The sequence below is a fragment of the Gordonia hirsuta DSM 44140 = NBRC 16056 genome (assembly GCF_000333015.1).
In the GTDB taxonomy this organism is placed as follows: domain Bacteria; phylum Actinomycetota; class Actinomycetes; order Mycobacteriales; family Mycobacteriaceae; genus Gordonia; species Gordonia hirsuta.
Genome location: NZ_BANT01000016.1, coordinates 56,625 through 113,062, shown reverse-complemented (window position 1 = coordinate 113,062; position 56,438 = coordinate 56,625). Strand labels below are relative to the sequence as shown.

Here is a 56,438-nt window from a genome sequence, read left to right as displayed (position 1 = left end):
GTTCATCTTCTCCGACAAGCGGCACCTCGCAAAGCAGGACCGCCAGCGCGAGCGGATCCACCGGGTGGCCACTCTGTTGCTGAACACGGCACCTGGGGGGCTCGACCCCCTCCTGGTTCCCCGCTGGGAGGTAGCGGAGAGTGATGAAGCGCGGATGCGGGTCGTCGTGGATCAGATCGCGTCGATGACCGAGGGGCGGTTGGAACGGCTGGACAGGAGTAGTGCGGAGGTACAGGCACACCTGGGCTGAGCCAGGTGTGAGTCGACGTTGCGGCAGACGTCGAGGGCTGTGCGGCCGACTCGGTGCGGTACCCGCCGAGGGCCCTTGTCTCCAGCGAGAAATGTCGGAGGTCGTTGCTAGAGTCCGGACAAATCGGCCCGGCAAAGGTACGCAGGTGCCGGTACACACCTGACTATCGAACCGAAGGATAACCGTCTGTGCGCTCGACCTCCTGTGTCTACATCGACGCCGGCTACCTCCTGGCTTCGGCTGCCACCCGTGCGACCGGAACTCGCTTCGCAGTGGCATCCACGTGGAGTACGCCCAACTGATCGATGTTCTGTCGACTACTGCGACCGAGTTGTCTGGTCTGCCATTGTTGCGAGTCCGCTGGTACGACTCTGCAAAAGACGGCGTTCCGGATGCGCAGCAAGAGCGAATCGGTGAACTCCCCAAAGTGAAGTTGCGGCTTGGCCGATTCGGGATGGGTGGCGAGCAGAAGGGAGTTGATCTGCGGATCGGTCTGGATCTGGTGAACCATGCAAGGAATGCGGCATCTGATGTGTTCTACCTCGTATCCGGAGACGATGACCTGACGGAGGCGGTTGAAGAAGCTCAGGTACACGGAGCCCAGGTTGTGGTGATCGCGATACCAAATGCTAAGGGCGGTCCACACGGCATCAGTCGACACCTGCTGCGTGCGGTCGATGAGATGCATGTTCTCGACGGAGATCTGATCGATTCGTCGGTTATGAAGATCGAGCGACAGAGCATTCCACTGGACAATGAGTCCGCAGAAAGAACCCCGGAAGGTGTGTCAGCGGCAGATCCGGTGACGCGACCGGGACCTCCGAAGCTTAGTGCACGCTCGTTCAGTCCTGACAACTTCCCCGTCGTCGAACTGACTACGGTGTTTCGCCAGCAAGGTGACGACAACCTGGTGCGGATACTCAACGCGGTCCGCGAAGGCGAACTGCTCGATGGTGCGCGTGCTGAACTGAATGCCAGAACCGACCCGGACTTCGAGCCGCCGCACGATGAATTCTGGCTGACCCTGGCGGGCACCAATCGGATCGTCGCGGCCCGGAACCGCGCGATGCTCGAACGACTTCCCGACCCTGCCAAGAGGTTCACGGCAGCGATCACCGGGGATACCGACGGATTCGAGCTCCCCGCAGACGAGGAACTCGATCTCGCAGTCGGTGCGCAGGTCATGATGCTGAACAATGATTCGGCCGACCGCTGGGTCAACGGAACACTCGGCAGGGTCACCGCGGTCAATGCCGACGGTCCGGAGCCGCTGATCGAGGTGCGTTTCAGGGACGGGCGAACCGAGCAGGTGCGTGAATACACCTGGGAGATCACCCGGCCGACGGTTCAGGGTGGCTCACTTGTTCAGGAGACGGTGGGCACGTTCACCCAGCTGCCGATGAAGCTCGCCTGGGCGATCACGATCCATAAATCCCAGGGACAAACGCTCGACCGGCTCGTCGTCGATCTCACCGGCGGCACGTTCGCGAACGGCCAGCTGTACGTCGCACTCTCCCGATGTACCAGCCTGGAAGGGCTCGTGCTGAAACGAGAGGTCCGCCCGAACGATCTGAAGACCGATATCAGGGTTCGGCGCTATCTGGCCACCGGTACCGCCACAACTGAGAGCCTCGGCGAGGCGTACATCGCGGCACTCACCGTGGGAAGCGCCGGCAAGCAATGGCGGCCACGCCCGATCGAAATCGCCGTCGTCACCGATGACGGTGATGAGATCACGACAGTGATCAACCCGACCAGTGACATCTACACCGCCCAGGCTGACTTCGGACTGACCACCCGCGACGTGCAGCTCGCGCCGCTGCTGACCGAGGCGTGGCCGGCACTGGCACCGGTCTTGGCCGGACGAGTCCCGGTGGGCGTGCAGATCGATGAGCAGCTCGGCTACATCGACTTCGAACTGAAGCGCAACGGAATCGTCGAACCGATCCCGCTGGGAGTGGATGTGCCTGACCGCCTGCTCACCGCGGACGAACGGGACGAGGTGATGAATGCTCCGACCGCCCTGGCGCGCGCCCGGGCAGTCCGCGCCAGCGTCCATCGAATCCGGACGACCGGTGCCGGACGATTGGGTACCGGCACGGCGTTTCCGCCGACGGCACGCGGACACGGATATCTGCTTGCCCGCACTACCGGCACGACGGGAACCGTTGCGCCGGCCGGGTTCGTGGTGGGCGGCAACATCGGTGCCGGGGACGATCCCGCCCAGATACTTGCCGACCTGCTCTCCGCCGCGTGGGCCAGGATTCCGAACCCCGACGCCGAGACCGTCGAGCGCGTGCGGGATGCCGAACGGTACTTCGGTGTCAGTGTGCTGCCGGACGACTTCGAGGCAGCCGAACCCCTCGATATCGCTGCCGTACTCGGTCCGGAGATACGGGTCTGCTTCACCGGCACCGTGAACTCACCGGTCCACGGTGCACTCACCAAAGGCCAGCTGCATGATCTAGCCGCCGAACAAGGACTCGTTCCCGTCGACTCCATGACCAAGACGAAAACCGACGTGCTCGTCGTCGCCGAAGCGGGATCTCAGTCGGGGAAGGCGAAAGCGGCCGCCAAGTGGGAGAAGCCCGTGATCACCGCGGCGGAGTTCTTGGAATGGGTGCACCGGCGCTGACCGGCCATCGGGCGGGCGAGCACCCGGCAATGCCCCCATCCGTCCTAGTGCCCGCCGCTCAACTTTGTCAGAGGTCGACATCCCAGAGCAGCAGTCCCAATCCGGAGTTATCGAACCAGTCCCAGCAGCCCCAGTGTCGGTCTCACGCGATAGGGTGCTAGCGAATTCGATTGCCCCGCACGTCCCACGCCAACTCTGGCGGCGATTGCGTGCACGAGAGTAGGGATTGCGCGTGAGCGATCCGACGCCAGAAGTTGTTCCGATCTGGACTCTGACGACGACCGCGGAGATGGCTATGCCTCCAGTGAAGCTGGATGAGGCGATGTCGGCAGGGCGTCTGGCAGAACTGCGCAGCGTACTGGCGGTGCTCGCTGAGGCCCCGGTCACGACCCTGGAGGTGCGTCCCAAGCCCCGCGACATCGACACCTCGCGCGGACTGTCGTTCGGGAGTGCCAGCCCGATCGCACAGCAACTCTCGTCGTTTGCGACGCAGATTCCGGCGTCCGGCTCCGCTGCGAAGAGCAGCGAGGTGGTCTATCGAATGGTCGTGCCGGCAAAGGTCGCCTCTCAGGTCAGCGGCGGTGCACTCAATCCGATGCAGTCGAAGGCAGTGGCCGGGGGTGTGCACAGCGCCCTCGTCGGTAAGAAGGGAATCGCAGCCCAAGCGACCTTCGTGCCAGTCACCGCGAGTGCGGCAACAGCAGGGGCGATGGCTGTCGCCGCGCCGTTGATCCTGTTGACTGTGGCGGCCGGTGCCAGCGTGCACGCCGAGCAGCAGCGGAAGGCTGCCATCGAACGAGTCACCGCCCTGCTGGAGAAGCTGCACCAGGATAAGCTCGACGACGAACGCAATCGGCTCGACGGTTGCCGCAACGCGATCGACAAGGCGACAGCGGTGCTCCTGGACCGCGGGAACATCAGTTCGTCGTTGGGCTTGGGTCCAGCGGTTCACGTTATCGATACCGCGATTGCCGCCGCCGAGCACCGTGCTCAGGGCTGGCGGCAAGCCCTGGACGGGCTGCCGGAAGGCAAAGTGGAGCTGCCGGCTCTGACCGCGGCTATCGAAGGCATCGAAGACGCGGGCAGTGAGTTCTATGCGCACCTTGAGCTCGCCGATCTAGCGGTCGCGTTGAAGCGGCGCATCATCGTGCTGCAGGCCGTCGAGCATGCCCAGCAGGATGAAGGAAACGCCTTCGAGAACTTCGCTGCGGCGCTGAAGCTGGACGCCCAGAATCTGGAGAAGCTGATCAGTGACCTCGACGATGTTCGACTGCGCTTGTCCACGCTCCAGCTCGATCGGTCCCACGGATTCCGCGACTTCACGTTCAGTTCCAGCTCGGTGGACAGACTGTTGAACACCTCGCAGCGTCTCCGCGATCTCGGCGATGGCGTGTCCCGCCCGCTGGGGCAGTCCGATATCGCCATTGAAATCGTGCAGGACAGCGACGGCTCTGTCACAGTCCTGCCGCCGACGGCGGCGTCGTAGGTGAGGACGATGGATATCCAGTCGAGGGTGTCGATGACGCAGATCCGAAATGTAAGTTCTACCAGTGTGATTCGCACTGTCAGAATCTTGTGAAAGCGCATGGGTCGTAGCCACGACGGGCATGTCAGCGGCCTCAACCGCTGGGTCGATGGAGTCCGCGCCGACACGGGGGCGTCGATCCCGTACTTCGATCCTGATGCTGCCACCAAGGGAGTGTGGATCCTGATGCTGTTCCAGGATCCGTCGGGAGCGGCATAGGGGCGCATTGTCGTACGAGCCACCGATGCTGCTGACCGAGCTGGCGATCCCCGTCGCAGTGAGCGGCTGACCGTGGTGGATCGAGGTGTATGTGGCAACGCTGTCGTGGTGGTTGGCCAACCGGGAGGGATCGCCGTGGCTGTCGCGGCGTCGGGCTCGTATCGCTTGCCCGAACAGATGGCGCACGAAGTCGGCGGTCATTGTCGCGGCCGTTGCCCGACCAGCCGCCGTTGCCCAACCAAAGGTTAACCGGGGGCTGGGCATCGATGAGGAGCGCGATACACACGCAGCCAGAGAGAGTGTTGCGGTCGCGCGTATGAGGTTGACTCAGTGAGATTCGGTGATTCCGAACGACGGAAAGAAGACGTAGGTGGTGCGTCCACGTTTGACGGTGCCGTAGATGGCGCAGAGGACCAGTCCCGGACCGGTTTCGATGACGCCACCGCGGACTCCGTTCGACGGGACCACGGCGAGCGCACGCTTGAGTGCGCTGACCGGCGCGGAGTAGGCGGCTGCCGGAATCGGGGCGGCCTTGGCGTGACTGACGACGGCGTCGAGCACGGTGTCCAAGAGTCCACCCAGTGGCGCGTCGAGGCCGCCGCGCAGCGTATTGAGATTGAACCAGGCCACGTGGATGCCGGACTTGTCACCGAAGTCGGCGAAGATGCCGCCGACCGGGACGAAGCCGCACAGGATCTCGCCGCGCCGTACGGCGTTGAGGCTGAAACCCGCCACGTTCAGATTGCCGACACCGGGGGTGTACGGTCCGGCGACGGCGCCGCCTACCCCGATGGGCAGGGTCAAGTCGGTGCTGAAACCCAGCGTCGGAGTGAAGGCGTTGATGCCGAGTTGGCGCAGTAACCGGTTGGCGGCGCTCACCCCTTCGGCGGGGATCTGCGGCGGCTGCACGGGGGCTAGATTCCGTGCAGCGTCGAGTGCCAGGCTCGCCGGGCGTGCAGCCGCTTCGACCGTGGCCTCTGCGGTCCGGTTAACCAGGGCCGATGCTCGCCCGGCGACGCCAGAAAGGCGTCGAACACCCTGAGCGGCAACGGTAGTCATAGACTAAACAATACAACGCTCATTGTCATCGTCGGTAGTCGGCGACGCGCACGGGGCGTCGCCGAGACGAGTTTCGTCGCCGTGGCGAGGGATTCAGTGAGGGCCGGGAAGTGTCGTACGTGTGCTGCAGTATTGCGATTATGCCGACGAGTGAACGACAAAGGAGTTCGTGAGATGGTCACCAATACAGAACTGTTGAACCTGCTCGAGGCCGTCTGTGTCCTGCACGAGCGCGGGTTCGAGGGTGTCCGCGTACTGCCGCACTTCGGTGGTCCGGGGTACTGGCGGCTCGTGATCGCGCCGGGGGAGGGAATCGATGACCAAGCGGCGTTTCCCCGCTGGGATCCGGAAGTCGGACTTGCATACAGTGTCGCTGGTCAGCACGAGTTCGCGGACGGAGAGTTCGGTCCGGACACCACGCCGGAAGAGCTCGCCGACATGATCATCGCCGTACGCCCAGAGTTCGCAATCGAAGCTCGGGATCCGAGCTACACCGGCTGGCTGCGCGATCTGGTCACCGCATGCAGACGAACCGAATCGGTACCAATCGCATTTGATGAGTACTCCGAGCCAGGCGGACCGTGGACCATCTCAGGGACAGGTACGACGTACCGGCGGCCACCGCCACAGACTGATTCGGCGTAGTCGCAGATCCGCTGACGACGGTTTTTCGCCACACCGGACGCTCCACACCCCGGAGGCCGGGCCTGTCGCTCCGCGTCAGTTGCGGCGGGGCGGTTGACCGCCGGGAGATCCACCCGGACCACCGGGACCATCCGGACCGGCCGGTCGTGCGGCAGGTTCGGTGTTGATGTCGACGGCAGCGGCAAGTGAGCCGCGGTAGCCGGTGTCGGGGTCGCCGGTGAAGGTGCCCATCTGCAGCGAGTAGCCATCGCCGAAGACGTTGTCGTTCTCGATACGGCCGATCTGGGCAAGCGCTTTTGCCGAGCCGCTGTATTCGGTCCGGCGGTAAACGTCGTTGAGCATCTTGTGCGGGAAGGCAACCTGGGAGGTGGCGATGGCGTTCTTGACGTCGGTCGCCGATGCCAGGTCCGGGTAGACCTCGAAGTGCAGGTGGGTCCAGCGCCCGGTGTAGCAACCGGGAACGATGGTGGTGAATCGTGCGTTGCCGTCGCGCCCGACTTTCTGGATGCCGCGCAGGAAGGTCTCGTTCTCTACGCCTTCGGAGTACATGGAGTATCGCCCCTGCGCATCGCACTGCCACAGGTAGACGACCGCACCGGTGAACGGTTTGTTGGCGTTGGCCATATCGGTGACTTTGAAGGTGAACGTCAGCGGTACGCCGTCGGCACGGTTGCCACCATCGAGGCTGGTGGTGATGTCACTGCGCTCAATACCGGACTCCTGCAGGATGTTGACGTTGTTGCTGCCGTCAGCGGGGTAGGGACCGTTGGTCTCTTCGGGGATCTCCTCAGTCGCCGCGTCGATGGCTTCGGAGGCACCGGTCGACGCCGATGAGCTCTTGGACGACGATCCATCGGAGCAGGCAGCCAGCGCGAGGGTTCCTGCCCCGGCGCCGAGAAATGCGAGCATGCGCCGGCGGGTGAGCAGGGTGGCGACGTCGAATCCGGCGCCCTGGTCGACCACCTCGTCGTCCGGCCGGGCGAGCGGCCGGCCCTCATAGGTGGGGCCTTGGGGGCTCTGCTCGGGTTCGGGGCTGCGGATCATGGGCTGCTTCTCTCCAGGGAGTCGGGGCGTGAGCTGGTGGGATCGACTCTGACCGGTGACGCCGGGGATGCGCTGGGGAGAGCCTGCGAAATCGCTGTGAACCGACGGGTGACTGTTGCCGCGATTCACTCGGGCAGGACGGCGCCGCTGCGGGCGCGTGGCGTCAAGCGCTGCAGCTGGGTGACGTGCTGCGGTTCGAGGTCGGTGAGGGAGGCGACGCCGAGCAGGCGCATGGTGCGCTCGATCTGGGTGCGCAGGATGTCGAGGGCGCGGGTGACGCCGTCCTGTCCGCCGGCCATCAGACCGTAGAGGTAGGCGCGGCCGACCAGGGTGAAGTCGGCGCCCAGCGCGATCGCGGCGACGATGTCGGCGCCGGACATGATGCCGGTGTCGAGGATGATCGTCGTCTGGTCGCCGAGCTCCTCGGCGACGGTGGGCAGCAGGTGGAAGGGGATCGGGGCGCGGTCGAGCTGGCGGCCGCCGTGGTTGGACAGCACGATCCCGTCGACGCCCAGGTCGGTCACGGCGCGGGCGTCGTCGAGTGTCTGGATGCCTTTGACGACCAGCTTTCCCGGCCACTGCTGTTTGATCCAGGCGAGATCGTCGAAGGTGACCGTCGGGTCGAACATGCTGTCCAGCAGTTCGGCGACGGTCCCGGACCAGCGGTCCAGGGAGGCGAACGCCAGCGGTTCGGTGGTGAGGAAGTCGATCCACCACGCGGGGCGGGGGATCGCATTGAGCACGGTCTTGGCGGTGAGGGCCGGTGGGATCGACATGCCGTTGCGGGCATCGCGCAGGCGTGCGCCGGCGACGGGGACGTCGACGGTCACCATGAGGGTGTCGTAGCCGGCGGTCGCGGCGCGCTCGACCAGTGCCATCGACCGGTCGCGGTCTTTCCACATGTAGAGCTGGAACCAGTGCCGTCCGCCCGGTGCGGCCTGGGCGACGTCTTCGATGGACGCGGTACCCATGGTCGACAGGGTGAACGGGATACCGGCACCGGCGGCGGCGCGTGCCCCGGCGTACTCGCCTTCGGTCTGCATCATGCGGGTGAAACCGGTGGGCGCGATCCCGAACGGCAGCGCCGACGGGCCGCCGAGGATCTCGCACGAAGTGTCGACGGTCGAGACGTCGCGCAGGATCGCCGGATGGAACTCGATGTCCGCGAATGCCTGCCTGGCGCGGGCCAGGGAGAGTTCCTCTTCGGCGGCGCCGTCGGTGTAGTCGAAGGCGGCCTTGGGGGTGCGGCGCTTGGCGATGGTGCGCAGGTCGTCGATCGTCATCGCCCGGTCCAGACGACGTCGTTTGCCGTTGAACTGCGGTGTGCGGAACTGCAGCAGCGGGGCGAGGTCGGCGGGTTTGGGGATACGACGCTCCATCTGTTCAGTGTGGCACTCGAGCGTGCGGCGTTGCAGGAGTTCAGCTGCGTGCGGGTCCGGAGGATGCCGGGGGTGCGGCCGGGGCGGTGTGTTCGGTCCAGACGGTGCCGTCCCAGTACCGCTGCAATGCCGAATTCTGCGCATCCGGGTACCAGCCCGCCGGAACCGACGGCGGCGGTGGTGGTGGCGCCGGGGGCGACGATGGAGGCGCGCCGGCGGCAGGGTGGGCCGTCGTTTGTGGAGGGGTGGCCTGGTGTCTGGCGGCGCGGACACCGATGTTGTTGACGGCGGTAGCGAAGGCGCGCGCGGTGCCCTCCTGCGTCTTGGCACTGCCTTCGACGACGATGATCTGCCCGTCGGCAAGGGCTATCGAGACGTAGATCTTGGTGTAGTCCTTCTTGGCCCCTAGGGCGAACACGCCGATCAAGACCACCCGAGTGAGGGTGAGCCGGCTGTTGGGTGCACCCAGATCGACCTCGGCACGGGCGCCGGCGACCGGAACGGTTGTGCCCCGATAGTGGAGCACCTCGTTCGCCAAATCGAGCCGCAGACCGTTGAAGGCCATGGTCGGCGCCGCCCCATTGAATCTGGTTCCCGGTGAGGACTCCAGAGCCGCCAGCTTGGGCGGCGGGGCGGCGGTGACCGTACTGGGAAAGGGAAGTGCGGTCAGGACATCGTCGAGGATGGCGCGGTGCTTGTCGCCGTACTGATCGATGGTCCAGTGCACGTCAGCGACGTCCGGGGCAGGAACCGTGACGTGTGCGGTCACCTTGGCGCCCCAGCGGTTCTTGAGGATGGCGCGGGGAACCTCGGCGCGCATCGGATTGTCGACGTCCAGCACAGTGGCGTCGACCGCCGAGATCAGCGCCTCGTACAGCGCGCGGTGAACGTCAAATGCTGGCGCCTGCACGCGAGTAGTGAATTTCTCGATGGTCCCCATGTCCCATGACGGTAGACGGCGCCGGACGTATCCTCGAAGCACACCGCCGAGCCGGGAGGTCATCACGACCAGTAACAGTCCGTCCAGCGCAAATCGGCCGAGTACCGGGCGAACCGCCGACGCACTGCTGCGGCGGCTGCCAGCCGATGTCCGGCGCGACTGGGCCGCGCTGGCCCGGCCGACGGCGTCGTCGTCGTTCCATCCGAATCTGGTCGCGGCGCTGCCCGAGCCCGCCCGGCGCTGGCTGACGGCGGCGATCGCCCCGGGGACACCGCTGACCACGACCGTGGAACTGGTTCAGCACGGGCGCATCAAGATCGGATCGTGGCGGAGGTTCTGGGCGCACCAGATCATCTCCGGCGACGGCTATCTCTGGGCGTCGACGACGCGGGTGCTGGGGCTGCCGGTCCGCGGCTACGACCGGCTGATCGACGGACGCGGCGACCTGGTCCACCGGATCGCCGGGAAGATCGCGGTGGTCGATGAGTCCGGGCCCGACGTGAGCCGCAGTGCGGCCGGGCGCCTGGTGTGCGAGCTGTGCTGGGTGCCGGCGGCGACGCTGGGACCGGATGTGACCTGGAGTGCCGTCGACGACGACACCGCGCGCGTCAGTTTGGACTATGCGGGTGCGACCTACGACGCCGAGTTCACCATCGACGCCGCCGGAGGACTGCGCTCGGTGCGCACCCGCCGGTGGGCGAGTCTGGACGGCCAGCCCTATCGGCTGCACGAGTTCGGGGCACAGATCCATCGCAGCGGAACCTTCGGCGGATTCACCGTGCCGCAGCACGTGACGGTCGGCTACGGATTCGGCGGTTCCGAGTGGCCGGCCGGGGCATTCATCGAGATCGTGCTCGATGACGCGGTCTTCACCTGACCGCCTGCCCGTGGCCGGCTGCGCCCGACCGTCCGACCACCGGGATGGGGCAGACTCGAGGAGTGCGTTACTTCACCGCCGATCTGCATCTGCAGCACCCCAAACTCGCGGAGCTGCGCGGATTCACTTCGGTGGCCGAGCACGACGAGGCCGTCGTCGGGCAGCTGGCCCGGCTTGGCGCCGAGGATGAGCTGTGGGTGCTCGGCGACATCTGCTCGGGTGGGGTGGCCAGTATGGAGTCGGCGCTGGCGCAGCTGTCCGGGCTGGCGGTGCCCATGCATCTGGTCACCGGCAACCATGATCCGCTGCACCCGATGCGCCGCGGCGCCCAGCGGCACTTTCCGGCGTATGCGGCGGTGTTCGGTTCGATCCAGCAGCATGCTCGGGTCAAGATCGGGCCGGAGCCGGTGCTGCTGAGCCACTTCCCGTATGCGGGCGTGCTCGACCGGTATGACCGCGACGAGTTCGCCCAGTATCAGCTGCCGGATCTGGGGACGTGGCTGGTGCACGGGCACACCCACGCCGAGCAGCCGCGGTCGGGGGAGCGGTCGATCTGTGTGTCGCTGGAGGCCTGGGATCTGAAGCCGGCGTCGGCGGAACTGATCGGCGAGCTGATCCGCCAGATCTGAACGACCGGGTGGGATCAGTGACCGAGGCGGCGGAGGAAGTCGTCGATGGTCCACTGGCCCCCGACCTCCGGCATGCCCGGCAGGTGATCGGCCACGGTGATGTCGAACCCGAACTCGCGCGGATCGGTCTGCCCCGTCTCCGACGCCAGCCAGGTGACGCAGATGTCGGCGGCCAGGCCGGGGTCGTCGACGTAGATGGCGCCGTTGGTGCAGTCGCTGGTCGGATCCTCGTCGAACCACAGGTTCGGGGTGGCCGCGCCGGCATCGTGGTCGACGTAGCTGGTCGGCTCCATCACCACCTGGGAGCGGCGCACCAGATAGCGGCCGTGTTTGAGGACGACGATCTGGGCGCAGACGGCCTCGATCGGTTCCTCGAAGTCGTCGTCGAGGGCGTCGTCGTCGATCCGGAAATCCTTGGGGCCGAAGTCGATGGTGACGCCGGTGGGGATCTCCGGCAGCGATTCGCTGAGCCAGGCGGTCATCTCTTCCCAGGTGCCGCAGCCCACGAACTCTTCGTCGTAGTCCTCGCTCATACCCTTGAGTCTAGATCGAGTGCGGCGGACAAGCTCGTTTGTCAGTGCCCGGAGATTGTCGGTGCCCGGGGATACGGTGCGCCCATGTTCGCCACACCCGCTGATGCCATCTGCCCGGCCGCCCGCATGCTCGGATGGCACGACGTCGGCACGACGGTCACCCTTGTGGCCGCCGACGGTTCGTTCATCCGCCGCCGCGAAGGCACCTACCTCGATGCCCACGACCTGGACGGACCCGTCGTCCTCGGCGACGGCGTGGAGATGATGTTCCACGATCTGCAGATCCGCCTGCCGCGGGGTGAGTCGCTGTACGCCCTGATCGACGCGGTCACCGACGGGCTGGCCGAATCGACGTGGACGGCCGTCGAGGTGCCCGGCGGCGAGGGCGTGTTGGTGATCACGCTGACGCCGTGGCAGGAGATGCCCGGAGCACCGATTCCCGACGAACTCGACCTGGACTGAGGTGCGAAACCGTTCGGGGCTGTCAGACTGGGGGACATGATCTTCATCGTCGCCAAGTTCCTGGTCAAGCCCGAGCACGCCGACGCCTGGCCGGAGTTGTCCCGGGAATTCACCGAAGCCACCCGCGCCGAGCCGGGGAACCTGTGGTTCGACTGGTCGCGCAGTGTGGACGACCCCAATGAGTACGTGCTGGTCGAGGCGTTCAAGGACGACGCCGCCGAGGCGCACGTGAACAGCGACCACTTCCGTAAGGCGCAGGAGCAGTTGCCGCCGCTGCTGCAGGAGACCCCTCGGGTGCGCAATGTGGTGATGGACCGCGACGAGTGGGATCCGCTCGGGGAGATGGCTGTCGACTGAACTGCCTGTTCACCGGTGGTGCTGTGCGTGGTCACTCTGCAGGGCGGGACCGCACCAGCGGCGGCGGCGTCCAGGACGGCCAGGTAGAGCCGCCGACCTCGACACCGTCGACGAACCGGGCGGCCAGGCGCATGCGGCCGGCCGAGTTGTCGTAGACGTAGGCCAGGTCCGCCCGCGAGATCCCCTGCGCCGCCAGCGGCCAGACGCGCTGGTAGCGGGCGCGGATCTTCTCTTCCGGAACCGAATGCCCGCCCGAGGTGACCCGGAGCCGGACGCGGTGAACGGCGAGCTCCTCGGGGACCATGACCACGTGCAGGACGACTCGGAAGCCGTGGGCGTGCGCCGAGTCGAGCAGTTCGAGTTTGGAGGGATGCGAGAACACCGTCTCGGCGATGAAGGGCCGGCCCATCGTGATCAGCCCTGCCCGGGTTCGGGCAGCGATCTGAGCGGCGTCGTACGACCGTGCCTCCGGGTCATCAGGCCAGCGCTGACGGGCGATCTCGTCGGCGTTGACGTAGAACGAGCCGCTGAGGCGCGGAAGAAGCAGGTCGGTGATCAGCGTGCTCTTACCGGCACCGTTGCACCCGATCACCAGATCGAGGCGCGGCGTGCTCACCGAGCGATGATGCGTTCGGTGCCGTCGGGGAGGTGCTCGACGATCTCGCCGGCGTCGTTCAGCGTCACGGAGGTGTGGCCGGTCGCCGCACGGCGAGCGGCGAAGTCGATCTGGTCCAGACCGGATTCGATCGACGCGGCGATCTCGGCGTCGAAGACGACGGCCTCATCCGCGGTGAGGTGCTCGCTGGGGAGAGTCCCGGCCAATGCGGCCTCGATCCGTTTCCGGGCCACACTGCTGCGGTCGGACACCGCACGGCCGACGCGAGCCCAATGCTCCAACTGCTGCCGGGCCGATCGCTGCGACTCCTGGCCTGCCACGGTCGCGTCGTCGAACAGGTCGAGGGAAAACCGTGTCACCTTGTCGGCGCTCGTCATGACGACCTCCTGTTGCAGTCTGCAACACCAGTGTAGTGCCGCCGGACCGACCGGGCAACGGGCTGCCGGTCAGCGGGCGTCGTCGGTGAAGGCCTCTTCGGGCACCACGTAGGTGATGGTGATGTCCCAGGGGGCCACGCCCCAACGGCTGATGGCCTCCACGGCCAGGGCGCCGGCCCCGCGCAGCGCGTCCTCGCTGGCCGGGGCGCTGATGGTCTGACCGGTGGTCTCCTCGGTGGCCGGCCACAGTTCGCTGCCGGTCGGGGTGGGGACCGTCTCCAGGATGATCTGATCGGCGCCGCCGTCGTGGACGGCGACCACCAGGCAGTAGCGGCCGTCGGCGTCGTCCCAGCCGCCGGGTTCCACCACGATCAGCTCGCCCCGGGAGAAGGCTCCGGCGGCGGCGCGGAAGATCGCCGAGTTCAGGTCTTCCCACGGATCACCGAAGACGTCACTGGGCGGTTTGGAGTGGAACACCCGCCCGCCGACCTGGGAGCCGTCAGCGCTGCTCTCGACGGCCTGGCGTTCCTGCAGCATCAGGGTGCCGGTCTCCTCGTCGAACAGACACAGTTCGCGGTACCGGCCGGCGCGCACCCGATGCCGCGACAGACTGCCGCCGCCGACCGCGTCGGCGAAACCCTCCGGATCAGCCAGGTGCCAGACGGTCGGCTTATCGGTCCACACCTGAATCAGGCCGCCGACCGGGACACCGAAGACGGCGGTGGTGAGCGTGGCGCCTTCGTCCAGGGGGGATCGGTCCGACATGAGGGGCTCTCCTTTGTCTCGCAGATGTGCCTGTCTCCACTATGCAGCACCGGCAATCGACGCGCCGCCCGCTTCTGCCCGGCGAGCCGCTGCCGGGCGCTACGGTCGAGGCCATGGTGCAGATCGAAGTGGTGCACGCCGATATCACCACGCTGGACGTCGACGCGGTGGTCAATGCGGCCAACAATGCGATGCGCGGCGGTGGCGGAGTGGACGGGGCCGTTCACCGGGCCGGTGGGCCCGCGGTGCTGGCCGACTGCATCGCCCGCTTCCCCGACGGGCTGGCCACCGGCGATGCCGGCTGGACCACGGCCGGCCTGCTGCCGGCGCGGTGGGTGATCCACACCGTCGGGCCCAACCACGCCGCCGGACAGCGCGACCGGACACTCCTGGAATCGTGCTACCGGCGCTGCCTGGAGGTGGGCGATGAACTCGGCGCCGCCTCGCTGGCCTTCCCGCTGATCAGCGGCGGCGTCTACGGTTGGCCGATCGACGATGCGGTGGCCGCCCAGGTCGATACGATCCGACAGACACCGACACGGGTGGAACAGGCGCTGCTGGTGGCGTTCGACGCCGATATCGCGCAGCTGCTGAACAAGCGAGTGGGGGAGCGATGAGTGTGATCACGAAACTGACCGTCCTGACGGCGCTGGCCGGGACGGCGATCCTGCTGGGCGGCTGCGCGGACAACGGTTCGTCGACGCCGATGGTGACCGAGGTGGTGACGGTGACCGCCGGAGCCGAGGACTCGGGTACCGGAGATTCGGGTGCCGGGGAGTCCCCGGGTGCGCCCGGCAGTTCCGCCGCCGGTGGGGACCAGAAGACCGAGGTGGTGACGGTGGTGGCGGTCAGCCGGGACGGGCAGCCCGAGCCGGGCTGGACCGTCGAATCCGGGGGCGGTGGCGCGCTCTCGTGCGATCCGCTGACTCCGAGTCCGTCGGCGGTGTCGGGCGATATCTACAGCTGTGCCCCGAGTGCAGCCGCCGCCCACACCTGCTGGCCGGCCGCGAACTCGCGTACCGCGTTGCTGTGCGCCTCGACCCCGTGGGACAAGACCCTGCGGTCGCTGACCTCTGATGTGCCGCTGACCGGGGTGAACAAACCGGCCGATCCGCGGCCCTGGGCGCTGGAGCTGGACAACGGCGTCCGCTGCGTGATCCGCACCGGTGGGGCGTGGGGTGGCCGCAACGACGGCTACCTGGGCGCCTACGGCTGCGCCGACACCCGCGATGTGGTGCTGGTCAAGAGCGGCGGCGAGGTGGTCGACACCTCGTCGGACCGGTGGAGCGTCAAACTCGGGCCGCTGGGTGTGAACAACGAGGACTTCCCGCCGCCGGCCACGGTCGGGGTGGTGCGGGCCTACTTCGCCGGCAGCGCGAGCTGAACCGGACCGGTCGGTGGTGGAGCGGCCGGTGGTGGACCGGTTCAGTGATGGGCGACGCGAGCCAGAATGATCTCGGCGAGCTTCTCGGCGTTGTGCTCGGGGATCCAGTGGCCCGCGTCCTCGAGGATCTCCAGCTGGAAGTCGGCCACGGCGAAGTCGGCGGCCAGTTCGGCGCCGCGCCGGGACAGGGCCGGATCGTGGGCACCCCAGACGTGGGTGGTCGGCACGGCTACCCGCCGGGCCAGCGAGGGCGGGGAACTCAACCCCATCGCGCGGTACCAGTTCAGGGCGCCAGGCAGGGCGCCGGTGTCGATCACCAGACGGTGCACGTCGGCGATCTGCTCGTCGTCCATCCCGGTGCGGCGCAGGACCTGATCGACGACGAACGGCACCTTGCTCATCAGCAGATCGGGCAGCAGGGGCGGCTGGAAGGCGGCCATGTACCACGACCGCAGCAGCTGGTCGCTGGAGAAGAAGGACTTGATGAAGGCGCCGGGGTGCGGCACCGAGACCGAGGTGAGGGTGCGCACCAGATCGGGCCGGCTGGCGGCCAGACCCCAGGCGACGGCCGCGCCCCAGTCGTGCCCGACCACGTGCACCGGGGCGGCATCCAGGCGGCTGATCAGGCCGACGACGTCGTCGATCAGCTCGCTGGACCGGTAGACGGTGCGCGCCAGCGGTCGTGCGCCGGGGGAGTAGCCGCGCTGGTCGGGGGCCACGGTGCGGTAGCCGGCCGCGTTGAGGATCGGGGTCACCTTGCGCCAGCAGTGGCTGGTCTGCGGAAAACCGTGCAGCAGAATGATGGTGCCGTTCTTGGCGGTTCCGGCATCGACGACGTCGAAGGTGAAACCCATATAGCTGTACTGATCCACGGTCTTGTTGCCTCCTGATCCGTGCGCGGCCCGATCGGCCACTGAAGAACGCTACCCAAGCGCGGGCGGGAACGGGAGAAAGCCGGCGGCGGCGTTTCGGCAGTTCGCGGGCGCGATAGAGTCGCGCCCATGGACAGTCCCCGGCCGGAGTCGCCGGCCGCCCCGGCCCTGTTGGGCATGGTCGGCGCCTGGGTGGGGGTGTTCGCCGGCGCCGCGGTGACCGCCCTGGTCTGGAAGTACCCGCTGCTGATGGTCGGCAACGAGGGCGGCAGCCTCGATGCGGCGCTGGTCGCCCTGCTGACGGTGCTGTTGTGGTTGGTCCTGGCCTCGATGGGGCTCGGGCTGGTGGTGGCGGCCGGGGTGATCGCGGTGCTGGTCGGCTGAGCGGCTCAGGTGTCGGTGTCGGTGACCAGGCGGCGCACATCGTCGGCGGTGAGCTTGCCGCTGAACTGTTCGCCGTCGTCGATCAGGGCATCGAACAGGGCGCGTTTGCGGTCCTGCAGCGCCACCACCTTCTCCTCGATGGTGCCGGTGGACACCAGCCGGTAGACGGTGACCGGACGCTCCTGCCCGATCCGGTGGGCGCGGTCGACGGCCTGGGCTTCGGCGGCCGGATTCCACCACGGGTCGGCGACGAAGCAATAGTCGGCGGCGGTCAGGTTCAGGCCGAAGCCGCCGGCTTTGAGGCTGATCAGGAAGATCTTTGTGCCGTTCTGGCCGCCGGAGGTGAACCTGTCGATCTGCGCCTGCCGCTGGGCGGCCGGCATGGAACCGTCCAGATAAGAGAACGGGATCTTCAGCCCGGTGAGGGCGTCGGCGATCAGCTGCAGGAAGCCGGTGAAGCTGCTGAAGACCAGGGCGCTGTGACCCTCGGCGATCAGCTGCGGCAGGTGCTGGGCAAGATAGTCGATCTTGGTGGAGGACAGGGACTGGTGCTCCTGGTCGACCAGCCCGGGATGCAGACTCAGCTGACGCATCCGGGTCAGGGCCTGCAGGATCTGGATCCGGTTCTCCTCCCAGTTGTCCAGCAACCCCAGCAGCTTCTGCCGTTCGCGCGCCAGGAAGACGTCGTAGATCTTGCGGTGCTTGGTGTCCAGGTCGATGTGGACCACCGACTCCTGTTTGGGCGGCAGATCGTCGGCGACCTGAGTTTTAGTGCGCCGCAACATGATCGGCTTGAGGCGGCGGCGCAGAATGTCCAGCCGCTCCGGTTCGGCACCTGATTCGATGGGGGCGGCGAAGTGTTCCCGGAACTTCCGGGGGTCGCGGTACAGGCCGGGGGAGACGATCGAGACCAGCGCCCACAGTTCCATCACGTTGTTCTCCATCGGGGTGCCGGTGATCGCCAGTTTGAACGGCGCAGCCAGTCGGCGGGCGGCCTGATGGGTCTTGGAATTGCGGTTCTTCAAGAACTGGGCCTCGTCGAACACCGCACCGTCCCAGTCGACCCGGGCGAAGGCGTCGTAGTCGATACGCAGCAGCGTGTAGGAGGTGATGACGATGTTGGCCGTCCCGATCTGCTCGGCCAGCGGCACCCCGGCCCGCTTCTCGGTCGAGGTGACGGTCGCGACCTGCAGCGACGGGGCGAAACGTGCGGTCTCGGCGGCCCAGTTGCCGATCACGCTGGTCGGGGCCACCACCAGGAACCGCACCTGCGGATTCTGGGCCGCGATCCGGGTGACCAGCGCCAGGGTCTGCACCGTCTTACCCAGACCCATATCGTCGGCGAGGATCCCGCCGAGCCCGTTGTCCCACAGGAAACTGAGCCAGGCCAGCCCGTCGCGCTGGTACCCGCGCAGTGCGGCCTGCAATTGCGGCGGGGTCTGGACGGGTTCGGGCGGCCGGGCCGCGGCCAGCCGCTGGACGCGGCCGTGCCAGTCGGCGAGCTGACTGTCGACCACCCCCAGGCTCAGCAGCTCCTCCCACATGGTGGCGTTGGGGTGATCGGCGGCGATCTTGGCGCCGTCCAGATCGCCCATCGCGCGGGCCTCGTCGAGCAGTTCCTTGAGCAGGGTCAGTTCCGGGGTCTGCAGGCTGAAATAGGTGCCGTCTGGCAGGACGAGCCAGTCGGCGTCGCGGGCCAGGGCGTCGATCACATCGGCCAGGGGCACTTCGGCGTCGTCGGCCTTCACGGTGACCGTCAGGTCGAGCCATTCGAAGGCGCCGGTGGTGCCGAAGTGCAGTTGCGTGTTCTCGGCTTCGCGGAACTCGCGCTGGGGCCCGGTGATCTCCACCTGCACCAGCCCCGGGGCGGTGAGGCGGTTGACCATCTCGCCGCACAGGATGGCGGTGTCGGGTAGATCCAGGCCCAGGGGGATGAGCAGGTCGGTGGTCGGTACCTGTGCGGCGACCTGCGCGGCCGGCCGCAACTCCAGCACGTTGAGCAGATCGAAGGCGGCCATCGGGGTGCGCTGGGCGAAGGGCCGCCGGTGGCGGGCCTCGGCGCGCAGCAGGGCCGCCAGCGCCTGCTTCCAGCGGGTGTTGCCGCTGCAGAACAGTTCCAGTTCGGGGCGGGCGCGCCGCCACATCTGCTGTTCGCCGTCCAGATCGCGGAATCCGACCTGGCGTTCGGGGACGGCCGGATCGAAGTGCCGCAGGACGCCGTCGACGCGGTAGCCGGCCCGCCAGCGGGTGCGCGAGCCGTAGTCCTCCATCTCGATCAGCAGCAGCGGGAACGGTGCGGAGATCTCCGGTGGGGCCAGCCCGCGGTCGGGCAGCTCGACGGTGCGGTGGGCGGTCAGCCGGGGCAGCGCGGTGAGGAAGTCGGTGTAGTCGGCGGTGGGGACGTCGAAGGGGTCGCCGGTGAGCAGCCGCGTCTCCAGCGGGGTGACCCGGGCCAGCGGACCCAACCGCAGGACGTCGCCGGCCAGCACGGCCGCACCGGTGGCCGGATCGCCCAGGATCACCACATCGTCGTCGGTGACCGGCAGCCCGTCGCGGGTCAGGTCGGCGATCAGGTGCGCCCCGTCCTCGTGCGGCGCCAGACGCAGGACGATGTCGAAGCCGTCGGTCAGCTCGACGGTGGCGGCCTCCCCGGAGGCCAGCAGCGGCATACCGGCGGTCACCGCCGAACCGAGCACCTTCCAGAAGGCGGCCGGGGCCAGTGACAGCTCCAGGCCGGCCGGCAGCCGCGGCCCGGTGCCCCGGACCCGGTGGGTGCCGCCGGGCGCGAAGATCGCCGCGATGGCGCTGATCCCGTCGAATCCGGCCGGTTCGTAGCCGTCGCCGCTGCCCTCCAGTGCCACCGCCCACGGCAGATGCGGGGTCCAGACGCCGGTGGGCTGGCGCACCAGGGGCCGCAGCGTCAGCACCAGGGCTCCCTGCGGATCGCGGCGGGTGGCCACCTCCAGGCCCACCGGGCGGATCCGCTCGATCTCGGTGGTGGCCGGGGCGTCGGCGGAGATCTCCTCGAGCAGGGCGCGCCAGGCCGGCACATCGTCGTCGTCAACGGCCGCCAGGATCAGGGCGGCGCAGTGTTTGCAGTCGGTGGCCACCGGACACGAACAGCTGCCGAAGGTGTCGGCCACCTGGCCGCCCTGGACCACCAGGGTGACGGTGCAGCGGTAGCGGTTGCGGCCCGAGCCGCGGCACACCCCGCGCAGCACGGTCGGGGTGCTCCATTCGATCCCGCTGATCCGGTCCTGCTTGGCGTAGGCGCGGCCGCGGAGCACGTCCGGGATCGGCAGGTGGCTCAGAGCCTGTTCTGCCTGTGCGGACGAGAAGTTGCGGGTAACCATCCCGGTCAGGTTATCCGTGTGCGCCGACGTGCCGCCGCGGCCCGTCCACAGGTTCGCCGTCGTGCGGACGCGAACCTGTGGACAGCGCCGCAGTCATCAGGCGGCGTCCGGGTGCGGGATCCCCATCAGCGGCTGCGCATCGCGGCTGTAGGCGTAGCCGTACTCCCACGGGAACCGGCCCGCCGAGTCCGGCCAGATCAGCTGCACGGCCCGAAAATCGGGGCCGTAGAGCAGCCGGGTCACCGTGAACTCGGTGGTGTCCATCGTCGGCAGCGAGGTCAGCGCATAGGGCGGGCGCACGATGCCGGTCAGGCGCGGGGCGTCGAACAGGTAGGGATCGTCGATCAGCCGCTGGGCGGCCCGGTTCAGGATGCCGCAGGCCTGCGCCGGATCGAGGCCGTAGATCACCAGCTCGGGGCGGGAGAACTCGGTCAGGCCGGTCGTGTAGGCGAAGGCCGGATTCAGCTCGTCGCCGTACACGCCGGTGACCGCCCAGCGCCCCGCTGAGATCTGGGCGAGCGCGTTGTCCACCAGACCATCGGAGCCCTCGCAGCGCGGGTCGAATTCACACATGGTTTCACTCCTTCTTCTCCACCGGCCCTCGGCCGAATATCGATCAGATGTTCGATATGGAGTGACGGTACGACGGGGGTCTGACATTGACGGCCGGCCCGGTCGGCGGGTGATCGGATTACGAGCGGCCGACCGCCTTCTCCTTGAGCCAGGGGCGCCATTGCTGCGCGTCGTAAGCCCGGTCCGAGATGTGGACGAGCGGACCGGTCATCGCATCGGTCTTGCCGCGCTCGTTCGCGCAGATGGTGTCGCTGACGGTGCCTCTCGGGTTTGTCCCGCACCAGGACAGCAGGCTCCCGGCCCACTCCTCGGGGAACAGCCGCTCCGGCCGCTGCCCGGAGAACGTATCGCCCATCTCGGTGTAGGAGATGCCGTTGAGCTCGACGGCACCACCGCGGTGGATCACGTTCGGGTCCGAGGGATACCGGTCTCCGTCGGCGATGAGGACGCCGATCGTCGAACCGTTGTTACCGGCGTTCAACAGCGCCCGGTGGATGACCATCGCGCCCTGCGAGTAACCCGCCGCCACGATCGTCGAGCCGGGGCACTGCTGCTGTGCATCCTTGATCATGGAAGTCGCGACCGCTGTGCCGGCGTCCGCCGAGGCGGGAAACTCGTCCGGGGCGCCCGGCTGCTGGCCCGTCTGGCTCTGCATATACGCCTGGATCGGTTGCGGTAGAAGAACGGTGACAGGTGCCGCGTGGTACTCGACGACACGCAGATCGACGTCCTTGCCGGCCGCACTGGCGTCCGCCAGGAGATTGCGATACGTCTCGTTGACGAACTCGCCCTGCCCGTCGTGTGCGGTCAGCTTGACCCCGGAACGCTCGCCAGAGCCCGCAGCGCCGATGAAGACGATGTCCTTGCAGTCCGCCGAGGTGGAAGCGGTGATCCCGACGGCGCCGATGACGATCACCAGCACCACGACCACAGCGGCGATCAGCGCCGCGAGCAGCTTCTTGCTGAACCGCTTCTTCGGCGCCGGCTGCGGAGGCAGCGCGCCGGTCTGCGGATGCGCCGGCTGCGGCTGCTGCGGTGCACCGGCGATCGCGTTGAGGGTCTCTTCGGTGACGGCGACCGTCGGGTCGGCGAGCAGGGCGTCGTAGGTCTGCTTCTTCGCCGGATCGCCGAGGATGAGAAGAGCCCGCTGCAGATACGCCTGATCCGGACCCGGCGGTGTCTGGGCGATGAGCTGCTGCAGCTGGCCGGCCAGTGCATGTGCCGGTGCACGGGGGTCGAGATCGAGGGTGCTGTACAAGGTCGGTGGTCGACTCATCGCTGCTCCTTGTGGTCGAAATCCTGGAGCTCGGAGTGCACGTGACTGTGCATCGTCGTTCCCGGTCGTCGTGTGGTTCGTCCGGTAGAGGAACGGTGGAGTGGAAAAGTTCCCGAACCGCAGAAGGTCGGTGCCGGTGCGGCGTGCCGCCGCGTAGCCTCGGTGCTGTTGAGCTCTGCACCGTAGGTGATGGCAAGGAAGGACCCGAATATGAACGAGGAGTCGCTGCGCGAGGACGTGCACCGCGATCTGCACGATATGAAGGTCGCCGCGATCACCGCCTCGGTGGTTGGACTGGTGCTGGTGATCGTCTTTGTGGTCCTGGCGGCCTAGGCCGTGCTGAGCATCGTGGTGCCGGTGGTCGCGATCGTGCTGGTGCTGCTGGCGTGCGGCTACCTGTGGTTCAAGGTGCGCCGGGAGATCCGCCGTCACGAGGGCAACCGGCGACAGTAGATTCCGGATCGGGGACCGGACACACCTGAACTGCGCCGCCGGAGTTATCCACCGGCGACCAGCGGAAAGCGGCCGGGTCACCGGTGACGGATAGACTGACCGGGTGGCAGGCAGAATCCCCGAAGGCGATATCACGGCGATCCGTGAGCAGACGCGCATCGAGGACATCGTCGGCGACTACGTCGCCCTGCGTCGGGCCGGCGCCGACAGCATGAAGGGCCTGTGCCCGTTCCACGACGAGAAGACGCCGTCGTTCCATGTGCGGCCCAACCACGGACACTTCCACTGCTTCGGCTGCGGTGAGGGCGGGGACGTCTACAGCTTTCTGCAGAAGCAGGAGCACATCACTTTTGTCGAAGCCGTCGAGCAGCTGGCCGACCGGATCGGCTACCGCATCAACTACGAGGGCGGCGGCACCACGATCGTGCGTGATCGCGGCACCCGGGCGCGGCTGGTAGCCGCCAACGCCGCCGCACAGCGTTTCTACGCCGAGCAGTTGCAGACCGCCGAGGCCCAGACCGCCCGCGATTTTTTGACCGAACGCGGTTTCGATGCGGCCGCGACCGAGCACTTCGGCTGCGGCTATGCCCCGGCCGGCTGGGACACGATGACCAAAACCCTGCTGTCCCAAGGGTTCACCTTCGCCGAATTGGAAGCGGCCGGCCTGGCCAAACAGGGCCGGATGGGCCCGATCGACCGGTTCCACCGGCGGCTGCTGTGGCCGATCCGCAACACCGCCGGCGATGTGATCGGCTTCGGTGCGCGCAAACTGTACGAGGACGACAACTTCGGCAAGTACATGAACACGCCCGAGACGATGCTCTACAAGAAGTCGCAGGTGCTGTTCGGTATCGACCTGGCCAAACGAGACATCGCCAAAGCGCACCAGGTGGTGATCGTCGAGGGCTACACCGATGTGATGGCCATGCACCTGGCCGGGGTGACCACCGCGGTCGCCTCCTGCGGCACCGCCTTCGGTGAGGACCATCTGGCGCTGATCCGCCGGCTGATGATGGACGACTCCTACTTCCGCGGCGAGGTGATCTACACCTTCGACGGCGACGAGGCCGGACAGTCCGCGGCGCTCAAGGCCTTCGAGGGCGAGCAGGCCATCGCCGGGCAGACCTTTGTGGCGGTGGCACCCGACGGGATGGATCCGTGCGATCTGCGTCAGCGCTCGGGCGACGGGGCGCTGCGCGATCTGATCGCCCAGCGCATTCCGATGTTCGAGTTCGCGATCAAGGCGCTGCTGGACAAACACGACCTGGACATCGCCGAGGGCCGGGTGGCGGCGCTGCGCGAGACCATCCCGGTGGTCGCGCGGATCCGCGATGTGGCATTGCGCGACGAGTACGCCCGCCAGCTGGCCGGCTGGATCGGTATGGACGATGTGGCCAGTGTGCTGGGCCGGGTGCGGCAGCAGGCCGGTCGCGGTCGCGGCCGGGGCGGCGGACACCAGGACCGCGGACGGCGACCCGGCCGGTTCGCCGCGCCCGAGGCCGCCTCGCCGCCGCCGACAGCCCGGCCGTTGCCGAACGATCCGCGGCTGTGGCCGCAACGCGAGGCGCTCAAAGCCGCCATCCAGCATCCGGGGCTGGCCGGCAGCGTCTTCGATTCGCTGCCGCCGGAGTGCTTCGACGAACCGGCCTACGCCCTGGTGCGCCAGGCCATCGCGAACCTGGGTGGCACCGCCAGCGGTATGAGCGGAGCCTCGTGGGTGGATGCGATCGCCCAGGCCGTAGACAACCCGGCGCTGACCCCGCTGGTGACCGAACTGGCCGTCGAAGACATTCCCGTCGACGAGGCCTCGCTGCCGCGCTACATCAACAGCGTCCTGGCCCGCTCGCAAGAGGTGTGGGTCGGCTCGCAGATCGCCGACCTAAAATCCAAGCTGCGCCGGATGTCGCCGGGCGGGGACCCCGACGCCTACAACGCGCTGTTCGGCGACCTGGTGGCCCTGGAGTCGTACCGGCGCAGTCTGCTCGAGCAGGCCACCGACGCCGGCGTCGAATCGCTCTGACCGCGGACCCGCGCGGTTCCACCGTCAGCAGAGGATCGACCCCAGGCCGATCCCGATGCCGTGCAGGTCACCTCGACCGGGACCAACCGGTGGACCGGCACCGGACGGATCGGTGATCGTACCCTGCACGTGGAACCGGCCGAGTCGTGCATCAAAAACCCGTCCTGACTGCCGCGGACCGATCGGCGCAGAAGTAAGGTCATCGCACGCGGTGGCGAGAGACAATCGCTGCGAGGTGCCGGGCACATCCGGTGGGCATTTCCGTGGCGGGCACGTCGGGTTCAGCCACGTCGGCACCGCAGCCGGTGTGCGACGCGGCCAGTGAGTTGAGCGAGGAGTGGTGATGGCGACCAAGAGTGCGACGGTCCGAGGGGGATCGTCGGTCCGGGAATTGACCCTGCGGGGTGTGATCCTCGGTGGCCTGATCACCCTGATCTTCACCGCCGCGAACGTGTACCTGGGCCTGAAGGTCGGTTTGACCTTCGCCACCGCCATTCCGGCCGCGGTGATCTCGATGTCGGTGCTGCGCTACTTCGCCAATCACTCGATCGTCGAGAACAACATCGTGCAGACCATCGCCTCGGCGGCCGGCACCCTCTCAGCGATCATCTTTGTGCTGCCCGGTCTGATCATGATCGGTTGGTGGACCGGATTCCCGTACTGGGAGACCGTCGCGGTCTGCGCGATCGGCGGACTGCTGGGGGTCATGTATTCGATTCCGTTGCGGCGCACGCTGGTGACCGGTTCGGATCTGCCGTATCCGGAAGGGGTGGCCGCCGCCGAGGTGCTCAAGGTCGGCGACAGCGAGGTCGGGGCCGAAGAGAACCGCGGCGGGATGGCGATGATCGTCACCGGCGCGCTGGCCGCGGCGGGGTTCGCGCTGCTGGCCAACCTCAAGGTGCTGGCCAGCAGTGTGGCCGGGGCATTCAAGGTGGGCAGCGGCGCCACCATGTACGGCGCGAGCCTTTCGCTGGCGCTGATCGGTGTGGGCCATCTTGTCGGCGTCAGCGTCGGCATCGCGATGCTGGTCGGGCTGGTGATCTCCTATGGGATCCTGCTGCCGGAGCAGTCGTGGAACGAGATCGGCACCGGCGATCTGCTGGGGCAGGTGAGCGGCATCTTCTCCTCGGAGGTCCGGTTCATCGGTGCCGGGGCGATCGCGGTGGCCGCGGTGTGGACGCTGGTGACCCTGCTGCTGCCGATCGGGCGCGGTATCGCCGAATCGCTGCGCAGCGCGCGCGACCGGCGCGACGGGATGGCCGTGGACATCACCGAACGCGACATCCCGTTCCAGTGGGTGGCGATCTCGGTGCTGGTGGCGATGATCCCGATCGGCTGGCTGCTGTGGGATTTTCTGCAGGGCACCGATATCGCCCACCAGAGCGGCGGCATGATCGCCGTGAGCGTCCTGTTCGTGCTGGCGATCGGTCTGATCGTGGCCGCGGTGTGCGGGTACATGGCGGGTCTGATCGGTTCGTCGAACAGTCCGATCTCCGGGGTGGGCATCGTGGTGGTGCTACTGGCGGCGCTGCTGCTCAAGGCTACCCACGGCACCGAAGATGCGCTGGCGATGACCGCCTACACCCTGTTCACCGCCGCCGTGGTCTTCGGCGTGGCGACCATCTCCAACGACAACCTGCAGGACCTCAAGACCGGTCAGCTGGTCGGGGCGACGCCGTGGAAGCAGCAGGTCGCACTGATCATCGGTGTCGGGTTCGGTGCGGTGATCATCCCGCCGGTGCTGCAGCTGATGAACACCGCCTTCGGCTTCCAGGGCGCCCCCGGCGCCGGACCGGACGCGCTGGCTGCCCCGCAGGCGGCGCTGATGTCGTCGTTGGCCGAGGGCATCTTCGGCGGTGACCTGGACTGGAGTCTGATCCTGCTCGGCTGTGTGATCGGTGCGGTGGTGATCGTGGTCGACGAGGTGCTCAAGCGGACCACCAACAGTCTGCGGCTGCCGCCGCTGGCGGTGGGCATGGGCATGTACCTGCCGATGGCCATCACGCTGATCATCCCGATCGGCGCCCTTATCGGCCGCGCCTACAACAGCTGGGCCGACCGCGATGACGCCGATGCCGACCGCCGCAAGCGCCTCGGCGTGCTGATGGCCACCGGCCTGATCGTCGGCGAGAGCCTGTACGGGGTGGTCTTCGCCGGGATCGTCGCCGGCACCGGCAGTGATGAGCCGCTGGCGCTGCCGTTCATCGGCGCGGGCTACGGCGACTGGGCGCAGCTGGTCGGTGTGGTGGCCTTTGTGGCGCTGGTGGTCTGGCTGTACCGCTATGTGCGCCAGACCGCGCGCAAACCGTACGACGGTCCGCCGGTCACGTCGGTGCTGTAAACGCCGGTCCTGTAGACCCCGGTCCTGTCGCCGGTCTGCGCCGGCTGAGCCCCTGCTCAGCCCAGCCTTTCCTTCGGTGCAGATACAAGCGTTATTTGACAGGGTGGAACCATGTGGAAGGTCTGGGCGCAGCTGCGCGGCTACCCGCTGGTGGTGGCCACCGTCGTGGTGGGGATCGTCGGATTGGTGTTGCTGGCCACCCCGGCCGGTCGTTACGCCGGACAGATCGTGGGGTTCTACGCGCTGGCGGTGGCCGCGTGGACGGCGCTGGACATGCTCCGCCAACTGATCCGCGGCCGCCCGGGTCTGGACCTGTTGGCGGTCACCGCGATCATCGCCGCGGTGCTGGTCGGCGAGCCGTGGGCGGCGCTGGTGGTGGTGCTGATGCTCACCGGCGGTGCGGCGCTGGAGGAGTTCGCCGAGAACCGCTCCAAACGGGAACTGACCACCCTGCTGCGCAAGGCGCCGCAGCAGGCCACCCGGCTGATCGGCGACGGCGCCGAGCAGGAGACCGAGACGGTGTCTGTCGATGCGGTCGCCCGCGGCGATCGTCTGCTGGTGCGCCCCGGCGAACTGGTGCCCGTGGACGCGGTGCTTCTGCACGCCCCGGCGGTGTTCGACGAGTCCTCGCTGACCGGGGAACCGCTGCCGGTGGAGCGGGTGGCCGGCGAGCGAGTCCCCAGTGGCGCGGTCAACGGCACCACCGCGATCACCATGCGGGCGGTCGCCGCCGCCCGCGACAGTCAGTATCAGCAGATCGTGGCCCTGGTGGAACAGGCGACCGGAAGCCGGGCGCGGGTGGTGCGCCTGGCCGACCGGTACGCGCTGCCGTTCACCGTGGCCTCGCTGGCCATCGCAGCCCTGGCGTGGGCGCTCAGCGGGGAGGCGGTCCGCTTCGCCGAAGTCCTGGTGGTGGCGACCCCGTGCCCGCTGCTGATCGCCGCGCCGGTGGCCTTTCTCGGCGGGATGAGCCGCGCGGCCCGCTACGGGCTGATCGTCAAGGGCGGCAGCACCCTGGAGCAGCTGTCGCGGGTGCGCTCGGCCGCCCTGGACAAGACCGGCACCCTGACCACCGGTCATCCCGATCTGCAGCAGCTGCATCCGGGCCCCGGCTTCACCGACGACGACCTGCTGCAGCTGGCGGCCTCGGCCGAGGTGTACTCCTCGCATGTGCTGGCCTCCTCGGTCGTGACCGCTGCCCGCCGCCGCGGGCTGGCGCTGCGCGAGGTCGACACCGCCACCGAATGGGCCACCAACGGGGTCAGCGCCGAGCTGGCCGACGGCGCGGGGATCGTGCGGGTCGGCAAACCCGCCTGGCTCGCCGGCTTCGTCGACGATCTGGTCCGGACACCGCTGGAGCCCGGCGAACTGGCGATCTACGTCGGGCTCGACGACTGCGCGGTCGGGGTGATCGTCATGCGCGATACGGTGCGGCCCGAGGCGGCGGCGGCGATCGCCGACCTGCGTGCCCTGGGCATCGTGCGCACCCTGGTGGTGACCGGTGACGTCGCCGCCACCGCCGAACCGATCGCCGAGCGGTTGGGGATCGACGAGGTGTACTCCTCGTGCGGGCCGGCCGACAAGGTCGACATCGTCGCCCAGGTGCGGCCGCGGCCGCTGCTGATGGTCGGCGACGGTCTCAACGACGCGCCGGTGCTGGCAGCCGCCGACATCGGCTTTGCGATGGGTGCGCGCGGCTCCACCGCCGCCAGCGAATCGGCCGATGTGGTCAACCGCTACGACACCCTGCTGGGTTTGCCGCGCGCGGTACGGATCGGGCAGGACACGGTCCGGATCGCCCTGCAGAGCATCTGGGCGGGCATCGCGATCAGCGCCGGGCTGATGGTGATCGCCGCATTCGGTCTCCTGCCGGCGCTGGCCGGCGCCTGGTTGCAGGAGGTGGTCGATCTGGTGGCGATCCTGGGTGCTTTGCGCGCTATGGGGCCGCGGTCCGAGCGGCGGCAGAAGGCGGTGACGGCCCCGGTGCACGCCGGCATGCCGGGCGCTCCTGACCGCTCGGCAGGCTAGTCGGCGGTGTGCGGGCCGGGGCCGTCGGTCGTGTCGGCGTCGTCAGCGACGGTGTCGGGGCCGGTGGGCTCGGTGAGGCCGTGCCCGCGGGTGAGTTTGTCGACCTCGCGGCCGAGGCCCGACTGGCCGACCGCGTGGCCGATCCGTTCGGCGTCGTCGACGATGCGCGACCCGTCGTCGACCACGAGGGTGCGCCAGCGTCGCCAGCGGCCGGCGAAGGTGCCGTCGGCGGGCTCGGTGCTGATCGGTCCGCCGGGGATCTCGGCCGGAATCTCCTTCGCGGCCAGCAGCCGGGTGTTGTCCACCGGATCGACCGTCGTCGATGGCGACCGGCGCAGATCGTGGACGAAGTTGGCCAGGTCGCGGCTCAACCCCGAGCCGACCAGCATGCCCAGGGCGATGGCGATGAAGGTGGCGACCACCTGCATGGCCGCGGTCGTGGAGGCACTGCCGGTGGACGCTGCTGCGGTCAGGCTTTCGAAGCTCGTCGCTCCGGGCACCAGCATCTGGAAACCGCAGTAGGAGGTGACCACCGCCGGCGGCGCGGGTTTGAACAGCGCCAGCACCCGGGCGACGGGCACCAGCACTAGGGCGCCGAAGAAACCGGACAACCAGGTCGCGTCGGGGACCGGTATCGCCACCTGCATCGCGTGGGCGGCCAACAGCGTCACGATGATCCACGGCAGCGACCACCGCGGCGCCGAGGAGAACAGGGCGAACCCGGCCGAGAACGCCAGAATGCCCACCCACGACGCCCACGCGCCCAGCGGCGCACCCGGGTGCGAGTGCGGCAGCTCACCGGCCACCGCCACCCCGGCGACCACGCCGAAGCTCAGCAGACTCAGCTGGGCGATCCCCGAGACGGTCCGGCTGGCACCGGCGATCATCTGGCCGTCGGTCAGCTCCATCGCGCCGATCGTCAGGGCACTGCCGGGCAGAAACAGCAGCAGCGGAGGTGCCAGCAGGACCAGGGGATTGGCGCCGGTCGCTTCGGCCAGATACTTGATACAGACAATCGTGACGATGAACGGGGTGAGGACCTGCAGCACCACCGCCAGGGTGGGCAGCCGGTTGCCCACCATCACGATCAGACCGACCAGCAGCCCCAACCCCACATAGGCCGGTAGCGCGCTGGCCGAAGTGTTGACCATCATGCCGAAGCCGACGGTCATCAGCATGTAGCCCACCAGCGCCACGACGCGGTTGAACCGCGGGGGCATGGTGGCGATCTTGGCGAGTTTGGCGATCACGTGAGCCGGTTCCGGCGGAGTGTCGGCGGTCAGGATCTTGTCGACCATCCGTTGCACTGCATCGGTCTGGTCCAGTCGCAGGGCGGCGCCTTCGACCGGGAACATGGCGGTCTGCGCGACGCCGTCGACCACGGTCTGCACGAACACCGCCGTCGGCAGCACCACGGTGACCACATTGGTGCGGTTGTAGGCGATGGCCAGGCGCAGCAGCGCCGATTCGACGTCGTTGGTGGGCTGGCTGGAGGAGATCATCGCCGTTCCCACGGCGCCGAGCATCTGGGCGAAGTCGTCGGCGGTGCCGGTGGCAGCGGTCACGACCGGACGGGCGACCGGCTGAATTGCGGTGAGGGCCTCCAGGAACCGCCCATGCATGGGTGCGGGCATAGTGCCCTAATCTACCGGCGCCCCGTGATCGGCGAGCCGTCCGTTGGTCGGGCCAGAGCCGGACCCGGGACTTCCCGCCCTGGTGCCGGCTCATCGGATTAATTACGGTAAAAGCCGTGAATAAGACTTCTGTGCCGCTGGGGCCGGTGCCGGAAACCGGGGTCTCGGCCGATGCGGCTCGGGGGTTGACCGCACCGCAGGCGAGCATGCTGTCGTGGTTGCGCGAGACCGGGGCCGATCAGACCGTGGCCACGGCCGCAACTGCCCGGGGGCTGCACCGCAATACCGTGCGCGAACACCTCGATCGGTTGGTGGAGGCGGGTCTGGTGGTGCGTTCGACGACGCCCACGGCCCGCCGCGGGCGACCGGCCTGGCGGTACCGTGCCCGGCCCGATGCCGGGGCCACCGAGCTGCGCGCCTACGCCGGACTGACCCGGATGCTGGCCCGTCAGCTGCAGCGCAGCGCCGCCGATCCGGGGGCCCAGGCCGAGGAGATCGGGCGCGAATGGGGTCGGGAGTTGGCGCAGAACGCCGCCGCCGCGGCACGGAACGACACTGCCGTCGCGGCGCAGGACGATTCTGCGGTGGTGGCGCAGGGCAGCGGGGCCCGCGAGCAGATCCTGGCGCAGCTGGCCGAGCTCGGCTTCGGCCCGGTCGACGCCGGCGGCTGCGGAGCGAGCGAGGGCCCGGTGACGGCGGTGGCGCTGACGCGTTGCCCGCTGCTGCAGGCCGCCCGCGAATGCCCGGAGGTGATCTGCCGGGTGCACCTGGGCCTGATCCGCGGGGCCCTGGATTCCTTCGGCGGCGCCGAACTGACTCCGGTGCTGACTCCGTTCGCGCAGCCGGGGTCGTGCACCCTGCATCTGAACGAGCCCGCCTCGTGAACGCGTCACCGCAGACCGCCGCCGAGACGGCCGCAGCAGACCGGCCGCAGGGCCAACGCACCGACGCGAGCGGTGCGGGCTCCTCCCCGGGGCTGAGTGACCGGCTCGGTGTGCGGTTGGCGCTGCTGCTGACCGGCGGGGTGTCGCTGCTGGCCGGACTCGACGCCGCATTGCTTCTGCTGGGCCTCGGCGCACCGGTGGGTGCCGGGCGGCTGGCCGACGTGCACGGGATGCTCATGGTCTACGGCTTCGTCGGCACCCTCGTGGCGCTGGAACGGGCCGTGGCCCTGGGTGCGGCCTGGGCGCTGGCCGCACCCGCCGGTTTCGGTCTCGGCGCGATCGCGCTGATCGGGGCGCCCGCCGTGGGGCCGGCCAGGGTGGCACCCGGTGGTGCGCTCCTGGTGATCGGGGCGGCGGCGCTGGTGGCGGTGTACATCCCGCTGTGGCGTCGCAACCACGCCACCGCCGTCCTGGTGCAGGCCGGGGGTGCCGTCGCCGCCCTGGGCGGGGCGATCCTGTTCGTCGCCGGCATCCCGGTCCCGTGGTTGCTGCCGTGGCCGGTTGCCTTCCTGGTGCTGACGATCGCTGGCGAACGTCTCGAACTGGCGCGCGTGGCCTTCCTGAACCCGCGGGTGGAGGCGGCTGTCGCCGGGGCCGCGGTTGCGGTCCTCGCCGGGGTGCTAGCCGCTCTGCTGTGGCCGACCGCCGGATACCGCGTCTTCGCGGCGATGCTGCTGATCCTGGCCGCGCTGTTGCTGCGGTACGACGTGGCCCGCGGCACCGTCCGCGGCCGGGGTCTGCCGCGGTTCAGCGCGGTCTGCCTGCTGACCGGCTACCTGTGGCTGCTGGTTGCCGGCGGCATCTGGGCGATCGCCGGACCGGTCCGCTCCGGCCCGGCCTACGACGCCTCGGCGCACGCGGTCTTCCTGGGCTTCGTGATCTCGATGATCTTCGCGCACGCGCCGATCATCCTGCCGGCGGTGCTGCGCCGACCGCTGCCGTACCGGCCGATCATGTACCTGCCGGTGGTGCTGCTGCACGGTTCGCTGCTGCTGCGGATCGCGGTGGGCGACGGAGCCGGGCAGCTGTGGGCGGTGACGCTCGGCGGTGTGCTCAACGTGGTGGCCGTCCTGGCGTTCCTGGTGATCGCGGTCGGCTCGGTTCTGCTCGGTGCCCAGAAATCGGCTGACCCGCAGCAGGGTGCCCCGAAACCGGGTGCGCAGGAGACGGGGGAGTCGGCATGAATCTGCGCACCTGGAATCTGCGGGTCGGGGTCGTGGTCCTGGCCTGGATGCTGGCGCTGCTGGGGGTGGCTGCGGCCAGTGGTTCGATCACGCAGTCGTCGTGGCTGATGATCCACTTGCTCGGACTGGGCGCAGCCAGTAACGCGATCCTGATCTGGAGCTGGTACTTCACCGAGGCGGTGCTGCGGCTGGGTCACGCCGATCACCGCTGGGTGCATGCGGGGCGGCTGGCACTGTTCAACGCCGGTGCGCTGGCGGTGGTCGTCGGCTACGGCAGCCACGGTCCCGGCAGCGGTGCCGCGTGGTGGACGGTGCTGGCCGGGGCCGTCGCCGCCTTCGCCGCGGTGATCTGGCACGTGGCCGATCTGCTCTACCGGCTGCGGACCGCGCTGCCGGCCCGCTTCGGGCCGATCGTCCGCTACTACGCGGCGGCCGGCGGATTTCTGCTCGTGGGCATCGGTTTCGGTGCGGCGATGGCGCGGGGGGATCTGCCCGGCGACTGGTCGGCGCGACTGGCGGTGGCGCACTCGAGTCTGAACCTGCTCGGCTGGATCGGGCTGACGGTGCTCGGCACGCTGGTGACGCTGTGGCCGACGATTCTGCGGACGCGGATGGCGCCGACGGTCGAGCGGGCCGCGCACCGGGGCCTGCCGATGCTGGCCGCCGCACTGGCGGTGATCGTCGCTGCGTCGCTGGCCGGCTGGCTCTATCTGGCGGCCGCCGGTCTGCTGGCCTACGCCGGGGTCGTGGTCTCTGTGGTGGCCGCCCATGCCGACGAGGTGCGCCGCAAGCCGCCGTCGGATTTCGCTGCGCTGTCGGTACTGGCCGGTGTGACCTGGCTGCTGGGTTCGCTGATCGCCGCGGCGATCGCCTACGCGACCGCCGGTGACTGGTACGTCGCGCACGACCGGCTGATCGCGCTGACGCCGGCCTTCCTCGGCGGCTTCCTCGCGCAGGTGCTGCTGGGTGCACTCAGCTATCTGGTGCCGGTGGTGCTGGGTAACAAGCCGTCGTCGACGGCCCGCGCGATGGACGTGCTGAACACCGCCGGGGCCGCCCGGATCGGTGCGGCCAACACCGCGCTGCTGCTGTGGGTGCTGCCCGGGACCGGCCTTCCGCACACGATCGCCGCGGTCGCGGCACTGGTCGCGCTGGCCAGCTTTGTGCCGCTGGTGATCCGGGTGGCGATCCTGTCGCGGCGGGCCGAACCGGCCGCGACCGAACGCACCCGGGAACGACGATTCCGGCCGGCACCGGAGCGGTCGGTGCTGGTGGGTGCCGCTGCTGCCGGAGCCGCGGTCGTCCTGCTGTTGAGTGTGACCGGGGTGGCGATCTCGCCGTCGTCGGTGGGTCTTCCGGGCCACGGTGACGATGGTGCGCCGGCCGGAGTGCACCCGACCGGGCAGACCACCACCGTGGACCTGCGGGTGGAGGGCATGCGTTTTGTTCCCGGGACGGTGGAGGTCCCCCGCGGGAACCGGCTGGTGATCAATCTGGACAACACCGGGGACACCGCGCACGATCTGGTGTTGCCGGACGGCCGGCGGACCCCGCGACTGGCCCCCGGGAAGCGTGCCACCCTCGATGCCGGGGTGATCGGGCAGAGCCTGCAGGGCTGGTGCTCACTGCCCGGACATCGGCAGATGGGCATGGTCTTGGACGTGGTGGTCGACGGCGGCCCGGTCGATGAGACCGGCACCGAGCACCACGCCGGGGGCAGCGGTGAGACCCCGACAGTGGATCTGGAAGCCGATCCCGGCGCGGACTTCGTCGCCCGCGATCCGCGGCTGCCGACCGCACCGGCGGCGCGCACGCACACCCTGACGCTGACCGTGCGTGACGTTCAGGCCGAGGTGGCCCCGGGCGTGCGCCAGACACTCTGGACCTACGGGATCACCGGCCCCGACGGCACATACCGCGGCGAGATGCCCGGCCCGACGCTGCGCGGGCGGGTCGGCGACGTCTTCGACATCACCCTGGTGAACGACGGCACCATCGGGCACTCCATCGACTTCCACTCCGGAGCGCTGGCGCCCGATAAGCCGATGCGGACCATCGAGCCGGGGGAGTCGTTGCAGTACCGATTCACGGCCGTGCGCAGCGGAATCTGGCTGTACCACTGTTCGACGATGCCGATGTCGTTGCATATGGCCAACGGCATGTTCGGTGCGGTGATCATCGATCCGCCCGGGTTGGCGCCGGTGGACCGCGAGTTCGTGATCGTCCAGTCCGAGGCCTACCTGGGTGAACAGGATGGAATCGCCGACGCGGTCAAGGTCAGCGAGAAGCGGCCCGACCTGGTGCTGTTCAACGGCTACGCCAACCAGTACGACCATCGGCCGCTGACCGCGAAAGTCGGTGAGCGGGTTCGGATCTGGGTTCTTGCTGCGGGCCCGAACGACGGCACCGCCTTCCATGTGGTCGGCGGCCAGTTCGACACGGTCTGGAAGGAAGGCGCCTATTTGCTGCGCCCGGGTAACGACCAGCAGGGCGGCAGCCAGACGCTCGACCTGGCGCCCTCGCAGGGCGGTTTCGTGGAGACGACCTTCGACGAGGCCGGCAACTATCCGTTCGTCACGCACTCGATGGCCGACGCCGAGCGCGGTGCGCACGGGATCATCGCGGTGCGGTGAGCGGCGCGGGCCGGTGCCAGCGGGCGACGTCGGGAACGCAGGATCGGCTAGGCTGCTGAACGGCCCGGCGTCACGCTGGGACAGGGGGCGATAGCTCAGTTGGTTAGAGCCGCGGACTCATAATCCGCTGGTCCCGGGTTCGAGCCCCGGTCGCCCCACCGTATTCCTCGACCGACGCCAGGGCCGTGTGTTTGGATGACGGGTGGTCCCACGTCTGGCGAGGTGGCGACGTCACTGAGTCCCCGCCCACCGTGGCTGGCCTCCACCGGCGCACTCTAGTAGCCTTGCCGTGTCCCTACCGTATCCAAAACGTTATCTAGACTTGAATGGACCGAAGACTGTGGCTCGACACCGTGTGACTCCTGACCGACTTTCGACCCGTGCCGCATTCGGCAGCGCCCCGCGAAACCGCCGGTCCGGCCGTCATCGGGTGGAGTCGCCGAACCGGGCGGCTGCGTCGGTCCGGTTCGGCGTCGTAGCGGCCTTCGCTGGCGCGATCGGGCTGGCCGCCGCCACCGCAGGTGAGGCCGCGGCCAAGCCTGCCTCGCCGATCACGCTTCCGGACGGCGTGCAGTTGCCCGAGAACCTGCAGCTGCCCGACAACCTGCCACAGGAGCTCGACGCAGCACTCAGTGGCCTGCTGCCGTCCGGTCTGGGTCAGGCCCGCGCGGCCAAGCCGGCCCACGGCACCGTCACCTCCCACTACGGCGCACGCTGGGGCACCCACCACAACGGTGTCGACATCGCCAACAAGATCGGCACCCCGGTGCGCGCGGTGACCAACGGGGTGGTCCTGGAGGCCGGTCCGGCCTCGGGCTACGGACAATGGATCCGGGTCCGGCAGGACGACGGCACCACGGGAGTCTTCGGTCACGTCGAGCAGATCTTCGTGCGCGCCGGCCAGAAGGTGAACGCCGGTCAGACCATCGGCACCGTGGGCAACCGCGGCGATTCCACCGGTCCGCACCTGCACTACGAGGTCTGGAACGCCGCCGGGACCCCGATCAACCCGCACACTTGGTTGCACAAGCGCGGCGTCCGGCTCTGATCGACTCGGCTGCCGGCGCGGGGCTCGCATTGCACTGTCGTTGAGCGGGACGGCCCGGCGCCGCCGGTAGCCGCCCGGCGGGGGAGCGGCCGAGATGGCGGCCCCACCGCCGGTACTTCAGTGCCAAGGATGCTCTCGGCTCCGCGTGCTCAGCTGCGCTCGGCCTTCTCCGGTTCGGGCGCACCCGGTTGGGCGAGGCTCTCCTCGGTGCTTCGCGGCGTGTGGTGAGTGACCGTCGACCGGGGATCGTCGTCGACCATCTCCAGCAGCTGCCCCTCGGCCAGGGACTCGGCGGTGATCTCGTCTTGCACCGAGGTCGACAGCGGCTTCTGTTCGACGAACAGCAACGCGATCAGAGCGATCGCCGCGATCGGCACCAGGAACAGGAAGATCGGCAGCAGGGCCTCGTTGTAGGAGTGGATGATCGGCTGGCGGATCGCCTCGGGCAGCGCATTGACGCCAGCCGGGGTCAGATGCTGGCGGAACTCGTCGCCGCCGCCACCGCTGGCCTGCTGCGCCAGCGGGCTGTCGGCCAGCTTCTCGGCCAGGATGGTGATCAGCCGCGAGGCGAAGATCGAGCCGACGACCGCCGAACCGAGCGTCGCCCCGACCTGGCGGAAGTAGTTGCTGGCGGCCGTGGCCGTCCCCACGATCCGGCCCGGGAAGGAGTTCTGCACGATCAGCGTCAGGATCTGCAGGGCCAGGCCGATGCCGATGCCGATGATCGCCAGATAGGTGCACATCAGCCAGGTCGGACTCTCCACTTGCAGGGTCGACAGCAGGCCCAGGCCGATGCCGAGCACGATGGAGCCGGCGATCGGGAAACCCTTGTAGTGACCGGTGCTGCTGACCAGCCGGCCCGAGACCACCGAGGCCACCAGCAGGCCGCCCATCATCGGGATCATCAGCAGACCGGCCACGGTGGCGCTGACACCGGTGACCATCTGGATGTAGGTCGGCATGTAGCCCAGCGCGCCGAACATCGCGATACCGATCGCCAGGGAGGCGATGGTGGTCAGGGTGAAGTTGCGGTCGCGGAACAGGGCCATCGGGATCACCGGGTACTCGGCGCGGAGCTCGGCCAAGCAGAAGGCGACTGCCAGCACCACGGTGGCCGCGATCAGGCCGATGATCTGCGGGGACGCCCACGCATAGGTGTTGCCGCCCCACGTGCTGACCAGCACCAGGGTGGTGGTCGCCGCACCGATCAGCGCCATACCCAGGTAGTCGAGCCTGGGCCGTTCAACCAGATCCGGCTTCGGCAGCTTGAGGAACACGAAGCAGGCGACGAGCGCCAGTAGGCCCAGGGGCACGTTCATCCAGAACGCCCAGCGCCAGCCGGGCCCCTCGGTGAGCCAGCCGCCCAGCAGTGGTCCGGCGACCGAGGCGACAGCGAAGACGGCGCCCATCGCGCCCATATAGCGGCCGCGTTCGCGGGCCGGAACGACATCGGCGATGGCGGCCTGCGACAGGATCATCAGACCGCCGCCGCCCAGACCCTGCAGGACGCGGGCAGCGATGAGAACCTCGATGTTGCCGGCCAGGGCGCCGACGACGGAGCCGGCGATGAACAGGACGATGGCGACCATCAGGATGGGGCGGCGCCCGAGCAGGTCACTGATGCGGCCGTAGACCGGCATCACCACGGTGCTGGCCAGAATGTAGGCGGTGATCACCCAGGTCATCTGGTCGACTCCGTCGAGTTCGCCGACGATGGTCGGCAGTGCCGTGGACAGCACGGTCTGGTTCAGTGCCGCCAGCAGCATGGCGATCATCAGGCCGATGAACAGATACAGGATGCTGTGGTCGGACTTGGTCTCCACCGGGGTTGCGGCGGTGCCGGTCTGGGTCATACGAGTTCTTTCAGAGCGTCACGGAAAGTGGTCATGGCGGCGGAGATCGCCGCAGGGTCGGGATCGTCGAGGATGTCCGGGTCGTCGCTGTAGGCGAAGCGCAGCACCGCACCGGCCAGCAGGATCAGCGCCCGGGCGCTGTCTGCGGCCCGCGGCGAGGCGGTGCGTTCGGCCAGCTGTTCACTCAACGCGGTGACCAGCAGTTCCTGGGTGGCATCCCGATGTGCGCGGACGCCGTTGAAGGCCATGGTCGTGACCGTCAGCTTCAGGGCGGCGTTGAAGCGTTTCTTGCCGGGCCCGGCGTCGTCGTCGTTCTCCGGTGCAGGGGTGTTCTCCGGCGCAGGATCGAGGAACTCCCGGAGGGCGCGCGGGGGGATCTGGGGCTCACGCATGCCCAGGACCGCGTCCTCTTTGGCGGGGTAGTAGTTGAAGAACGTCCGGCGCGAGACGCCGGCTCGCTCGGCGATCTCGTTGACGGTGGCGGCGGCCAGGCCGTCGCGCAGGGTCAGCTCCACTGCGGCCTCGTGGATGCGGCGGAAGGTCTGCGAACGTTTGTGTTCGCGGGTTCCTTGGAGCGGTTCGTCTTGCACTGGTGCATTATTGCACCAGTGCAAGATCAGGGTCAAGTGTCAGCTTTACTGTGGTGCCATGACCGCCCGTGTAGTCGCCGTCTGCGTCGTTCATCAATTGCTGTCCGATCCGGGGCCGGCCGGTGTCACGGCCATCGATAAGCGCCCGGTGGCCGGACCGGTGCAGGCCGGCGAGTACGGGCTCTACGCCGATGTGCAGGCCGACCGCAAGCGCCACGGCGGCCTGGAGAAGGCGATCTACGCCTACAGCAGCGCCGACGCCCGGCACTGGGCGCAGGAGCTGGGACAGCCCACCGAGCCGGGCTGGTTCGGGGAGAATCTGCGGATCGACGGGCTGGACGTCTCGGGGGCGCGGATCGGGGAATGCTGGCAGATCGGGGAGAGACTGGTGGTCCAGGTGACCGGCCCGCGAATCCCGTGCCAGACGTTTGCCAGACGGGTCGGGGGCGAGCACGAGCGAGGCTGGGTCAAACGCTTCCTGGCGGCCGGCCGGTCGACCGGGTGCCTACCTGCGGGTCCTCACCCCCGGACCGGTGGCCTCCGATGATGTGGTCGAGCTGCTGGAGCGGCCCGCGGACGCGCAGACGGTCGCTGAGGTGTTCGCGGGCCCCCGGGGGGTGAGTACGGCCGGGTTCGCTGGGCGCGCCGACGCGTTCGGAACGGCTTTGCGATGATCTACCGGTACGACGACGGTGCAAGCCGCACGATCGATGAACGCGAAAGGGTGCACTGATGACGCAACCCCCTGGTCCGCAACCCGGTCCCGGACAGCCCGACCCGCACTGGCAGGAGACGGTGGCAGGCCAGCTCGGATACCCGCCGCAGGGCTACGGCCAGCCCGGACAAACGCCTCAGGGGTACGGGCAGCCGGTCTACGGCCAGCCTGGGTATCCGCCCCAAGGCTACGGCCAGCCGGGGCCCGGTCAGCCGCCGGGATTTCCGCCGCAGCCGCCGAAGAAGTCCAATACGGCGTTGACGGTCGGCCTGACGGTGGTGGGAGTGGTGGGGGTGGCGGTGGTCGCCGCCCTGGTGGCCGGGGTCGTCTTCCTGATCGCCAACGACGACGAGGACGAGTCGACCGGCACCGCGGCCTCCTCACCGTCTTCGTCGGCGAGCTCGAGCGCGCCGAGTTCTTCGGCCAGCAGCGCTGCCTCCTCCCGTCCGCGCCCGGCGGCCGGTGAGCGCTTCACCTACACCGAGTTCGACGGTGACTGGAATTTCCGGCTCGGCGATGTCGCACTGCAGGCCGAGTGGGTGCGGGGCGAGGACTTCAGCGACTGCGGTCCGCTAGAGAGCGACGGCAAGCTGACCGCCCTGGGCTGCAAGTATGGGTCGCTGCTGGTCTGGAAGGCCGAGGGCGGCGACGTGATGCTCACTCAGTACGTGTTCACCATGACCGATGCCGCCGCCGCGAAAGCGGCCGCCGACAGTGACCTGAGCGATTCGGATCTGAAGGCCATCACGGGTACCTATATCTCCGGGTTCAAGACCGGTAAGTGGCGCAACGGCGACTCCCGCGAGTTCCTGGTGGCGACCATCGCCACGGGGACCGCCGCCGTGCCGGAGGCGACGGTGGAGGAGTACCTGCGCTATCGGCAGGCCGACAGCACCGGTGCGCTCTCGTTCCGGTTCTGACCGGCGTTGACAGGCTTTCGACCAGGCGTTTTGCTGCCGCCGAGGCGATGGGATAAAGTTCCATCTCGGTTCGGAAAGAGCCAGCCTTCCCCCATAGCTCAATAGGCAGAGCAGCCGACTGTTAATCGGCAGGTTATTGGTTCGAGTCCAATTGGGGGAGCAACGACGGAGGGCCTGCTGCATGCAGCGGGCCCTCCGTCGTCTTTCCATGATGTGTTCGTCGCCGGCCAGGCGTTGTGCGGGGCGGCTCACCCCCAGAGCGGCGTCGTCTCCAGATGTGCCAGCAGACGCTCGGCCCCGTCGGTGAACTGCACGGCGATCGCTGCGGCCGCGTCATCGGGATCGCCTGCCCGGTAGGCTTCGATCAGCCGCTGATGGCTGTCCAGGGTCACCGCGGCCCAGTCCGGATCGCTCGCATACAGTTGATGCGGGGTGTACCGGGTGGCCGCCAGCAGGAACCAGGCCAACTTATTGCTGCCGCTGATCCGGTTGTGGGTGCGATGGAACTCGAACTCGGCCTCGGTGATCGCCACGGCGTCGTTGCCGGCCACCGCGCCGCGCAGCCGATCGTTGGCGGCCACCAGCAGCGCCAGCTGATCGTCGTCGATCAGGCCGGCGGTGCGTCGGGCGATCCGGGTGGCAGCCTGTTCCTGCAGCCAGAAGACGTCTTCGACGTCGGTGCGCGAGAGCCCGGCGACGACGTATCCCCGGTGCGGCGCCGACTCGACCATGCCTTCACCGCGCAGGGTCAGCAGCGCCTCGCGCACCGGAGTGACGCTGACGCCGAGTTCCAGGGCGGTCTCGTCCATCCGGATCGGTGTGCCGGGCAGTAGCTCGGCGGTCATGATCTTGTGCCGCAGGATGGAAGCGACCTCCTCGGACAGCTGTGGCCGTCGACGGAGTCCCAGGGACTCAGAGGCCATAGGTCTTGCCGATGATGTCGCGCTGGATCTCGTTGGTGCCGCCGAAGACGGTCGAGATGATCGCGCCGCGCATCAGGCGCTCGGCATCGAACTCCTTGGCGTAGCCGTAGCCGCCCATCATCTGCATGCCGTCGATGGTCATCGCCTTGCTGACCTCGGTGGCCTTGAGCTTGACCATCGACGCCTCGCGGGCCATCATCTTGCCCGGATTGGCGTCGGAGGCCTGAGCCAGCGCGTAGATCAGCTCCTTGGTGGCGGCGATCTCGGTGGCGTGGTCGGCCATCCGGTGACGCAGGACCTGGAAGGTGCCGATGGGGCGGCCGAACTGCTTGCGGTCCTTGATGAACTCGAGCGTGTCGGAGAACGACCGCTCGGCCAGGCCCAGCTGCATCGCGGCCAGGATCAGCCGCTCGGTGTTCAGTCCGGCCATCAGCTGCGTCCAGCCGTTGCCGACCTGACCGACTACGGCCGAGTCCGGGACGAAGCAGTCAGTGAAGTAGATGTCGTTGACCTCCTTGCCGCCGAGGGTGTCGATCTGGCGGATCTCCATCCCCGGGGTGCCGGCCGGGATGTGAAACTGGGTCAGGCCCTCGTGTTTGCCGCCGGAGGAGTCGGTGCGGGCGATCAGCAGGATGGACTTGGCGAAGTGGGCGTTGGAGCACCAGGTCTTCTGGCCGTTGATCTTCCAGCCGCCGTCGACCTTGTCCGCCCGGCAGGTCAGGGCGCCCACATCGGAACCGGCCTCGGGCTCGGACATCGAGATCGACAGCGAATCACCAGCGACGACTCCGGCGAGCACCGCGCGCTTGAGGTCCTCGTCGGCGAACTTCTCGTAGGCCGCGGCGGTGATCAGCGTCGGACCGATGCCTCCGATGGGAGCCTGGCCGCGGATGGCCTCCTCGAGCAGGATGCACAGCTCCACATTGCCGGCGCCGGCGCCGCCGTACTCCTCGGAGATGTTGATCCCGGCCCAGCCCAGGTCGGCCATCTTCTTGTACAGCTCGACCGAATGGTTCTCCTGCCCGTTGTTGGTCCACGCGTCACGCTGGGCGCGGGTGCCGGTCTCGCGTTTGCAGAAATCGGCGATCGACTTGGCGAAATCCTGCTGTTCGGGGGTGAAGACGACCATGAGAGCTCCTACGGATCAGGGGAAACGTTCCTATCACATATATTTGATATGTAGGGTCGGCGCAAGCGTTCGGGAAAGATCGGATCGCCGCCCGTTACATTGGTGCCCATGTCTACGAGTGAAGACGCCGCCGAACCCGGCCGGAACGACGCCACCGACACCGCCGCCGACGACGCTGCCAAGGAGACGGACGGCGCCGCCGAGAACACGGACGACGCTGCAGAGAAGGCGACTGCCGAGAAGACGCCGCCGGTCACCGCGCTGACTGCCGATGAGCGGGCCGAGTTGCTGGCGAAGAACCGCAGCGCGCGGGAGGAAGCGCGATTGAAGGAGGCGGCGAAGAAGGCCGCCGGCACCGGCGCTGCCCAAGACAGCGAGGCAGCCGACGATGACGGGGGCGACGGCGACAGCAACGGCCACGGCGATGGCGACGGGGACGATACCGGCGATCGGACGCGGGTTCCCGGCCGGATCGCCACCGCCTCGCGCGCAGCCGGTGCCCGGCGGTTCCTGCCGATCGGACTGAGCGCCGTGATCGCCGGCCTGGTGGTCGCCGTGGCGGTGCTGGCCATTCTGCTGGTGCGTGCATCCGATGATGGGCTCGGACCCGATTCCGGGATCGGCGCACAGGCACTGACCGACGCCAAGGACTACGCCGCGGCGGTGGTGACTTACAGTCCCGACGACTACTCGGCCCTCGACCGGAAGATCCGCGAGATCTCCACCCCCGATTTCGCCGACCGCTTCATCACCTCCTCCCAGCAGGCGCGCGAGGGCAACGACGAGGCCAAGGCCACCTCGCGGGGCAGCGCCGTCGACGCCGGGCTGATGTCGATCAGCCGGGACCAGGCGGTGGTGCTGGTGGCACTCGATCACTCCGTGACCTCACCGGAACTGCCCAGTGCCGGCGAGGAGGGGCTGGAGTATCAGTCGCGCGTCCGGGTGACCCTGACTCGCGACGGCGATCGCTGGTTGCTGGGCGATCTGGTGACCTTCTGATCCGAGCCGGCAGGCGGCCCGGCACCCGGCTGGGGGCTCGGGGTTCCGGGCTCAGCCCGAGTAGGGGGTCTGCAGCAGGACCGCCAGAGCCAGGTCGGCGGCGGTGGCGGCATCGACCGGATGGGGACCGGCCGTGAGATCGGTGATCACATCAAGTGCGGCGTGGACCAGGAAACGTGTTGCGGCAGAAGGCAACTCCGGCCGGGCGTCCTGCAGCCACGTGGCCCACTCGTCGACGTTCATCCGCTGACGACGACGCAGTTCGGTGCGGCGTGCACCGTCGAGTGCGCCGAAGCAGCGCCGGTAGGCGGTGATGATCTCCGGTTCTGCCGCACACAACCGCGCATACTGCCCGGCCAGGTGGCTCAGCGCCTGATCGCGGGAGTCGGCCTGGGCCAGGCCGGCGGCGACGGCCGCGCTGGTGTGCTCGGCGGCCCGCTCCAGGGCCGCGGACAGGATCGCCTGTTTGGAGGGGAAGTGCCGGTACACCCCGGACGGCGGCAGACCCGCCGCCGAGGCGATCTGCTCGATGGTGACCTCGTGGAAACCGTGGTCGGCGAACAGGGTCACCGCCTGCGACAACACCGCCTCGCGGCGGGCGGTCGGAGTCAGGCCAGGCCCGGGCGGCGGGGCATCCGGGGACGGCAGTGCGGTGCCGGCGACCGCCAGTGCGGCATCGCGGATCAAACCGGCCGTCACCTTGCGCGACATGCTGACGCGGTGGCTGGTCGGACTGTTGGCGGTGGCGAAGACCGCGTCGGTGAGGGTGTCGGCCTGGCTCTGCGGCAGGTCCGGACGCAGCGCCGAGATCAACTCCCGCACCCGGCGGTGCGCGGCCTGCCGGATGGTCCGGGCCTGGGCCCGGTCGGCCGCGGGCAGCGAACGCGCTTCCCAGCGATACAGGTCACGATGCCGGCGGTTGTCCAGGACGTCGGCGAGGTAGGCCTCGAGTAGGTCTGACAGCTCGGTGCCCGGGTCGCCGGGGAGCGGCGGAACCGACTCCAGGCGCTGCCGAATCCGTTCGCTCATCCGGCGCACGACCGCACCGAGCAGATCGGACTTGGTGTCGAAATGCCGGTAGAGAGCGGGCGCGGAGATCCCCGCGGCGTCGGCGATCTGCGCCAGCCGGGTCCCGTGGAAACCGTGCGCCGAGAATGCCGTGACCGCGGCGTCCAGGATGTGCTCACGACGGTCCGGTGGGCGCACCCGGCCCGCGGGAGCGGCCCCGGCAGGCGGTGTCGGACTCATGAGCAGCGATCATAGTAGAACTCTGTTATCCGCACAGTGAATCTTCCGCTAGTGTCAAAATCCCAGGTGCAGACGCTGACAGGCGTAGGAAAGTTAATCAAGATTCGCGTGACGGAGGTCATGTTCGGTGCTAGCGTGTGGCACAACCCGACGTCGGAAGCAGAGGAATCGATGACTCAGGCGGAGTTCGTAGACGGGATCTGGAGTGGGATCGACGACACCGGTGTCGCGCGGCTCGAGATCGACCGTCCGGCGCAGATGAACGCCTTGGACGGGCCTGCCTCGCACCGGATCATCGAGGTCTGCGGGCACTGGGCCGGCGACGAGCGCGTGCAGGTGGTGGTCCTCAGCGGCCGGGGTGGCGCTTTCTGTGCCGGCGCCGATGTGGCCGGGATGGCCACCGACGCCGCTGCCAAGGGCGGGTTCGACGCCGGCGACTCGCGGGCCATCATCGAGAACGGCTCCCGGCTGGTCGGCGCGGTCCGCGCCCTGCCTATGCCGGTGGTCGCGGCCGTCGACGGCCCGGCGGTGGGTATCGGTGCCTCCCTGGCGGTGGCCGCGGACCTGATCTACGCCACCTCCTCGAGCTACTTCCTACTCGCCTTCGTCAAGCTCGGCCTGATGCCCGACGGCGGAGCCAGCGCCACCTTCGCCGCCTCGCTGGGCCGGGCCCGGGCCAATGCGATGGCGTTGCTGGGCGAGAAGCTCTTTGCGAGCGAGGCCTGCGAACACGGACTGATCAACGGGGTGGTCGACGAGGCCACCGCGCTCGAGGCCGTTGTGGCACGGGCGACGAGCAAACTCACCCGCACCTCGGCGTCGGCGCTGGCGTTGACCAAGGCGGCACTGAACGGGGCCACGCTGGACCGTTACGACGACGCGATCGCCGCCGAGATCGCCGGGCAGACCGAACTGCTGCAGAGTCCGCAGTTCCAGGCCGCCCTGGCCGCGTTCGCCGGCGCGGGCAAGTGAGCGCGCGTCGTCCGGTACCACCTGAATCCCCGTACCACCTGAATCCCCCCATTACGTACATCCCCGGAACAACCGCCATGAAGGAGAGATCGTGACCAACGCCCTGGGCCTGGACCTGAATTCGGAGCCGACCCGCTCGCGCCGCAACCACTGGAACAACCAGGTGCGCCGCCATTCGCAGATGATCCCGGACAACCCCGCACTCAAGTTCATGGGCAAGGTGACCACCTGGCGCGAGCTCGACGAGCGCGTCGACCGGCTGGCCGCCGCGCTGCGCCGGCGCGGCATCGGCTTCGGGGACCGCATCATGGTGGCCATGCTCAACCGCTCGGAGTACGTCGAAGTGGTCTTCGCGGCGAACCTGCTCGGTGCGATCCCGGTGCCGGTGAACATCCGGATGGCCCCGCCGGAGCTGGCCTTCATCGCCCAGGACTCGGGCGCGAAGATGATCGTGACCGAGTCGCTGCTGGCGCCGCTGGCCGATGCGGTGGCCGGGCTGACCGGGATCTCCGATGTGCTGGTGGTCGGGGACACCGACAATCCGGCGCACCTGCGCTACGAAGAACTGGTCGCCGAGGACGGTTCGGATCTTCCCGACCTGGACATCCCCGAAGAGACCGTCGCGCTGATCATGTACACCTCGGGCACCACCGGCCGGCCCAAGGGCGCCATGCTGACCCACGAGAACATGCAGGCCCAGGCGGTGACCTGTATCCAGGCTCTGCAGACCCGCGCCGACGAGGTCGGCTCGTGCGTGGCGCCGATGTTCCACATCGCCGGCCTGGGCGCGATGGCGCCGCTGTTCTACATGGGGGCGCTCTCGCTGATCCATCCGCTCGGCGCCTTCGATCCCAACGAGCTGCTCGATCTGATCGAGGCCGAGGGGACCACGTCGATCTTCCTGGTGCCGGCCCAGTGGCAGGCGGTGTGCGCCGCTCAGCAGGCCCAGCCGCGTGATCTGAAGCTGCGGGTGATCTCCTGGGGTGCGGCCCCGGCCTCGGACTCGGTGCTCACCGCGATGAACGAGACCTTCCCCGATGCGCTCAACGTGGCGGTCTTCGGACAGACGGAGATGTCGCCGATCACCTGCGTGCTCGAGGGCAAGGATGCGCTGCGCAAGATCGGCTCCATCGGCAAGGTGGTCCCGGCGGTGACCGCACGGGTGGTCGACCCGCTCGGTGAGGACGTCGCCCCCGGTGAGGTCGGCGAGATCGTCTACCGCGGCCCGACCCTGATGGTCGGCTACTGGGAGAACCCCGAGGGCACCGCCGAGGCCTTCCGCGGCGGCTGGTTCCACTCCGGCGACCTGGTCCGCCAGGACGAGGAGGGCTTCTTGTACGTGGTAGACCGGGCCAAGGACATGATCATCTCCGGCGGCGAGAACATCTACTGCTCGGAGGTGGAGAACGTCCTGTTCAGCCACCCGAAGATCCTGGAGGCCGCCATCATCGGTCGCGCCCACGAGAAGTGGGGAGAGGTTCCAGTGGCCGTGGTGGTGCTGGCCGAGGGCGTCGAGGAACTGACCCTGGCAGAGCTCGAGCCGTACCTGAACGAGAACCTGGCGCGGTTCAAGCACCCGAAGGATCTGGTGGTGGTCGACGAACTGCCGCGCAACGCCGGCGGCAAGGTGGTCAAGCCCCGTCTGCGCGACGAGTTCGGCAGCAAGGACGAGGGACTCGTCCACTAGAACGTGTTCCAATTTCGGCGCGCGGTGGCTACGCTCACATTCTGAGCGCGGCTATCGCGCGCCGAATCGTTGGCAGACCGTCGGTACGGGCGGATCAAGATCAAGTGAGGTCGAGGAATTGAAGACTAAGGGCGCAATCCTGCGGGAACTGAACACCCCCTGGAAGATCGAGGAGATCGAGATCGGGGACCCGAAGGCGCACGAGATCAAGATCCGCATGGAGGCGGCCGGGATGTGTCACTCCGATCATCACCTGATGACCGGCGGCATCCCGATGGCCGGGTTCCCGATTCTCGGCGGCCACGAGGGTGCCGGGGTGGTCGAAGAGATCGGCGAGGGCGTCACCGACTTCGAGGTCGGCGATCACGTAGTCCTGAGCTTCATCCCGTCGTGCGGCAAATGCCCGTCGTGCAAGGAGGGCGTGGCCAACCTGTGCGACTTCGGTGCGATGCTGCTGCAGGGCGAAGCGGTCTCCGACCACACCTTCCGCATCCACACCGCCGACGGCCAGCCGGTCTATCCGATGACGCTGCTGGGCACCTTCAGCCCGTACATGGTGGTGCACGAGGCCTCGGCGGTGAAGATCGACAAGGACATCCCGTTCGAGGTCGCCGCGCTGTGCGGCTGTGGCATCCCCACCGGCTACGGCAGCTCGACCCGCAGCGGCGACGTGCGGCCCGGCGACGACGTGGCCATCGTCGGGGTCGGCGGTGTCGGCACCGCCGCGCTGCAGGGCGCGGTGATCGCCGGTGCCCGCAACGTCTTCGCCATCGATCCGGTGGAGTGGAAGCGCGAGCAGGCCCTCAAGTTCGGTGCCACCGCCGCCTTCGCCACCGTCGAGGAGGCGATGAACGCCATCGGCGAGGCCACCGGGTGGGGCATGTGCAAGAAGGTGATCGTCACCGTCGGCGAGGTGCAGGGCACCGACGTGGACACCTGGATGAGCATCACCGCCAAGAACGGCACCTGTGTGCTCACCGGTATGGGCAACATGATGGACAACCAGGTGACGCTGAACCTGTCGATGCTGACCCTGCTGCAGAAGAACCTGCAGGGCTCGATCTTCGGTGGGGCCAACCCCAAGCTCGACATCCCCAAACTGCTGTCGATGTACAAGCTGGGCAAGCTCAACATCGACGACATGATCACCCGGACCTATTCGCTCGATGAGATCAACCAGGGCTACTCGGACATGCTCGAGGGCCGCAATATCCGCGGTGTGATCCGGTACACCGACGCCGATCGCTGAGCCGGTCACGACGATCGGGGGACCGCCGATTACGCTGTTCCCCGATCGTCTGAACCGGAGGAATGATGGCAGAGGGTAACAAGCCGGCGAAATCGCGGGCACAGCGCGGCGCCGAGGTGGCCGCACACAAGACCGTCTCGGGCGGCTCGTTCGTGGCCTCTCCGGAAGCCAAGTCGACGGCGCTGAAGCTGCGCATCGTCGCGATGGTCCTGTGGCTGGTCGCGATCGGGCTGGAGATCTTCACCATCGTCTGGGCCCTGCTGCCGGAGAAGCCGGTGAACACCTGGCTGATCATCGGGTTGATCATCGCGATCGCGGTGCTCACCCTGGGCGGCTCGCTGCTGTGGAAGAAGGCGAACCGGTACGACCCGGCCTCGGAGAAGGACAAGGTCCGTTTCTTCGTCCAGAATCAGCTCGGTGTCATCATGACCGTGCTGGCGTTCCTGCCGCTGATCGTCCTGATCTTCCTGGACAAGGACATGGACGGCAAGCAGAAGGGCATCCTCGGCGCCGTCGCGATCATTGTGGCCGTGGTGGTCGGCGTCTTCTCCTATGACAAGGACGCCCCGTCGGTGGAGCAGTACAGCGTCGAGGCCAATGTGGTCAAGGAGCTGACCGGTAAGGACGAGGTGTTCTGGACCAAGGGCGGCTCGGTCTTCCACGTCTGCGAGACGGTGCCCGATTTCAGCCGGTCCACCGACATCCAGCGCGGCACCGTGGCGCAGGCGCATGAGGCGGGTAAGGAGCGGCTGACCAAGAAGTGGGTCTCCGAGGCCACCCGCGACTGCGGCTACAGCGCCGCCGACGTCGACCGCGTCCTGGGCACCGTCGACGAGGTGGATCGCACCCTCGACGAGGGCCAGGTGGTCGACCGCTCCGGTGAGCTGGAGGTCGCACCCAGCATCGTCGAGGACACCCCGGCCACCGAGCCGGAGCCGGTCCCCGCCCCGTAGCCGGCGGGCACGTAACAGCCTCCCCGCCGCGTGAGCCGCGCAGGTAGCGTGGCGGGGGTGGAGGCTCTGCAGAAACTCGTCGACTGGCCGGTCGGGAACGTCGCGGCCGCCGTGATCGCACCCGGCCGGACCCCGGTCCCGGCGTTCGGCGACACCGGCCGGGTGTTCGCCTTGGCGTCGGTGACCAAACTCCTGGTGGCCCATGCGGTGCTGATCGCGGTGGAGGAGGGGGCGATCGAGCTCGACGACGCCGCCGGACCACCCGGGGCCACGGTGGCGCATCTGCTGGCGCACGCCTCGGGGCTGGACTTCGCCGAGCGCATCGCCGTGGCCGAGCCGGGTACCGAACGCATCTACTCCTCGGCCGGCTACGAGGTGCTCGCCGAGACCGTCGAACGTGCCACCGGCTTCGCCTTCGCCGACTATCTGCGCGAGGCGGTCACCCAGCCGCTGGGCATGACGGCCACCACCCTGGACGGGCCGGCCGGGCACGGAGCGTCGTCGAACGTCGATGACCTGGCTCGACTGGCCGCTGAACTTCTTGTCCCGCAACTGATCTCGCCGCAGACCTCGGCGGCGGCGTATGCGGTGAACTTTCCCGGACTGGACGGCTTCACCCCCGGATACGGCAAATTCCGCCCCAACGACTGGGGGCTGGGGCCCGAGATCAAGGGCGACAAACAGCCGCACTGGACCGCACCGGGACACTCGCCGGAGACCTTCGGGCACTTCGGTCAGGCCGGGACCTTCCTGTGGGTCGACCCCCAGCGACAGGCCGCCGCGGTGGTGCTGACCGACCGGGATTTCGGGCCGTGGGCCAAGCCCCTGTGGAGCCAGACCAATCAGGCCATCCTGGACGAACTGGACAATTGAGCGCACGGTAAAATCGGATCGGCGGAGTCGCCCGGCGGACAAGACGCCGGTGTGCCCGCCCACCTGCGTAGACGACCCTGCGCAGACCACAGCAACAGGAGGCCCTCGTTGGCACGATATGAGTTCCCGACCACCGCCGAGCTGCTCGAGATGGGAGCGCCGAAGGAGAATGCGGTGACCATCTACGTGCCGGCCACCGCCGCTGAGTACGACGTGGCCCGCACCGCCGTCAAGAGCTCGATGGACCAGGCGATCCGCACCCTGCGCGAGCGCGGCGCCGACCACGCCATCCAGGAGTCGTTCCACGCCATCACCGAGTGGATCCTGGAGGATCCGTGCTGGGACGTGCTGTCCCGGTCGCTGGCGATCTTCGCCACCGCCGACGGTGCCGAGATCTTTGTGCTGCCCAACAACCTGGAGCACCAGCTGCAGGTCGGCAAGTACTGGGACCTGGGCCAGATCGTGCGGTCGGTGGCCAATCCGCAGCGCGCCTACGCGGTGACGCTGTCGGCCAACGAGTGGCACATCTGGTCGGCCTCGGGCACCGATGAAGCCCACGAGCTGAAGGTCGACGAGGGCGACTTCCACGATGCGCGTGCGCACGGCGACGAGCGCACCCAGACCCTGGAGAGCTACGCCAAGCGGGTGGCCGCCAAGGTCGAGTCGGTTCTGATCCACGCTGACCCGACCAGCGAGCGTCCGCTGTTCCTGTTCGCCACCGATCCGCTGGAGGGCATGTTCCGCGAAGCCTTCAGCGGCCGCCGCGAGGTGGTCCTGGTGCCGGGAAGCCCCGACGACCTGCGCCCGGACCAGGTGGACCAGGCGATCCGGGAGGGCCTGACCACCATCAACGCCCGCCGGGCCACCGAGACCGTCGACACCATCGCCGACGGCATCAGCAAGGGCCTGGTCGCCACCGATCTGGCCGATATCGCCCGTGCTGCCGTGGCCGGTGCGGTCGACACCCTGGTGTACGACTTCACCGTCGACACCCTGGGCCGCCTGGACGGCACCAACGGTGATCTGACCTTCTCCGACGAGGGCTACGACCTGATGTCCCGGATCGCGATGGTCGTCCTGCAGAACGGCGGCAAAGTGGTTCCGGTCCGGGCGGCCGAGGTCGACTCGGAGATCTGGAACGACGTGGCCGTGGCGCGCCTGCGCTACCCGCTCGCTCGCTGACCCCCGCCTGCTGTCCGACCCCGCCTCCGGAGCTCTCCGGGGGCGGGGTCGGTGCATCTGCGGCTGGTTCGGCAGATTCAAGCGTGCCGCTGTGGAGCCGGAGGCGGCCGGTGCCGACGGCGCGGTCGGGCATCGTCGTTGCGGTGGGTTATCGTCAGAGCCGATGACCGCGAAGACGTGGAGGAACCGGCGATGCGTGACTTGACCAGCGATGATCTCGGCATGCTGCTGTCGTTGTTTGCGGTGCTGCTGTTGGCCTTCGCGGCGAACTTCCACTTCTCGCGCAAGGCGGTCGCCCGGCACCGCGCTGCAGCCTTAGGATTCGTCGCGCTGAATCTACTCGGCGAGGCCGCCACGGTGATCGCGCTGCTGCTGACCTGGGTGGCGCTGTGGAGCCCCAAGGCGTGGGAACAGATCGACGATCTGCTGGTGCTGGTGCCGGGCAGCATCGCGATGCTGTGTGCGGTGGCCCTGACTTTCGAATCGGTGTTCGCCCGGATCGCGCACATCATCCGCCTCGAGCGGGAGGACCGGCTGGCCGCGCTGGGTGACGCCGACGGGGGAGCGAGCAAGGTCGGTGCGCGCGGGGCCGTCGCGCCCAAGTCTTCACGCGGAGGCGACGGTACGCAGCCCGGCGCGCACAAGAGCGACTCCGGCAAGGGCGGGGCGACGTCCGGCGCTGGGACGGCCGGCGCTGGGACGTCCGGCGCTGGGACGGCGGTCAGCGAGGAGGGTCAGCCGACGCGCTGACTGAGCCAGGTGACCTCGGCGCCGACACCGCCCATGCGGTAGTTCTCCAGGGCTTCGTCCCAGGCGGTGCCCAGGGCGGACTCCAGCTCGCCGGCGAGCCCGAAGCTGTCGGGTTGAGCGTCGAGCATCGAGCGCAGCTGCATCTCCCCGAGGATGACGTCGCCGTTGGCGCTGGTGGACCCGCGCCACAAGCCCAGGCCCGGGACATAGGCGAAGCGTTCGCCGTCCACCCCGGCACTGGGGTCTTCGGTCACCTCGAACAGCAGGCCCGACCATTCGCGCAGGGCGTTGGCCAGGCGTGCGCCAGTGCCCACCGGGCCGACCCAGTCCACGATGGCGCGCATGCGGCCGGGTTCGGCTTCCTGCGCCGACCACTTCAGGTCGGCGCGGGCGTTCAGCGTCGACGACAATGCCCACTCCACATGCGGGCACAGCGCGACGGGTGCGGCGTGGATGTACACCACACCGCTCGTCAGGTCCGCAAACTGGTTCAAGTTGCGCACTTGTATTCACCTCCGGGTTCGACGAGGAACGTCTTCCCCAACGCCTAGTCGTCCCGGATAACACACTGTCGCTACAAAGTATGCCTTGAGTGGTGTGTGTTGCGCTAGTGGTTTCTGGGACCATCGGCGTGTCGTGTGGCCGGAGTGTCGGCCCGAGGTGGTATCCGAGTGATTGAAGTGACAGTTGTTGCAAATGTGCTGGCGGTGATCGATCGGCCATGCGGGATCGCTGACGCAGGGGATGGTCGTGGCGCGTGGATGGCGCTGCCGCTGGTACTCGGCGCGTGTGCGGGATCAGGCGGTGCCGGGCGGCACCCGGGCGGTAAACGCGGTGCTCGGATCATGAACGCGGCGCTCGTCCGGTAAACGCGGCGTCCAGCTGCGTTCGCTTCACTCGCTAACGCCGCGTCCGGAACGAGGGCCGCGTCTGCGGGAGGAGCGCCGCGAACGTGAATCGAGGGCCGCGAATACGCAGCGAGGGCCGCGAGCGCGGAACCGGGGCCGCGAACGTGAATCGAGGGCCGCGAATACGCCGCGAGGGCTGCGAGCGCGGAACCGGGGCCGCGAATGGGGGCCGCGAACGCAGGGGCTGCGTGAGGCGCGGTGGACGGGAGCCGGACGGGCGGTCTACAGCGGGATATTGCGGTGGGTGCCGCGCCCGGGGCGGGCGGCGGCCAGGGCCGCGGCGATGCGGCTGCGGGTGCGCGCGGGATCGATGATCTCGTCGACGACCCCGATGGACTGGGCCCGGCCGACGCCGCCGGCGATCTCTTCGTGTTCGGCGGCCAGGCGGTCGTGCAGTTCTTCGCGCTCATGCTCGGGTGCGGCTGCGAGGGTCTTCTTATGCAGGATCCCCACCGCGGCCTTGGCGCCCATGACGGCGACCTCGGAGCCGGGCCAGGCGAAGACGGCGGTCGCGCCCAGGGCGCGGGCGTTCATCGCGATGTAGGCGCCGCCGTAGATCTTGCGGGTCACCAGGGTGACACGGGGGACCGCGCAGTCGGCGAAAGCGTGCAGGAGCTTGGCGCCGCGCCGGACCACCCCGCCCCATTCCTGATCCACGCCGGGCAGATAGCCGGGGACATCGGTCAGGACGATCAGCGGAATGCCGAAGGCGTCGCACAGGCGCACGAAGCGGGCGGCCTTCTCGGCCGCCTCGGAGTTGAGGCAGCCACCCATCCGCAACGGGTTGTTGGCCACCACGCCGACGCTGCGCCCCGACAGCCGGCCGAACCCGACCGAGATGTTCGGGGCCCACTTGGCCTGCAGTTCCTCGTAGGTGCTCACCTCGGTGACACCGTCGGCGGCGAGCTGGGTATCCAGCAGCTTCTCGATCACCGGATGCACGTCGTAGGCGCGCCGGTTGGATTCGGGCAGCAGTGCCTTGAGGTCGGTATCGCCGGCTTCGGCCAGTGCCTTGTTGAAATGCCCCTGCTGGGCGAAGGTGCACACCAGTCGCCGGGCGCGCCAGTAGGCGTCGTCTTCCGAATCGGCGGTGATGTGACTGACCCCGGACTTGCGGCCGTGGGTGTGCGGGCCGCCGAGGGACTCCATGTCGACGTCCTCGCCGGTGACGCTGCGGACCACATCCGGGCCGGTGACGAAGACGCGGCCGTCGGGCGCCATGATGACCACATCGGTCAGCGCGGGACCGTAGGCGGCGCCGCCGGCGGCGAAACCGACGACGACGGAGATCTGGGGGACCACACCGGAGGCACGGACCATGGCTTCGAAGACGCGGCCGACCGCATCCAGGGCCTCGACGCCCTCGGCCAGACGAGCGCCGCCGGAGTGCCAGATGCCCACCACGGGTGCCTGCTCGTCGATGGCGGTGTCGATCGCGTTGATGATGTGGGCGCAGCCGACCACACCCATGGCCCCGCCCATGACGGTGCCGTCGGTGCAGTAGGCGATGGTGCGCACACCGTTGACCAGACCGGCGGCGGCCTGCACCCCCGAGGTGTCTCGGGGGTGCAGGAGCGCCACGGTGCCCTCGTCGAAGAAACTGTTCAGACGCAGCAGCGGATCGCGGGGATCGGCTGCCTCCCGGTGTCCCGGAACGGGTGCCAGTGTCGTCATCACGGTCTCCTCGGGGTGAGGGTGGTGGAGTGGATCAGTAACGCCCGATGGCGAGCGCCACGTTGTGGCCACCGAACCCGAAGGAGTTGCTCAGGGCGTAATCGATCTGCCCGCGGCGGGCCTCGCCGTGGACGACGTCGATGTCGCCGCACTCGGGGTCGAGGTTCTCCAGGTTCAGCGTCGGCGGGATCACTCCCTCTTCCACCGACTTGATGGTCAGGACCGCTTCGAGGGCACCGACGGCGCCGATCGAGTGGCCCAGCGCCGACTTCGGCGCGTAGATCGCGGCATGGTTGCCCACGGCCGCCTGGATGCCCAGTGCTTCCGCGGTATCACCGATCGGGGTCGACGTCGCGTGCGCGTTCACGTGCGTGATGTCTTCCTTGGTCAGTCCGGCGGTCTGCATCGCCCGGGTCATCGCCCGGGTGTTGCCCTGACCGCTGGGGTCCGGGGCGACCAGATGGAAACCGTCGGAGGTGATACCGGCGCCCATGATGCGGGCGTGGATGTGCGCACCGCGGGCCAGGGCGTGGTCCTCGCGCTCGATCACCATCATCGCGGCGGCCTCGCCGAAGACGAAGCCGTCACGATCCTTGTCGAACGGACGCGAAGCGCCGGCCGGATCGTCGTTGCGGGTGCTCATGGCACGCATCATCGAGAAGGCCGCGATCGGAATCGCATCGATGTGCCCCTCGACGCCGCCGGTGACGACCATATCGGCGTCACCGAGGACGATGTGCCGCCAGGCGTGGGCGATCGCCTCGGCACCGGACGAACAGGCCGAGACCGGGGTGATGACGCCGGCGCGGGCACCGACGTTCAGACCGGCCACGGCCGCCGGGCCGTTCGGCATGGCCATGGAGACCGCGAGCGGCGACACCTTGCGGTAGTTGCCGGACGTCTCGATAGCCTTGACCGCGTCGATCATGGCGTCGCCGCCGCCCTGGCCGGTACCGATCACCACGGCCAACCGCTCGGGGTCGACCTCCGGTTCACCGGCTTGGGCCCAGAGCCGCTTGCTCATCACATGCGACACACGCTCGACGTACGCCATGCGTCGTGCCTCGACACGGGTCACCTCCAGCGCCGGATCCTCGATCAGGCGCCCGCCGATGCGGGAAGGAAGTTCCCCGAACTGGGTGACGAAGTCGTCGGTGAGCTCACGGATACCGGTCTCACCGGCCACGAGCTTCTCCCAGGTGGAATCGAGGTCGACGCCCAGGGAGGTGGTGGCGACCATCGAGGTCACCACCACACTGGGGAACTCTCCACCGCGCGTGGAGAAGTCTCGCAGCTCGGTCATCAGTTCTGTTCAGCCTCGATCTGAGCAGCGATCGCTGCGGCGGCCTCGGGGTTCTCAGCCTCGAGCTTCTG

52 protein-coding genes and 2 tRNA genes (2 of these 54 cut by a window edge) are annotated in these 56,438 nt (G+C 68.4%); 32 read left to right on the top strand and 22 right to left on the bottom strand.

Features of this window, described 5'->3' with window-relative positions; genetic code table 11:
* The 4 genes from GOHSU_RS06625 to GOHSU_RS16720 form a co-directional block, all read left to right on the top strand.
* Positions 1-250, top strand: partial view of a deoxyguanosinetriphosphate triphosphohydrolase gene (locus GOHSU_RS06625; RefSeq protein WP_005938705.1) — the 3' portion only. The gene continues 1,040 nt to the left of window position 1, outside the view; 250 of the gene's 1,290 nt are visible here — the last part of the coding sequence; the start codon falls outside the window, past its left edge; the stop codon is at positions 248-250.
* Positions 251-533: 283 nt separating this feature from the next.
* Positions 534-2,885, top strand: coding sequence for an NYN domain-containing protein (locus GOHSU_RS17415; RefSeq protein ID WP_005938703.1), 2,352 nt, complete (start codon positions 534-536; stop codon positions 2,883-2,885).
* A gap of 232 nt (positions 2,886-3,117) precedes the next feature.
* Positions 3,118-4,371, top strand: a complete 1,254-nt coding sequence (locus GOHSU_RS06615; RefSeq protein ID WP_005938701.1) for a hypothetical protein — start codon at positions 3,118-3,120, stop codon at positions 4,369-4,371.
* 99 nt (positions 4,372-4,470) lie between these two features.
* Positions 4,471-4,629, top strand: coding sequence for a hypothetical protein (locus tag GOHSU_RS16720; protein ID WP_005938698.1), 159 nt, complete (start codon positions 4,471-4,473; stop codon positions 4,627-4,629).
* A gap of 327 nt (positions 4,630-4,956) precedes the next feature.
* On the opposite strand, the gene GOHSU_RS06610 is transcribed toward GOHSU_RS16720, so the two are convergent.
* Positions 4,957-5,538, bottom strand: a complete 582-nt coding sequence (locus tag GOHSU_RS06610) for a hypothetical protein (RefSeq protein ID WP_005938696.1) — start codon at positions 5,536-5,538, stop codon at positions 4,957-4,959.
* A 324-nt stretch (positions 5,539-5,862) separates the two neighbouring features.
* Between GOHSU_RS06610 and GOHSU_RS16875 the strand changes: the two genes are divergently transcribed.
* Positions 5,863-6,333 (top strand): hypothetical protein, encoded by a 471-nt coding sequence (locus GOHSU_RS16875; protein WP_005938693.1) that lies wholly within the window; start codon positions 5,863-5,865, stop codon positions 6,331-6,333.
* Between the two features lie 75 nt (positions 6,334-6,408).
* Here the strand turns inward: GOHSU_RS16875 and GOHSU_RS06600 are convergent, their stop codons facing one another.
* From GOHSU_RS06600 to GOHSU_RS17190, 3 genes are all read right to left on the bottom strand, one after another.
* Positions 6,409-7,377 carry a dioxygenase family protein gene (locus GOHSU_RS06600; protein ID WP_005938691.1) on the bottom strand — a complete coding sequence of 323 codons (969 nt, stop codon included), beginning with the start codon at positions 7,375-7,377 and terminating at the stop codon, positions 6,409-6,411.
* Between the two features lie 125 nt (positions 7,378-7,502).
* The gene (locus GOHSU_RS06595) at positions 7,503-8,756 is read right to left on the bottom strand and encodes an alpha-hydroxy acid oxidase (RefSeq protein ID WP_005938689.1); all 1,254 of its coding nucleotides are present in this window, start codon (positions 8,754-8,756) and stop codon (positions 7,503-7,505) included.
* A 40-nt stretch (positions 8,757-8,796) separates the two neighbouring features.
* A complete protein-coding gene (locus tag GOHSU_RS17190; protein WP_024332845.1) occupies positions 8,797-9,696 on the bottom strand; it encodes a DUF2510 domain-containing protein in 900 nt (299 codons plus the stop codon).
* Here GOHSU_RS17190 and GOHSU_RS16235 point away from each other — a divergent pair.
* Both GOHSU_RS16235 and GOHSU_RS06580 read left to right on the top strand, forming a co-directional pair.
* Positions 9,686-10,573 (top strand): DUF6544 family protein, encoded by an 888-nt coding sequence (locus GOHSU_RS16235; RefSeq protein ID WP_162138710.1) that lies wholly within the window; start codon positions 9,686-9,688, stop codon positions 10,571-10,573. The two genes, GOHSU_RS17190 and GOHSU_RS16235, sit on opposite strands and share 11 nt — an antisense overlap.
* A 62-nt stretch (positions 10,574-10,635) precedes the next feature.
* On the top strand, positions 10,636-11,202 hold the full coding sequence (locus tag GOHSU_RS06580) for a metallophosphoesterase (RefSeq protein WP_051139544.1): 567 nt from the start codon (positions 10,636-10,638) through the stop codon (positions 11,200-11,202).
* A 14-nt stretch (positions 11,203-11,216) separates the two neighbouring features.
* On the opposite strand, the gene GOHSU_RS06575 is transcribed toward GOHSU_RS06580, so the two are convergent.
* Positions 11,217-11,735 (bottom strand): hypothetical protein, encoded by a 519-nt coding sequence (locus GOHSU_RS06575; protein ID WP_005938682.1) that lies wholly within the window; start codon positions 11,733-11,735, stop codon positions 11,217-11,219.
* Positions 11,736-11,819: 84 nt separating this feature from the next.
* On the opposite strand from GOHSU_RS06575, the gene GOHSU_RS06570 reads away from it, so the two are divergent.
* Both GOHSU_RS06570 and GOHSU_RS06565 read left to right on the top strand, forming a co-directional pair.
* Positions 11,820-12,197 (top strand): hypothetical protein, encoded by a 378-nt coding sequence (locus tag GOHSU_RS06570; RefSeq protein WP_005938679.1) that lies wholly within the window; start codon positions 11,820-11,822, stop codon positions 12,195-12,197.
* Between the two features lie 36 nt (positions 12,198-12,233).
* On the top strand, positions 12,234-12,554 hold the full coding sequence (locus tag GOHSU_RS06565; protein ID WP_005938677.1) for a putative quinol monooxygenase: 321 nt from the start codon (positions 12,234-12,236) through the stop codon (positions 12,552-12,554).
* Between the two features lie 31 nt (positions 12,555-12,585).
* Here GOHSU_RS06565 and GOHSU_RS06560 read toward each other — a convergent pair whose 3' ends face one another.
* The 3 genes from GOHSU_RS06560 to GOHSU_RS06550 all read right to left on the bottom strand — a co-directional run bounded on the left by GOHSU_RS06560 (position 12,586) and on the right by GOHSU_RS06550 (position 14,312).
* Positions 12,586-13,170: an ATPase gene (locus GOHSU_RS06560; protein ID WP_005938675.1), complete on the bottom strand. Its 585-nt coding sequence runs from the start codon at positions 13,168-13,170 to the stop codon at positions 12,586-12,588.
* A complete protein-coding gene (locus GOHSU_RS06555) occupies positions 13,167-13,547 on the bottom strand; it encodes a TA system antitoxin ParD family protein (RefSeq protein ID WP_005938672.1) in 381 nt (126 codons plus the stop codon). Before GOHSU_RS06555 ends, GOHSU_RS06560 begins: the two co-directional genes overlap by 4 nt.
* Before the next feature lie 69 nt (positions 13,548-13,616).
* The gene (locus GOHSU_RS06550; protein ID WP_005938670.1) at positions 13,617-14,312 is read right to left on the bottom strand and encodes a hypothetical protein; all 696 of its coding nucleotides are present in this window, start codon (positions 14,310-14,312) and stop codon (positions 13,617-13,619) included.
* A gap of 113 nt (positions 14,313-14,425) precedes the next feature.
* On the opposite strand from GOHSU_RS06550, the gene GOHSU_RS06545 reads away from it, so the two are divergent.
* Entirely contained in the window at positions 14,426-14,929 is a 504-nt protein-coding gene (locus tag GOHSU_RS06545) for an O-acetyl-ADP-ribose deacetylase (protein WP_005938668.1), read from the top strand.
* Positions 14,926-15,696, top strand: coding sequence for a hypothetical protein (locus tag GOHSU_RS06540; protein ID WP_005938666.1), 771 nt, complete (start codon positions 14,926-14,928; stop codon positions 15,694-15,696). Before GOHSU_RS06545 ends, GOHSU_RS06540 begins: the two co-directional genes overlap by 4 nt.
* Positions 15,697-15,737: 41 nt before the next feature.
* Here the strand turns inward: GOHSU_RS06540 and GOHSU_RS06535 are convergent, their stop codons facing one another.
* Positions 15,738-16,610 (bottom strand): alpha/beta fold hydrolase, encoded by an 873-nt coding sequence (locus tag GOHSU_RS06535; RefSeq protein WP_245551690.1) that lies wholly within the window; start codon positions 16,608-16,610, stop codon positions 15,738-15,740.
* Between the two features lie 87 nt (positions 16,611-16,697).
* On the opposite strand from GOHSU_RS06535, the gene GOHSU_RS17315 reads away from it, so the two are divergent.
* Positions 16,698-16,952, top strand: coding sequence for a hypothetical protein (locus tag GOHSU_RS17315; RefSeq protein ID WP_005938660.1), 255 nt, complete (start codon positions 16,698-16,700; stop codon positions 16,950-16,952).
* A gap of 5 nt (positions 16,953-16,957) precedes the next feature.
* On the opposite strand, the gene GOHSU_RS06525 is transcribed toward GOHSU_RS17315, so the two are convergent.
* The 3 genes from GOHSU_RS06525 to GOHSU_RS16495 all read right to left on the bottom strand — a co-directional run bounded on the left by GOHSU_RS06525 (position 16,958) and on the right by GOHSU_RS16495 (position 22,154).
* Positions 16,958-20,305 (bottom strand): DEAD/DEAH box helicase, encoded by a 3,348-nt coding sequence (locus tag GOHSU_RS06525; protein ID WP_005938657.1) that lies wholly within the window; start codon positions 20,303-20,305, stop codon positions 16,958-16,960.
* Positions 20,306-20,401: 96 nt separating this feature from the next.
* The gene (locus GOHSU_RS06520; protein ID WP_005938654.1) at positions 20,402-20,878 is read right to left on the bottom strand and encodes a DUF4262 domain-containing protein; all 477 of its coding nucleotides are present in this window, start codon (positions 20,876-20,878) and stop codon (positions 20,402-20,404) included.
* 118 nt (positions 20,879-20,996) lie between these two features.
* On the bottom strand, positions 20,997-22,154 hold the full coding sequence (locus GOHSU_RS16495; RefSeq protein WP_005938651.1) for a cutinase family protein: 1,158 nt from the start codon (positions 22,152-22,154) through the stop codon (positions 20,997-20,999).
* A 189-nt stretch (positions 22,155-22,343) separates the two neighbouring features.
* On the opposite strand from GOHSU_RS16495, the gene GOHSU_RS16870 reads away from it, so the two are divergent.
* The 4 genes from GOHSU_RS16870 (at position 22,344) to GOHSU_RS06500 (ending at position 28,996) form a co-directional block, all read left to right on the top strand.
* Positions 22,344-22,487 (top strand): hypothetical protein, encoded by a 144-nt coding sequence (locus GOHSU_RS16870; RefSeq protein WP_162138709.1) that lies wholly within the window; start codon positions 22,344-22,346, stop codon positions 22,485-22,487.
* A gap of 223 nt (positions 22,488-22,710) precedes the next feature.
* Positions 22,711-24,627: a DNA primase gene (gene dnaG / locus GOHSU_RS06510; protein ID WP_005938649.1), complete on the top strand. Its 1,917-nt coding sequence runs from the start codon at positions 22,711-22,713 to the stop codon at positions 24,625-24,627.
* Positions 24,628-24,970: 343 nt separating this feature from the next.
* Positions 24,971-26,968 (top strand): OPT family oligopeptide transporter, encoded by a 1,998-nt coding sequence (locus GOHSU_RS06505; RefSeq protein ID WP_005938646.1) that lies wholly within the window; start codon positions 24,971-24,973, stop codon positions 26,966-26,968.
* A 111-nt stretch (positions 26,969-27,079) separates the two neighbouring features.
* A complete protein-coding gene (locus tag GOHSU_RS06500; RefSeq protein WP_005938643.1) occupies positions 27,080-28,996 on the top strand; it encodes a heavy metal translocating P-type ATPase in 1,917 nt (638 codons plus the stop codon).
* On the opposite strand, the gene GOHSU_RS06495 is transcribed toward GOHSU_RS06500, so the two are convergent.
* Positions 28,993-30,630, bottom strand: a complete 1,638-nt coding sequence (locus GOHSU_RS06495; RefSeq protein ID WP_005938641.1) for a threonine/serine exporter family protein — start codon at positions 30,628-30,630, stop codon at positions 28,993-28,995. The genes GOHSU_RS06500 and GOHSU_RS06495 overlap by 4 nt on opposite strands.
* 116 nt (positions 30,631-30,746) lie before the next feature.
* Here GOHSU_RS06495 and GOHSU_RS06490 point away from each other — a divergent pair, with 116 nt between their 5' ends.
* The 5 genes from GOHSU_RS06490 to GOHSU_RS06470 all read left to right on the top strand — a co-directional run bounded on the left by GOHSU_RS06490 (position 30,747) and on the right by GOHSU_RS06470 (position 36,439).
* Complete coding sequence (locus GOHSU_RS06490; RefSeq protein WP_024332841.1) at positions 30,747-31,514, top strand: helix-turn-helix transcriptional regulator; 768 nt, start codon at positions 30,747-30,749, stop codon at positions 31,512-31,514.
* Positions 31,511-32,758: a DUF8744 domain-containing protein gene (locus GOHSU_RS06485; RefSeq protein WP_005938637.1), complete on the top strand. Its 1,248-nt coding sequence runs from the start codon at positions 31,511-31,513 to the stop codon at positions 32,756-32,758. The genes GOHSU_RS06490 and GOHSU_RS06485 overlap by 4 nt, the downstream gene beginning before the upstream one ends.
* Positions 32,755-35,391, top strand: a complete 2,637-nt coding sequence (locus tag GOHSU_RS06480) for a multicopper oxidase domain-containing protein (protein ID WP_005938634.1) — start codon at positions 32,755-32,757, stop codon at positions 35,389-35,391. The genes GOHSU_RS06485 and GOHSU_RS06480 overlap by 4 nt, the downstream gene beginning before the upstream one ends.
* Positions 35,392-35,475: 84 nt before the next feature.
* Positions 35,476-35,549, top strand: a tRNA-Ile gene (locus GOHSU_RS06475).
* A gap of 272 nt (positions 35,550-35,821) precedes the next feature.
* Positions 35,822-36,439 carry a M23 family metallopeptidase gene (locus GOHSU_RS06470; protein ID WP_005938632.1) on the top strand — a complete coding sequence of 206 codons (618 nt, stop codon included), beginning with the start codon at positions 35,822-35,824 and terminating at the stop codon, positions 36,437-36,439.
* Positions 36,440-36,588: 149 nt separating this feature from the next.
* Here the strand turns inward: GOHSU_RS06470 and GOHSU_RS06465 are convergent, their stop codons facing one another.
* The gene (locus GOHSU_RS06465) at positions 36,589-38,292 is read right to left on the bottom strand and encodes an MDR family MFS transporter (RefSeq protein WP_005938630.1); all 1,704 of its coding nucleotides are present in this window, start codon (positions 38,290-38,292) and stop codon (positions 36,589-36,591) included.
* The gene (locus GOHSU_RS06460) at positions 38,289-38,882 is read right to left on the bottom strand and encodes a TetR/AcrR family transcriptional regulator (RefSeq protein ID WP_005938627.1); all 594 of its coding nucleotides are present in this window, start codon (positions 38,880-38,882) and stop codon (positions 38,289-38,291) included. Before GOHSU_RS06460 ends, GOHSU_RS06465 begins: the two co-directional genes overlap by 4 nt.
* A 58-nt stretch (positions 38,883-38,940) precedes the next feature.
* Here GOHSU_RS06460 and GOHSU_RS06455 point away from each other — a divergent pair, with 58 nt between their 5' ends.
* The 3 genes from GOHSU_RS06455 (at position 38,941) to GOHSU_RS06445 (ending at position 40,677) form a co-directional block, all read left to right on the top strand.
* On the top strand, positions 38,941-39,429 hold the full coding sequence (locus tag GOHSU_RS06455) for an MOSC domain-containing protein (RefSeq protein WP_005938625.1): 489 nt from the start codon (positions 38,941-38,943) through the stop codon (positions 39,427-39,429).
* A 185-nt stretch (positions 39,430-39,614) separates the two neighbouring features.
* The gene (locus GOHSU_RS06450; protein ID WP_005938623.1) at positions 39,615-40,517 is read left to right on the top strand and encodes a hypothetical protein; all 903 of its coding nucleotides are present in this window, start codon (positions 39,615-39,617) and stop codon (positions 40,515-40,517) included.
* 87 nt (positions 40,518-40,604) lie between these two features.
* Positions 40,605-40,677, top strand: a tRNA-Asn gene (locus tag GOHSU_RS06445).
* An 88-nt stretch (positions 40,678-40,765) separates the two neighbouring features.
* Here GOHSU_RS06445 and GOHSU_RS06440 read toward each other — a convergent pair.
* A complete protein-coding gene (locus GOHSU_RS06440) occupies positions 40,766-41,440 on the bottom strand; it encodes a GntR family transcriptional regulator (protein ID WP_005938621.1) in 675 nt (224 codons plus the stop codon).
* The gene (locus GOHSU_RS06435; RefSeq protein WP_005938620.1) at positions 41,430-42,569 is read right to left on the bottom strand and encodes an acyl-CoA dehydrogenase family protein; all 1,140 of its coding nucleotides are present in this window, start codon (positions 42,567-42,569) and stop codon (positions 41,430-41,432) included. The genes GOHSU_RS06440 and GOHSU_RS06435 overlap by 11 nt, the downstream gene beginning before the upstream one ends.
* Before the next feature lie 108 nt (positions 42,570-42,677).
* Between GOHSU_RS06435 and GOHSU_RS06430 the strand changes: the two genes are divergently transcribed.
* Positions 42,678-43,568 carry a hypothetical protein gene (locus GOHSU_RS06430; protein ID WP_005938619.1) on the top strand — a complete coding sequence of 297 codons (891 nt, stop codon included), beginning with the start codon at positions 42,678-42,680 and terminating at the stop codon, positions 43,566-43,568.
* 51 nt (positions 43,569-43,619) lie between these two features.
* On the opposite strand, the gene GOHSU_RS06425 is transcribed toward GOHSU_RS06430, so the two are convergent.
* Positions 43,620-44,816, bottom strand: coding sequence for a TetR/AcrR family transcriptional regulator (locus GOHSU_RS06425; protein WP_005938617.1), 1,197 nt, complete (start codon positions 44,814-44,816; stop codon positions 43,620-43,622).
* A gap of 171 nt (positions 44,817-44,987) precedes the next feature.
* Between GOHSU_RS06425 and GOHSU_RS06420 the strand changes: the two genes are divergently transcribed.
* The 7 genes from GOHSU_RS06420 to GOHSU_RS17180 all read left to right on the top strand — a co-directional run bounded on the left by GOHSU_RS06420 (position 44,988) and on the right by GOHSU_RS17180 (position 52,482).
* Positions 44,988-45,788 (top strand): enoyl-CoA hydratase-related protein, encoded by an 801-nt coding sequence (locus GOHSU_RS06420; RefSeq protein WP_005938615.1) that lies wholly within the window; start codon positions 44,988-44,990, stop codon positions 45,786-45,788.
* Between the two features lie 91 nt (positions 45,789-45,879).
* Positions 45,880-47,475: a fatty-acid--CoA ligase FadD5 gene (fadD5, locus tag GOHSU_RS06415; RefSeq protein ID WP_005938613.1), complete on the top strand. Its 1,596-nt coding sequence runs from the start codon at positions 45,880-45,882 to the stop codon at positions 47,473-47,475.
* Between the two features lie 118 nt (positions 47,476-47,593).
* Positions 47,594-48,724: an NDMA-dependent alcohol dehydrogenase gene (locus tag GOHSU_RS06410; protein ID WP_005938610.1), complete on the top strand. Its 1,131-nt coding sequence runs from the start codon at positions 47,594-47,596 to the stop codon at positions 48,722-48,724.
* A gap of 65 nt (positions 48,725-48,789) precedes the next feature.
* Entirely contained in the window at positions 48,790-49,677 is an 888-nt protein-coding gene (locus GOHSU_RS06405) for a hypothetical protein (RefSeq protein ID WP_024332836.1), read from the top strand.
* A gap of 57 nt (positions 49,678-49,734) precedes the next feature.
* Positions 49,735-50,550 (top strand): serine hydrolase domain-containing protein, encoded by an 816-nt coding sequence (locus tag GOHSU_RS06400; protein WP_024332835.1) that lies wholly within the window; start codon positions 49,735-49,737, stop codon positions 50,548-50,550.
* A gap of 108 nt (positions 50,551-50,658) precedes the next feature.
* Positions 50,659-51,732, top strand: coding sequence for a baeRF3 domain-containing protein (locus tag GOHSU_RS06395; protein WP_005938599.1), 1,074 nt, complete (start codon positions 50,659-50,661; stop codon positions 51,730-51,732).
* A gap of 192 nt (positions 51,733-51,924) precedes the next feature.
* Entirely contained in the window at positions 51,925-52,482 is a 558-nt protein-coding gene (locus GOHSU_RS17180; protein ID WP_005938596.1) for a hypothetical protein, read from the top strand.
* Here the strand turns inward: GOHSU_RS17180 and GOHSU_RS06385 are convergent.
* The 4 genes from GOHSU_RS06385 to acpM all read right to left on the bottom strand — a co-directional run.
* The gene (locus GOHSU_RS06385; RefSeq protein ID WP_005938593.1) at positions 52,467-52,985 is read right to left on the bottom strand and encodes a DUF3145 domain-containing protein; all 519 of its coding nucleotides are present in this window, start codon (positions 52,983-52,985) and stop codon (positions 52,467-52,469) included. The two genes, GOHSU_RS17180 and GOHSU_RS06385, sit on opposite strands and share 16 nt — an antisense overlap.
* Before the next feature lie 627 nt (positions 52,986-53,612).
* On the bottom strand, positions 53,613-55,064 hold the full coding sequence (locus GOHSU_RS06380) for an acyl-CoA carboxylase subunit beta (protein WP_005938590.1): 1,452 nt from the start codon (positions 55,062-55,064) through the stop codon (positions 53,613-53,615).
* 34 nt (positions 55,065-55,098) lie between these two features.
* The gene (locus GOHSU_RS06375) at positions 55,099-56,367 is read right to left on the bottom strand and encodes a KasA/KasB family beta-ketoacyl-ACP synthase (RefSeq protein ID WP_005938587.1); all 1,269 of its coding nucleotides are present in this window, start codon (positions 56,365-56,367) and stop codon (positions 55,099-55,101) included.
* Positions 56,367-56,438, bottom strand: the 3' end of a protein-coding gene (acpM, locus tag GOHSU_RS06370; protein ID WP_005938585.1) for a meromycolate extension acyl carrier protein AcpM. Its footprint extends 231 nt past the window's final position; the window shows 72 of its 303 coding nt (coding positions 232-303); its start codon lies off the right edge, out of view — the gene reads right to left on this strand; the stop codon is at positions 56,367-56,369. Before acpM ends, GOHSU_RS06375 begins: the two co-directional genes overlap by 1 nt.

Excerpts from the sequence above, each read along its gene's own strand:
- GOHSU_RS06405 (WP_024332836.1), top strand. The coding sequence starts at position 48,790 with ATGGCAGAGGGTAACAAGCCGGCGAAATCGCGGGCACAGCGCGGCGCC.
- GOHSU_RS06575 (WP_005938682.1), bottom strand. The coding sequence starts at position 11,735 with ATGAGCGAGGACTACGACGAAGAGTTCGTGGGCTGCGGCACCTGGGAA.
- GOHSU_RS06450 (WP_005938623.1), top strand. The coding sequence starts at position 39,615 with ATGACGCAACCCCCTGGTCCGCAACCCGGTCCCGGACAGCCCGACCCG.
- GOHSU_RS06540 (WP_005938666.1), top strand. The coding sequence starts at position 14,926 with ATGAGTGTGATCACGAAACTGACCGTCCTGACGGCGCTGGCCGGGACG.
- GOHSU_RS06440 (WP_005938621.1), bottom strand. The coding sequence starts at position 41,440 with ATGGCCTCTGAGTCCCTGGGACTCCGTCGACGGCCACAGCTGTCCGAG.
- GOHSU_RS06435 (WP_005938620.1), bottom strand. The coding sequence starts at position 42,569 with ATGGTCGTCTTCACCCCCGAACAGCAGGATTTCGCCAAGTCGATCGCC.
- GOHSU_RS06555 (WP_005938672.1), bottom strand. The coding sequence starts at position 13,547 with ATGACGAGCGCCGACAAGGTGACACGGTTTTCCCTCGACCTGTTCGAC.
- GOHSU_RS16870 (WP_162138709.1), top strand. The coding sequence starts at position 22,344 with ATGGCAAGGAAGGACCCGAATATGAACGAGGAGTCGCTGCGCGAGGAC.
- GOHSU_RS06425 (WP_005938617.1), bottom strand. The coding sequence starts at position 44,816 with ATGAGTCCGACACCGCCTGCCGGGGCCGCTCCCGCGGGCCGGGTGCGC.
- GOHSU_RS06570 (WP_005938679.1), top strand. The coding sequence starts at position 11,820 with ATGTTCGCCACACCCGCTGATGCCATCTGCCCGGCCGCCCGCATGCTC.
- GOHSU_RS06595 (WP_005938689.1), bottom strand. The coding sequence starts at position 8,756 with ATGGAGCGTCGTATCCCCAAACCCGCCGACCTCGCCCCGCTGCTGCAG.
- GOHSU_RS06525 (WP_005938657.1), bottom strand. The coding sequence starts at position 20,305 with ATGGTTACCCGCAACTTCTCGTCCGCACAGGCAGAACAGGCTCTGAGC.
- GOHSU_RS06455 (WP_005938625.1), top strand. The coding sequence starts at position 38,941 with ATGACCGCCCGTGTAGTCGCCGTCTGCGTCGTTCATCAATTGCTGTCC.
- GOHSU_RS06495 (WP_005938641.1), bottom strand. The coding sequence starts at position 30,630 with ATGCCCGCACCCATGCATGGGCGGTTCCTGGAGGCCCTCACCGCAATT.
- GOHSU_RS06380 (WP_005938590.1), bottom strand. The coding sequence starts at position 55,064 with ATGACGACACTGGCACCCGTTCCGGGACACCGGGAGGCAGCCGATCCC.
- GOHSU_RS06520 (WP_005938654.1), bottom strand. The coding sequence starts at position 20,878 with ATGTGTGAATTCGACCCGCGCTGCGAGGGCTCCGATGGTCTGGTGGAC.
- GOHSU_RS06550 (WP_005938670.1), bottom strand. The coding sequence starts at position 14,312 with ATGTCGGACCGATCCCCCCTGGACGAAGGCGCCACGCTCACCACCGCC.
- GOHSU_RS06505 (WP_005938646.1), top strand. The coding sequence starts at position 24,971 with ATGGCGACCAAGAGTGCGACGGTCCGAGGGGGATCGTCGGTCCGGGAA.
- GOHSU_RS06430 (WP_005938619.1), top strand. The coding sequence starts at position 42,678 with ATGTCTACGAGTGAAGACGCCGCCGAACCCGGCCGGAACGACGCCACC.
- GOHSU_RS16875 (WP_005938693.1), top strand. The coding sequence starts at position 5,863 with ATGGTCACCAATACAGAACTGTTGAACCTGCTCGAGGCCGTCTGTGTC.
- GOHSU_RS06500 (WP_005938643.1), top strand. The coding sequence starts at position 27,080 with ATGTGGAAGGTCTGGGCGCAGCTGCGCGGCTACCCGCTGGTGGTGGCC.
- GOHSU_RS17315 (WP_005938660.1), top strand. The coding sequence starts at position 16,698 with ATGGACAGTCCCCGGCCGGAGTCGCCGGCCGCCCCGGCCCTGTTGGGC.
- GOHSU_RS06375 (WP_005938587.1), bottom strand. The coding sequence starts at position 56,367 with ATGACCGAGCTGCGAGACTTCTCCACGCGCGGTGGAGAGTTCCCCAGT.
- GOHSU_RS06545 (WP_005938668.1), top strand. The coding sequence starts at position 14,426 with ATGGTGCAGATCGAAGTGGTGCACGCCGATATCACCACGCTGGACGTC.
- GOHSU_RS06480 (WP_005938634.1), top strand. The coding sequence starts at position 32,755 with ATGAATCTGCGCACCTGGAATCTGCGGGTCGGGGTCGTGGTCCTGGCC.
- GOHSU_RS16495 (WP_005938651.1), bottom strand. The coding sequence starts at position 22,154 with ATGAGTCGACCACCGACCTTGTACAGCACCCTCGATCTCGACCCCCGT.
- GOHSU_RS06465 (WP_005938630.1), bottom strand. The coding sequence starts at position 38,292 with ATGACCCAGACCGGCACCGCCGCAACCCCGGTGGAGACCAAGTCCGAC.
- GOHSU_RS17180 (WP_005938596.1), top strand. The coding sequence starts at position 51,925 with ATGCGTGACTTGACCAGCGATGATCTCGGCATGCTGCTGTCGTTGTTT.
- GOHSU_RS16235 (WP_162138710.1), top strand. The coding sequence starts at position 9,686 with ATGGTCCCCATGTCCCATGACGGTAGACGGCGCCGGACGTATCCTCGA.
- GOHSU_RS06565 (WP_005938677.1), top strand. The coding sequence starts at position 12,234 with ATGATCTTCATCGTCGCCAAGTTCCTGGTCAAGCCCGAGCACGCCGAC.
- GOHSU_RS17190 (WP_024332845.1), bottom strand. The coding sequence starts at position 9,696 with ATGGGGACCATCGAGAAATTCACTACTCGCGTGCAGGCGCCAGCATTT.
- GOHSU_RS06420 (WP_005938615.1), top strand. The coding sequence starts at position 44,988 with ATGACTCAGGCGGAGTTCGTAGACGGGATCTGGAGTGGGATCGACGAC.
- GOHSU_RS06600 (WP_005938691.1), bottom strand. The coding sequence starts at position 7,377 with ATGATCCGCAGCCCCGAACCCGAGCAGAGCCCCCAAGGCCCCACCTAT.
- GOHSU_RS16720 (WP_005938698.1), top strand. The coding sequence starts at position 4,471 with ATGGGTCGTAGCCACGACGGGCATGTCAGCGGCCTCAACCGCTGGGTC.